The organism is Alcanivorax sp. VBW004 (assembly GCF_009718865.1).
Lineage (GTDB): Bacteria > Pseudomonadota > Gammaproteobacteria > Pseudomonadales > Alcanivoracaceae > Alcanivorax.
This window is the reverse complement of sequence record NZ_WNHC01000001.1, coordinates 2,262,535-2,320,205: the sequence shown is the minus strand read 5'-3', so window position 1 is coordinate 2,320,205 and position 57,671 is coordinate 2,262,535. Positions and strand designations below refer to the sequence as shown.

Below are 57,671 nucleotides of genomic sequence, written 5' to 3'. Positions count from 1 at the left end.
CCCATTTGCCGTCGCGATAGAAGGCCATCCAGCCGGTGGCCTTGCCGTCGATTTCGCTCATCACGTACTGCTCTTTGGCCTTGCGGCTGTAGCGCAGCACGCCTTTGTTGCCGTCCGGGTCGGCGGCAGGAGCCTCAGCCAGATACGCGTGCTTCGGATCCAGCTGCTTGGCCACGCTTTGAATTTCTTCAATCAGCGGTGGGCGCGTTTCCCGGTTTTTAGGGAATTTACTGGCGGCCAGAAACAGGCCAGAGGCCCCGTCACGCAACAGGTAGTGATCATCCACTTTCTGGCATTGCAGGTGCGGCATGGGAATGGGGTCCGCACGCGGAGGAGCCGGCTCGCCACTCTTGAGCAGCTTGCGGGTGTTGCCGCACTCGTCATTGGTGCACTTGAAGAACTTGCCGAATCGACCGGTGCGCAACTGCATGTCGTTTTCGCATTTCTCACATTCCAGTACCGGGCCATCGTAACCCTTGATACGGAATTCACCCTTCTCAACCACATAGCCATCACAATCCGGGTTGTTACCGCAGATGTGCAGCTTGCGCTTTTCGTCGATCAGGTAATTTTCCATGGCGGTGCCACACTTCTGGCACCGCTTTTTACTGCGCAGTTCGTTGGTTTCCGCTTCTTCATCATCGTCTGCTTTCACCGTTTCGGCTTCTTCACCGGGCAGCAGATTCATGGTGGCAGTGCAGCGCTCTTTCGGCGGCAACCCGTAACCGGAACAGCCCAGAAACACGCCGGTGGAACCGGTGCGAATCTGCATCGGGCGGCCACAGGTGGGACATTCAATATCCGTATCGGTGGGCAGATTGGCGCGCATGCCGCCCACTGCCTGTTTGCCCGTGCCTTCGCCCTGGGCGGCATCCAGCTTGCTGACGAAATCCTTGTAGAATTCGTTCAGCACGTCCTGCCAGTTCCGTTGCCCCTCAGCAACTTCATCCAGGGTTTCTTCCATGCTGGCGGTGAAACCGTAGTCCATCAGGTTGGGGAAGTTTTCCACCAGACGGTCGGTAACGATGTCGCCCATTTTTTCAGCGTAGAAACGGCGATTGTCCTGACGCACATAACCACGATCCTGAATCGTTGAAATGATCGCTGCGTAGGTGGACGGGCGGCCAATGCCGCGCTTTTCCAGTTCCTTGACCAGGCTCGCCTCGGTAAAACGGGCTGGCGGCTTGGTGAAGTGCTGGTTGGCATCCACGTTATCGATAGACAGCACATCGCCTTCTTTCACATCCGGCAACAGGGTGTCTTCCTGGCCCTTGCGCGAAGCCGGCGGCTGAATGCGGGTCCAACCATCGAACTTCATAATCCGCCCTTTCGCTTTCAGCTCGTAACCGTTGCCGGTGGCCGTCAGGGTGGAGCTCAGGTATTCCGCCGGGGGCATCTGGCAGGCGATGAACTGTCGACGAATCAGCTCGTACAGGCGCTGGGCGTCGCGTTCCATATCTTTCAGGGAATCAGAGGTGCGCCGCACATCCGAAGGACGAATGGCTTCGTGCGCTTCCTGGGCGCCTTCCTTGCTGCTGTAGGACAGCGGCGCATCTGGCAGGTACTTGTCACCCAGTTTTTCGCCAATCCACTCCCGGCAGGCCGCCACGGCGTCTGAACTCAGGTTGGTGGAATCGGTACGCATGTAGGTAATGTGGCCGGCTTCATAAAGCCGCTGCGCCATCATCATGGTCTTTTTCACCCCGAAGCCCAGGCGGGTGCTCGCGGCCTGCTGCAGGGTAGAGGTAATAAAAGGCGCCGACGGCTTGGAGCGGGTGGGCCGCTGCTCACGCTGGCTGATGGTCAGGGTGCCGGCGTTTTCCAGTGCCTGCTTGTGGGCACCGGCATCGTCACCGTTATTGGGCCGGAACGCCTGGCCGTTATGCTTTGCCACCTGCAGGCGCAGGGCTTCGCCATCGCCACTGTGGGTGTCGCTGTACAACTCCCAGAATTCTTCAGGAATAAAGGCGCGGATTTCACGTTCGCGCTCTACCACCAGCTCCACAGCCACGGACTGCACCCGGCCGGCAGAAAGGCCACGGGCGATCTTTTCCCACAACAACGGGGAGATCATGAAACCCACGACCCGGTCCAGAAAACGCCGGGCCTGCTGCGCTTCTACCCGGTGCAGATCCAGCTTGCCAGGTTCTTCGAACGCCGCCTGGATCGCTTTCTTGGTAATTTCGTTGAACACCACCCGGTCGAACCGGTCATCCTCTCCGCCAATGACTTCCCGCAGGTGCCAGGCAATCGCCTCCCCTTCGCGGTCCAAATCCGTTGCCAGATAGATGCGGTCTGCTTTCGCAGCCAGGCGTTTCAGTTCGTCGACCACCTTGTCCTTGCCGGGAAGCACCTCATAGTGGGCCGCCCAGCCTTTTTCCGGGTCGATCCCCATGCGGTTAACCAGCTGCTTCTTGGCCTTCTTCTTTTTATAGGCATCCCGCTCCTCCTTGGGCAGGGAGCGCGTGTAGGCCGCTTCCTTGGCCCGCTCCTGAGGGGTGCTCTTTTTGGAGCCGCCACTGACCGGCAGATCCCGCACATGGCCGACGCTGGACTTCACGATGAAGTCGTCGCCCAGGTAGCGGTTAATGGTCTTGGCCTTGGCAGGCGACTCCACAATTACTAACGATTTTCCCATTCTCAGGTACTCAACATCCGGTCTAAGGCTCGTGATGGGCGCTATTTAGACAGCGCCGGTATAGGCGGGTCAAGCAGGAAGTGCCCCCGTTTTCCTTTTTTAGTAGTAGTACAGGCAGACCGGTCAGGGCAACCCTCATCTGTGAAACAGCCCGCTGGCAACCCCGACAAAGCGCGCTATACTGCAGGAAACCTCACGTTTTCAGGGAGAGAACCGTGCCCAGTCCCTACCGCAAAATTCTGGTTGCCATCGATGGCAGCGACGAATCCCCCCAGGTGCTGTCCCGCGCAGCAGGCGTGCTGTCAGGCAATGACGGTGAGCTGCATCTGATCCATGTCATCGAACCACTGGCCCTGGCCTACGGGGCGGATGTGCCCATGGATGTGACGGACTTGCAAAGCGGCCTGATGAAACAGGCCCGTGAAATGGCGGACAAATACGCAGGGCAATACAACATTCCCGAAGCCAACGTTTATGTGGATATGGGGTCCATCGAAAAGACCATTCTCGACAAGGCGGACAAGATAGGGGCGGATTTGATCGTGGTGGGCAGCCATACCCGCAGTGGGCTGGCCCTGCTGCTGGGCTCGACCGCACGCGGCCTGGTGCCCGGGGCTCATTGCGACGTACTGGCCGTCAAGGTCGATCAGTAGCCGCAACGAGCCGTAAAGGAATTCCGCACGCAAGCTGGCGCAAGCGTGAATCAGGTCAGTTGTAGTGTGCCGGTGCTCGCCTGCCCTTCTCCATTCCAGCGGCACAGCAATTCAGCCAGCCCCTGGGCCTGCACCTTCAACGCGGCCAGCTCTTCCGGGCTGTTCTTCTCTCCGTGAAAAACCGGCAGCTTGCGCATGGAATGCACCAGTTCATGGGTCGGCGCCTGCATTCGCTTCACTTCCAGTGTCCAGCGAATGTGGTGAACAATCATATGGAAAAACGCCAATCGGGTCGCCAGCGAATAAGGGCCATCATCGTCATTGAATTCATTGAAATCCAGGCTCGCCAACACCGCTTCGCGGGCGTTGTCTGCCACCGTAATCGTGGCACTGCGCGGTGTCCCTAACAGCATGGACAGGGTGCCGAAGACCTCCCCCGGAGATACATAATAAAGCGGGGATTCCGGCGCGGTGTCCGAGAGCACTTCCAGCTGCCCCCGAAGCAGAAAATACAGAGTGGAATCCACATCACCGGCCCGAATGACGCTTTCTCCGGAAGCCGCCACCCAAAGGCGGGTAGTCTTTTCAAGCTGTTCAAATTCGTCCTGATCATCCCGGGCGATTTCATTAAAAAACGGCACACCAGCCAACAGCTGGCGCCGCCGTTGCTGGCCGAAATCGTTATTATTGGCCTGCTCCATCCATTATCCCCACTGTCTTGATGGCATTTCTATCAACTCCACATGCTAGTACCCGCGCCTTAACAGAGCAACGACATGGACGTAAAAGCGGGATAAAACCTCGCCCGACAACTGTTCAAATAACACTGTTCATATTATCAGTGCCTGTGCTAGCATCCAGAATGTAGCACTGCCTGTCAGCCACGACTTACAAGCCCAGGCACGCAACCATACAAATGCCTACAGCCACCCGTGACAGGCATGGGATGAATACGACCCCGGCAAGGTTGCCTGCACGGCCACCGGCGGGCACTCCACTCTGCAGGAAACAGGGAGAAGGTTATGAGCAGCAAACTTACCGACCGACAGCAGCAGGTTCTCGATTGCATCCGCGAATGCCTCTCGGACAGCGGCATGGCCCCCACCCGTGCAGAGATTGCCGACATCATGGGGTTCCAGTCCAAGAATGCGGCCTCGGATCATCTCCGTGCCCTTGAACGCAAGGGCTATATCAAGCTGCACAGTGACCGCTCGCGGGGCATTCAGCTGCTGGATAACGCCTACTGGGGCGAAGAAGAACTGCCCATCGTCGGCAGGGTCGCCGCAGGCGTTCCCATCGAAGCCATCGAAAACGTGGAACGCACCGTGCCGGTCCCCCAGGGGCTGTTCAAGCAACGCCCTACCTACCTGTTGAAGGTACAGGGCGACAGTATGGTAGATGCGGGTATCTTCGACGGTGACCTGATTGCGGTACGCAAATCCAATGTGGCGCGCACGGGTGAAATCGTAGTGGCCCGCATTGACGAAGAAGTCACGGTGAAGACCTTAAAGTTGAATAAATCCAGCGCCACCCTGCTGCCGGCCAACGAAGCCTATGAGCCGATCAAGGTGCCCGCTGATCAACTTATCATCGAAGGCATTTTCGTGGGGCTGATTCGTGATCCGAACTCTTATTAAAGCCTGTATCCACACGGGTATAGGCACTTGCCTGATTGTATGGAGTGCATTTGCCATGGCTGATACCCATCTTCTTGCGCCCTGTCCGGACTCACCCAACTGTGTGTCCAGCCTGGCGACACAGGCCGACAAGCGAGTCGCTCCTCTACAGGTAGGCGCCGACCGGCAAAGCAGCCTGAAAAAGCTGGAAAGCCTGCTTGGCAACCTGCCCCGTGTGGACTATGACGTGGTAGGTCAGTCACGCATCCAGGCTCGCTTCACCAGCCGGGTTCTGCGGTTTGTGGACGATGTGACCTTCTATGTTCGCGATAACGGTGTGGTGGAAGTGCGCTCGGCCTCGCGGACAGGCTACTGGGATTTAGGTGCGAACCGTCGTCGGGTAGAATCCCTGCGCGAGCAGCTATCTGAACAGGACACCGATGACCGCACCTCACAGCAACACGCCTTCGGAAACGCAGAACACCGCGTCTGATCAATGGGCCGATATCGGGGTTAACCTGACCGACCGGCAATTCAACGACGATCGCGAAACGGTGATTGAACGGGCGGCCTCGGCCGGGGTTGCCTGGCAACTGATTACCGGTACCAACATCGACGAGTCACGCGCCGCCATTGCCCTGGCCGACGAACATCCCACCCTGTTTGCTACCGCCGGGCTGCACCCGCACAGCGCCCGCTTTTACTCGCCTGCCCTGGAAAAAGAACTGCACGAGTTGCTCGCCCATGAGCAGACGAAAGCTGCAGGTGAGATGGGACTGGATTTCAACCGGGACTTTTCTCCACGACCGGACCAGGAGCGCGCCTTCGAGGCCCAGCTAGCGCTGGCGGCAGAGATGAAACTGCCTGTTTTCCTCCATGAGCGCGATGCCCATGAGCGTTTTCTGCCTATCCTGAAAGCGTTCCGCGACGATCTGCCCGGCGCCGTCGTGCATTGCTTCACCGGGTCGCGTCAGGCTCTGTTTGACTATCTGGATCTGGATTGCCATATCGGCATTACCGGCTGGGTTTGCGACGAGCGCCGCGGCAAGCCACTGGCAGAACTGGTGCCCAATATTCCGGATCAGCGCCTGCTGCTGGAAACTGACGCCCCCTACCTGCTACCCCGGGACCTGCCGGAGCCTCCCCCGAAAAAACGCCGTAACGAACCGGCACTACTCCCCTGGATTGGCCAGCGGGTCGCACAGCTACGCGGGCAGCAGACACAGGACGTGGCCGCCATGACCTATCAAAATGCGTTAGCGTTATTTCGCTAACCGGCCCGTCATTCCATCACGGAGCCGCAAGGGCTGCGGGCCGGGTTTAGCCAAGGGCACAGAGAGCCTGGGCGGCACCACCCGGCCCCCACATCAGGACAGGAACTGCTGCACATCGAGCACACCGAACGGCCAGGCCAGCTCTTTGCCCTCGCGCACCAACACCGGAATCCGCTCACCGTACTGCTCGATCAAGGCATCATCCTCAGCGATATCCACCGGGGTAAGCACCAGCCCCGGATTCACCATGGCCACCAGTTCCTTCGCTTGCTCACACAGGTGGCAACCCAGGGTGGTGTAGAGCACAACCGTCATGCATCCTCCACATGGCGAATCGCGTAACAGTAATGGATTTTCTCATTTCGGCGGAAATCTTCAGGGATACTCCAACGAGAAATATCTTCCACGTCGAACCATTTACTGATGCTTTCATCCATCTGGAAACGGCGGTAATTACAGGAAAAATACAACACCCCACCCGGTTCCAGGCAACGCATGATCTTGCGAATCAAATCGCCATGATGCTCTTCCACCACGAAGTCACTGCGTGATTTGTTGTTGGAAAAAGTGGGCGGATCGCAAAACACCAGATCAAACTGTTCCTTGCACTCATCCAGCCAGCGCATGGCATCCATACGAGCCAGCTCGTGCTGGTCGGTGGAGAAGCCATTGGCCGCCAGATTGCAGGCGGTCCAGTCCAGATAACGCTTCGACGAATCCACTGTCACCGTGCGTTTGGCGCCGCCCACGGCAGCATGCACCGTGGCCGACCCGGTGTAGGCAAACAGATTCAGGAAGCGTTTCCCGCTGGCCTGCTCCGCAATGCGCAAACGCGTGGGACGGTGATCCAGAAACAGGCCGGTATCCAGGTAGTCCTGCAGGTTAATCAGCAACTGAGCCTGGCCTTCACGCACTACCCGGTAGTGCCCCTGGGTATCCAGCTTCTGGTATTGCTGGTTGCCCTTTTGCTTCTCGCGTGTGCGCAAGTGCACCTGCTCACGGTGTACGCCGAGGGCAGCACGCACCGCGGTTACCGCCCAGTCACGCCGCGCTTTGGCCTTTTCAGGATCAATCGTTTTCGGCGCCTTGAATTCCTGCACCAGCACCTGGTCGCCATAGATATCCACCGCCACGTTGAATTCCGGTAGATCACGGTCGTAAAGGCGATAGCACTGGATATCCTCCCGTTCCAGCCAGCGACGCAAGTGCTTGCCGTTTTTACGCAAACGGTTAAGTAACGGTTGCGCACCTTCCGGGACATTGAATGCGCCCTCGTCGGCGACTTGTGCCACAGCAGGTGGCGTCGGCTTACGCGGTGAATACAGGCGAATAAAATTATTGAACGGCCCGTTCTTCAAGCGCCATTGCCGCTCCAGATTCATGCCGGAACGGTCCATCACGTCCACATCCGCGCCCAACAGTAACGCCTGATAACCGGGCGCGCGCAGCGCCAGAATCCGGCCGATGGCATAGTGTAGCCAGCCCGCCTGCTGCTTCTCGTCCAGACGCTCGCCCCAGGGCGGGTTGCCCACCACAATGCCGTTGGCCGCAAAGTCACGCGGTCGCAACGCACCCAGCTCCCGGCGCTCAAAATGGATCGCATTGCGCACCCCGGCGCGCTCGGCATTCTGCAACGCCAACGGCAAAGTCTTGCCATCAGCATCAAACCCCTTCAACGACAGCGCAGGCACCGGACGATTGGCGCTCTCCCCCGCCTCCTTCTGGGCATCCAGCCACAGCTGGCGACGACAACCCCGCCAGTGCTGGAAGCCGTAGTGCTGACGCTGGGCACCGGCGGCGCGCCCGGCAGCCATCAGGGCCGCCTCTATCACCAGGGTGCCACTGCCACAGAACGGGTCCAGCAAGGCAGGGGGTCGCTCTGCTTTACCCCAACCAATGGCCCACAACATGGCCGCCGCCAGGGTTTCACGCAGTGGCGCCCGACCGCCCGCAAGGCGGTAGCCGCGGCGATGCAGGGGCTCACCGGCCAGGTCCAGCCACAAGTGCGCTTCGTTCAGGTCCAGGCGGGCACGGATGCAGCAGCTACCCTTCGGCTCCCGGGAAATCGTAAACTGCTCGGGCAGCGCCTGGATAAAACGCTTGGCACTGATCCGGTTATCGCCACGCACTTCCGCACCGTGCTCAATATGCACGTGTACAGGGGCGTCATTCGCTACCAGCGACAGCCAGTCCTGACTAGCCGCCAGCTTTTCCGGAGCAATGTCCGGCGTCACCCCCAGCGTCGCCAGATGCAACAGCACCCGCTCGGACAGGCGAGACCACAGGCACACCTTGAGGGCGTCCGCCGAGCCCCCGGAGAAACTCACATGAGCCCGCCCAGCTTCTGTTACGGATATGCCCAGTGAAGACAATTCGTCACTGAGCAAATCTGCCAGGCCTGGCATGCAGGTGGCCACAAATTCCATTACCAAATCCTCTTAAGTGACTGATTCATGCCCTATGCGAAAAACTAACTACTTGTTTTTCATGGCATTACACAAACGGTCATCAACCTGTCCTTTATACGTCATATGCTTAACCAGCACTGACCATATTGCTACATGGTATTCGACACCACCTTACCGCTTTCCCATACTGAATGTGTCGGCCCCGCTACTTGGCTACGTTTTTAGCCGAGGGGCCATTTTTCGGTACCGCTATCTGTGAAAGGGAAAGCGTTTATGAAGCGACAAAAACGTAGTAAAGACGACCGCGCTTACAACCGGGGATACAACGCCGGCCTGGATGGAAAATCCCGTGAAGACTGCCCGTTTGGCACGCTCCAGGCACGCACCAACTGGATGGGGGGATGGCGCGAAGGTCGCACTGACTTTGCTCACGGAATGCTCGGCGTCGCCAGCATTCAGAATCTGAAAAATATCGGTTAATTTCTTCCAGTTTCACAACGCCGACGCGTTCAACGCGCCGACCCACAGGGCCCCACCCGGGCCCTTTTTAATGTCCGTCTTTAATGCCCGTCACAATCAAACCCTTTCACCACAGCGAACACCCTCGCTACTCGAGGTTCGTCCCCTGGCAGGGAACGCCTACAGCGACTCCGTATAAAGCTCTAGCAGGCTGCTGACAACCCGTTGCGCCTGTAGCTCAAATGCCTTTCGGCCAGGCCCGGGCAATATCACCGATCAGGCCCGGGCCCTGGTAGATCAGGCCACTGTAAATCTGCACCAGATCCGCCCCCTGACGCTGCTTTTCCAGTGCATCATCGGCGCTATTAATGCCCCCCACGCCAATAATCGGGATACGACCATTAAGCGCATGGCGCATGGCAGCCAGCGCCCGGTTGGCAATGGGGGTTAACGGCGCGCCACTGAGCCCACCTTGTTCCTCTCCGTGCTTCAGGCCCTGCACGCCTTCGCGGGACAAGGTGGTATTACCCACGCACACACCGTCGATTCCGTGCTGCACAAAGGCTTCTGCCATCCCCTGCAGCTCTTCTTCGCTGTTATCCGGGGCAATCTTGATCACCAGCGGCACCCGGCGACGGTGTTCCTGGTCCAGGCGCGTCTGGGCTTCGCGCAACGTACCCAGCAGCTCATCCAGAGCCGCACCGTGCTGCAGAGAGCGTAAACCCGGCGTATTGGGTGAGGACACATTGACCACCAGGTAGCTGGCATAGGCGTGCACTTTCTGCTGGCAGATCAGGTAGTCCTGAACCGCATCTTCCACCGGGGTATCCTTGTTCTTGCCAATGTTGATCCCCAGCACTCCTTTATAGCGGCTACGTTTCACCGCCCCTACCAGATATTCCACTCCCAGATTATTGAAGCCCATCCGGTTGATCAGGGCCTGGGCCTGGGGAAGGCGGAACAGGCGCGGCTGAGGATTGCCCAGTTGCGGACGTGGCGTAACCGTCCCCACTTCAAGGAAGCCAAAACCCAGATCAGCCAGCCCATCGATGCAGTCACCATTCTTGTCCAGCCCTGCAGCCAGCCCCACCGGATTGGCAAACTCGATTCCCATCACTTCTTTGGGCGCCGCCGGCACCGTGCCAGGCCACAACTTGCCTGCCCGCTTGCGCAGCATTGCCAGCGTCAGCTCGTGGGAATGCTCTTCAGAGAGAGAGAACAGTAAAGGTCGTGCCAGGGAGTACAGCATGAAATAACCCGATCGGTGGTAATCGGCGGCATTATAGCCAACGGCCCCGGTGACTTCGATGTTTTGTGTCCGACAGTGGGCGAATGGTGTCCCGGCCCATGAGCCACCCGCTCCCACAGCCCACTACATCGGGCATGCTGCATGTAGCGAAAACCGTGTTGCAGCCGCGAAACGGCATAAAAAAAGCCCGGCAGAGCCGGGCTTGAACATAACCAACGAAATCAGCGCGCCAGTTAACTGCGCAGTTTGGCGCGGGCCGGGTCCGGCTTGAGCAGGAAGCGAGCCAGAGCCGGCAGAAGCCACAGGGCGCCGATCATGTTCCACAGGAACATAAAGGTCAGCAGGATGCCCATGTCCGCCTGGAACTTGATGGAACTGAATACCCAGAAGACAACACCTACCGCCAGGGTAATACCGGTGAACGCCACCGCCTTACCCGTGGTTTTCAGGGTCTGCTTGTAGGCTTCTTCCAGCTCCATACCCTGCTTCAGGTATTCAGACAGCTTGCTGTAGATATAAATACCGTAATCCACACCGATACCCACACCCAGAGCAATCACCGGCAGAGTGGCGACTTTTACCCCGATGCCAAGGTGAGCCATCAGTGCCTGACAGAGAATCGAGGTAAGCCCCAACGGTACGATGATACAAATCACCGCACGGAAAGAACGGAAAGCGATCAGAATCAGCACCGACACCACCGCATAAACCAGAGCCAGCATGGGGTACTGGCTGGCGGCGATGGTCTGGTTGGTTGCTGCTTCCACGCCCGCGTTACCCGAGGCCAGCTTCAGCTCCATCACATCCTTGTTGTTACGGGCCTCGGCAAACTCTGCCACAGCCCCGGTAACGCGCTCCAGTGTTTCTGCCTTGTGATCGTCCAGGAACACGTAAACCGGCGTCAGGGAGCAATCCAGGTTGTACAGGCTGTCCGGCATGAAGCTCATGACGTTATTCAGCGCATACTGATCCCGGGAAATGGTCGCCCATTTCATGGACCCTTCATTCATGTTGGTCGAGATCAGCTTCGTTGCAGACGCGATGGTCGTGACGTCTTGCACTCCTTCCACGTTACGCAGGTTCCACGCCAGGTCATCCACGGTCTGCATGGCCTGATAGGTATTACAGGACTCCATAGGTGTCTTGCCCATGACCACCAGCACATCCGCACTTACCGAGTAATTGGATACCAGGAAGTTCACGTCATGGTTGTAACGGTAGCGTGGCTTGGGCTCATAGCCGCGCGGGCAATCCATGTCTTCACACGGGTCCGGCCACAATTCGGGGGCCCCTTTGTCCAGATCACCAATTTTGAGATCCTGACTGAGATAAATACCGGCACCATAACCCGCAACAGCCACAACAATAGATAGCGCTGCCAACGGAGTGCGAGTAAAGCGGGCAAACAGCCCCGCCAGCGGGTGATCTTTCTTTTCCCCTGCCTGAATCTTGCGAATGGAAGCACCACTCACGCCCAAGTAAGACAATACCAGCGGGACAACGACCAGGTTGGAAATGATGATCACCGCCACGCCGATGCTCGCCGCCATCGCCAGCTCACGAATCACGCCCACATCGATCATGTAGAGGGTGAGGAAACCGATGGCATCCGACACCAGCGCCACCATGCCCGGCACACACAGCGCCTGGAACGTAGAGCGGGCCGAATCCAGCGAGCTACGCCCTTCTGCTGCATAGTTGGCCAGGGTGTTAACGATCTGAACACCGTGTGATACCGCAATGGCAAACACCAGGAACGGCACCAGCATGGAATACGGGTCAATGGTGAAGCCCAGGCTGCTGACAATGCCCAGCTGCCAGATCACGGCCACAAAGGAACAGGCCGTCACGGTCAGCGCACTGCGCAGGCAGCGGGTGTCGATCAACAGCAACAGCGCGATCAACCCCAGGGTGAAGAAGAAGAACATGGCTACTTCTTCCGCCGCTGCCATCACGTCACCGGCTTTTTTGGCCAGGCCGACAATGTGAATACGAACGTTCGGGTATTTATCCTGATACTTGCCGCGGATCTCTTCCAGCCGGGCCGACAGGGCCGGAATATCGACACCGTCATCGCCCAAGGCATCCAGCAAATAAGCGTGCACCACGCTGGACTGGAAGTTATCGGCAACCAGACGACCCACCTGCCCGGAACGCAGCACGTTGGTACGCAGCTGTTCCAGTGAATCTTGTGAGCCATCATAGCCTGCAGGAATCACTTCCCCGCCCTGAAAGCCCTGCTCGGTCACTTCGTTCCAGCGAACATTGCTGGTCCACAGCGAACGGATTTTGCTCGGATCAACGCCTTCCAGTGCAAAGACTTCGTCAGTGACTTCTTTCAACGCGTTGACATAGTCTTCGTTGAAGATGTCATCGCCCTGGGTTTCCGCAACAATCACGCGGACGTCATTACCCAGGCTCAAATCATTCTGGTGTTCGAGGAAATTCTGGATATAAGGATGATCCAGCGGGACCATCTTGCGGATATCGGTGTTCAGTTCGATCTTGCTGGCCTGGAAACCCAACAGCACGGTGGCTGCGATAAAGGCCAGCAGAATCAGGGGCCGAACAGCGAACAGCCCACTGGCAATACTTTTGGAAATGCGACCTGACATTGCTGTGCCCCTTATTTAACGTCTTCGATCACACGCAACCCACCCTGCCCGGCGACAAGAATGCCACCCGCATCACGGGGAAGAACTGCGGAGATAGAATCGCGATCCGGCAAGAACCGCAGGGAAAAAGATTGACCGCCATCATGGCTGGTAAGGATGCCACCGGCGTTAGTGACCAGCACCACAGTGCCATCCGCCAGTACGGTGCCATCGTTCACGCCGCGGCTCAGCTTTGAGGGAATTTTTGCCCAGCTGCGCCCCCGATTAGCCGTCAACCACACATTGCCCTGAAGGCCATAGGTCAAAGCTTTATAATCAGAAATCGCCGTCACCCCGAACAGGGTACCGTTATAAGGACTTTGCAGTTTTTCCCAGCTCACACCTTTGTCGGCAGAGTGGAACATCACGCCTTTTTCGCCCACGACATAACGATCGTTCCCGCCTTTGGCAGCGGCATAGTCATACAAATGCCAGCCATCACGGTTATCCAGGCTATCCAGGGCTTTATTCCAGGTTTCGCCACCATCGGTGGTTCGCAGGAAGTAGCCATACCCGCCCACAGCAACCGCACGATCACGGCTATCGCAGAACACATCCAGCAACGGTGCACCGGATGTATCTACCGGTGCCATGGCAGCACTATCGCCATAGAGATCGTCGCCTTCATCACCGTAGGCATCATCACCGTACGGGTCGCCATAGAGATCATCCATGGCGTAGTCATCCAGCTCCTCCTCAACCGGCGCCGCATCATCCTCGCCACTACCCAGAGGGTCGCTGTACTGCACGGTCCAGGTTTCCCCACCATCATCGCTGCCCAGTACCACCGCATCGTGGCCAACCGCCCAGCCGTGGCGAGCATCAGCAAAACACACCGAAGTAAGCAATACTTCAGATGGCGTTACCGCCTGCTTCCAGTGATCGCCCTGATCATCGGAATAGAGAATTTTACCCCGGTCGCCCACAGCAACAATCCGGCTATCAGCATAGGCGATATCCAGGTAATTGTTAGCGGTGACCAAAGGCGCATCATTCGAAACGAAATCTGCCTGCAGGGGCGCAGACAGTATGGCCGAAAAAGCCATTAGCACTGTTTTTTTCATTGTCCCTTACTCTTCCCGAGGGCCCTTTTTCAGGGCCGAGCACAAAACGACCGGGAGCCATGGGCGGCCTCCCGGTCGTTTTGCATTGCCGGCTTCAAGGAGCCGGCGTTTTTATAATTAACGACCGCGGCGGCGTAGCGCTGCCGGGTGGAAATAGCGGTCGCCGGGTACCGGCTGGCTGTAATCAAGCATCGTTGACTCTTCGTTATCCAGGAACTGCACGTGATAACGCTGAGCACGCAGGTCGTGGAACGTATCCAGAGCGGTCCACTGGGTCGGTACTTCGTAGTAGTTCTTGATGTAAGCCAGGCTGACGCGCCACAGCTCGCCACGACGGTCGTACTGGTCGATGGCGGCAATCTGCCAGGAATCCGCATCAATATAGAAGCGACGCTTCTCGTAGATGTGGCGCTCACCTTCTTTCAAGGTTGCTTCCACCACCCAGACACGGTGTAACTCCCAGCGCTGGTAATCCGAATTGACGTGACCCTTCTGCAGCAAGGTCTCGTACTTCACATCCGGGCTGTCCAGCTTGTAGTTGTTGTACGGGATGAACATTTCTACTGGCTTATCGCTAACCAGCTTCCAGTTGTACTTGTCCGGCGCACCGTTATACATGTCGGTGTCGTCTGCCGTACGCAGGCCATCGGCCGCCGCAATCGGCGTATCGTAAGCCAGGTTCGGTGCACGACGCACACGACGCTGGCCGGCATTGTAGCCCCACGCTTGGCGCGGCATTTTCTGTTGGTCCAGCATTTCGTGTACCAGTACCGCACCACCGGCCAGACGTGCCGGCGCTTTGGTGAAGGACAGGTAGTAGAAAATGATGTTATCCAGGGAGTCGAAGTTGTACTTCGGATCGTAATAACGGAAATACACTTCCTGCTGCGAGGTAATCAGCGAGTAGGCACCGCTACGCTGAACGGCCACTTCTGACGCACGACGCACCACGTACAGACCACGCCAGCGCAGAATGTGATTCCAGATTGCCTGCTTGGCTTTCTGCTCGTTGCTACCACTCAGAATCGGGAACGGAATACCGCCAAAGGCGTTATCCACGCCGGTTTCACCCAGCTTGGCTTTGGTCGCGTTGCTTTTGGTGTTGTCGTACACCCATTGCGGTGCAGACGTGGAGCGATGGCTCGGATACACGTTCAGCTTGAAGGTGTCCGGGTAGGTTTTCAGCATGGCCTGCACACCATCCGGCACCTTGTCCGCATACTGGGACACGTTCTGGGCGTTGATGGTGAAGGCGATTTTGTCAGACTTGTACGGGTCCGGGTGATGCTGGCCCGGGCGGGTGTATTCCTTGGGAATATCCTTGCGCTGAATGCCACCGGTGTAATCCGGGATACCCAGACCTGTAGAGATCGCTTTGCCGTTGCCTTTAATCTGTGCACCGAATGGCGTCAGGGATTTACCCAGCTTCGCCGCTTCCTGGCTGGAAACACCAGCGTGCACATTGGCCGCTACGCTCAGAGACAGTGCCAGTGCACCACCCATTGCGGTCAATTTCTTCAACATGATTGCTCTCCGTTAAAAACAGGCCGGCATTCCGGCCTGGAACAAATTAGAAAGAGTACTTAACAGAAACCGAAGCGTTGTTCCGGTCGGCCAGTTTGTTGGAATATTTGGCGCCCCAGAAGGTAGTACCAGACATGGCCACTTCCAGGTTGTTCAAGTACAGGAAACTCACGCCCAGGGTGGCTGCCTTACGATCTTCCATAAAGTTGCCGCCAATCGGAGAGTTACCGTTTACATCATGGGCAAAACGTACACTTGGGCTCATGGAAACACCCGCGAAAACGTTACTGTAATCCGCCTTCAGCACCGCACGGTAGCCCCAGGAGGTGGGGTCCAGGTTGTACTTGTTCGGATCATCCGGGCTCAGGATCTGTGCTTCTGATTCCAGAATTGCCGCTGTTGAGTTGTATTCTTCATCCGGGCTTTCCAGCCCTTCGATGTGCTCAACACCCAGCTCCAGCAAGGCGATAAGGCCATCAGAACCGAATGTAGGACCGAAGTTAAAGATGCTGACAAGAGAGCCGTTGTAGCTCTCCACTTCGTCATAGAAGTAATAGAGCTCACTATCAGTGACTACTGTATCGCCGGACAGACAGCTTCCACCCAATTCTGCACGCACACAATGCCCGGTCAGATCTTCTATTCTCACGACAGTATCAGGGCCCAGCAAACCGGCGGATTTACCAGCGGCTCCTGCCAGGGCAGAAATCAGGTCATCACCCGCTTCGTTGATAATCGCACGCTTGGGACGGTAAGCAATTTCACCGGCCAGCGACATGCTGCCAATGCTGGTGTTAAAGCTACCACCGATCATGTCCTGATCTTCGGCGTACGCCATCTGATATTCTGCAGTGTCGATGATCAATGGCATCGCTGCCGCGCCACCACCTTGTGCCGCCTGGACATTATTCAGACGAGCCCCCACAACCGGCGTCTTCGCATGGGTGCGGGTGTAATACAGCGCGAACTCCGTGCCATTAAGGCCTTCAGCAAAATAACGATATGCCAGGCCAAACTGACCACTGTCTGAAGCTTCTTTGTCTCTGATGCGGTCTACCGTGACCTGGGTTTGTTCGTAGGGATAGCTCGAAGCATTGGGGCCAAAGTTTGCGCCATAGGTTGCACTAGTGTAAGCAGCAAAGGCAGCTTCAAGACCCGGAGCGTTAGCACCCAGAGCAACCACCCGACCATCGATGATCACATTATCGGCACCCTTGCCCGGGAAGGCATCATGGGTGGAGAAGTAGGTACCCGTTGGCGCATCTTCCGAGTTCTTCCAGTCCAGCTGGTAGAACGCCTCAAGGGTGGCATTGAAGGTCAAGCCGTAGGAGAAGTACAAGCTATTGAGGGGAAGCAAGGCCTCTTTGATTTCAGAACCCGGCAGACGCAAGGCATTCAGATCAAAATAGTTGGCGGTGTTAACACCATTCTGCATGAACAGCGCCTCACCCCAGTTAATCACCTGCTGACCAAGACGTACGTTCAGGGGGCGCTCGAACATATCGAAGTTGCCCCACACGTACGCATCCAGCATACGCGCACGCTGGCCGGCGTAGCGCTCGGCATCACGGGTAAAGTCATCACCCGTGCCATTGTTGGCATAATCCGAATAGGTCGCGTAACGGCTGAAACCATTTCCTGGTACATACGGGGCAGACGCATTCAGAACACCGCCATTATGGTCGCCGCCCATAATCACCTGATCATAAAAGGCGGTGCCACGCAGGAACATGCCGTACTTGCCCTGCCAGCTCAGATCCAGCTCCGGGGTGATTTTGTACACCAGAGAGGCCAGGCCCGTATCGTAGTTATTATTGGCATCGTTCTTGTTGATCTGAGAACCGTAACCGGCCTTGGTCATGTCCACCACGTCACCGGTGGCGGCAAGCATGGAATCCTGCCCCTCCGTCCGGAACAGGGCACCAACTGACAAGGTCGTATCCAGCCGCCCTGACCAGTCAGGATTCTCGAAATCCAGCTGGACCGCTGAAGCAGGAAGGGACAGCCCGGTAAGGGCAGTGATGCTGGCAACAGCCATAGCCAGCCTGGTTTTACGCAGGTGATTATTATTCATGTAGCTCTCCGAATTGCCATGCGCATGGCTTTATTGTTTTTTACTCGGGCAACAGCAGCTCCCATTTGCAGCAGGTCCCATCATTCTTCCTGATACAAACCACCGCCCGAGCTAATGCATAATTCTTACACATCAGGAAAAAAAATAAATCCCCTGTGTACTCTATTATTAACGACTAGCCGGTCATCCCTTTATTGGCCCCGTACAGCTCCATCCGGTGAGGTCCGCAGAATCAGGATGACAGGATGCGGCCCAGCACTTCTGCCACGTTACCGGATGAATTTTTTTGCACATTAGCAAGCACTTCTGCCAGCCGCTCCCGCCGCTGCGGTTCGAGCCTGGGCAAGCGCGCCGCGCCATTGGCCAGGCGGGCCGCCACCTGCGGGTTGATCGCATCCAACCGGGACAGCGCCTGGGCAAACAAGCGGTACCCCGCCCCACTTTCCGCATGGAAAGCCGACGGGTTGCCATTGGTGAATGTTCCCACCAGAGCCCGCACCCGGTTCGGCGTTTTCCAATCAAAGGCAGGATGCTCCAGCAAGCCATTGACCCGATCGACGGTCTGCTCGCCCGGTACAGTGGCCTGCACCGCGAACCACTGATCCATCACCAGTGCTTCGTCCTGCCACCGCTCAGCAAACTGCGCCAGAGCCTGGTCCGCCCCCGGCAAGTCATGGTGCACCAGCACCTTCAGCGCCCCCAGCTCTTCACTCATACACAGGGGAAGCTCAAACAATTCAACCGCCAATCGCGCCGCTTCGTCGTGTCCGCCTGCTGCCAAAAAGTCCAGCGCCAGATTACGCAATTGCCGTCGCCCCATGGCACGGCCATCCATGCTCAATTCCGTCGCCAGCAGGTTTTCTGCCAGAGACAGCCAGTGTGACTGCAAGGCCTTGCCCAATGCCCGTTTCATGGCACGGTGAGCCAGATGAATGGATGCCGGGTTCAAGGGAGTATGCCGGTCACCCAATGCCACTTCACTGGGCAAGGTGAGCAACAACGCGGCCTGAGCGGGATCTTCATCGCTGCGTGCAATGACTTGCTCCAGCACGGGCACCAGCGCCGCAGCTTCTGCATCCGCCTCTCCGGGCTCAACCACCAGCCGATCCAGGGCGGCGAAGTAAAGGCGCTGAGCCGCATTCCAGCGGCAATAGCCATCACTGTCATAAGCCAGCAGTCGTGCCAGCTGCGCCTGCGTGTAGTCATAATCCAGCACCACCGGGGCAGAGAAGCCGCGCAGCAACGAAGGCGTCACGCCCTCAGGCACCGCGAAAGACACGGTTTCTTGTGCCTGGTCCACAATGATGACCTGCTCACCCTGCCCGTTCGCGTCCAGCGCACAGGGGGCGCCCTGGCCATCCAACAGGGCCAGACGGATCGGGATCACCAGAGGCTGCTTGTCCTCCTGACCGGGGGTGGCAGGAGTATGTTGCCGAAAAGTGAGGTGATATCGCCCCTCACGGTACTCGTCGGTAACGGTCAGCACCGGCGTGCCCGCCTGGCTGTACCAACGCTTGAACTGGCCCAGATCACGGCCGGAAACGGCCTCCATGCTGGCTACGAAGTCATCACAGGTTACCGCTTTGCCATCATTCGCCTCGAAATAATGGTCTGTCGCCTTGCGGAAATTCTCCGCCCCCAGCAAGTGATACTGCATGCGAACAATTTCCGCACCCTTTTCATAAATGGTCAGGGTGTAGAAGTTATCAATTTTCTGGTATTCCTCCGGACGAACGGCGTGAGCCATGGGCCCCTGATCTTCCGGGAATTGGTGGTTCACCAGGAAGTCCACGTTCTCCACCCGCTGAACGGCGGCGGAATTCATGTCCGCCGAAAACTGCTGATCGCGAAAGACCGTAAACCCTTCTTTCAGACTTAGCTGGAACCAGTCGCGACAGGTCACCCGGTTACCGGACCAGTTATGGAAGTATTCGTGAGCCACCACGGATTCCACCCGCTGGAACCCTGCGTCTGTGGTGGTGGAGGGATGCGCCAGCACACAGGAGGTGTTGAAAATATTCAGCCCCTTGTTTTCCATGGCCCCCATGTTGAAATGGCTGACCGCCACGATCATGTAGATATCCAGATCGTATTCCCGGCCGTAAACCTGCTCATCCCAGCGCATGGCGTTTTTCAGCGACGCCATGGCATGGTCCAGCTTGTCCAGATCACGATGCTCGGCATACAGGCGCAATGCCACCTTGCGGCCGGATACCGTCACGAAAGTGTCTTCCAGGCACGCCAGGTCTCCGGCTACGAGCGCAAACAGATAACAGGGTTTCGGGAACGGGTCTTCCCAGGTCACCCAGTGGCGACCGCTCCCGCCTTCCTCTTCCTCCCCCCAAGCCACGGGATTACCATTGGAGAGCAACAACGGATAACGGGCTTTATCAGCCCGCACGGTGGTAGTGAACCGGGCCAGCACATCCGGGCGATCCGGGAAAAAGGTAATATGGCGAAAGCCTTCCGCCTCGCACTGGGTGCAGTACATACCATTGGACTGGTACAACCCTTCCAGCGCGGTATTTTTTTCCGGCTCAATATCCACCACAGAAGTGAGTGTGCAAACTTCAGGCAACCCCTCAACAGTTAACAGGCCATTCTCATAGTGATAGCGGTCCCTATCGAGCACCACATCATCCAGCGCCAGAGTGCGCAAGAGGAGGCCTTCACCGTTGAAGGTCATTACTGTGGCGTCAGGAGAGGCGGGATTGCGACGCAGAGACAGGCTACTGGTCACCGTGGTCACACCATCGCGAATATCTACATCCAGTGCCACGCTATCGACCAGATAGGCAGGAGGACAATAATCCTGAAGGCGTGTGATAGCGACGGCTGCATGACCAATTTCCATGAGAACAACTCCTGACAGGAAGAATCAATGAAGGCGCAGTTTAACGCGTCCCCAGAACGACAACACCCCGCAAAAGCGAGGTGTTGTCGTTCTAACGGAAGGATAAAAGGAGCTACGGAGCGTCGACCTCAACGAATGCAGACGCAGCATTGCTTCCCGCAGTTCCAACCGCAATGTTGGTCGGATCCAGCACAAAAGAGACCACTTCAGTCTGCAGCTCTCCTGTGGCTAGCGTCTCACCTGTGGTAGCCGGCGTCACACCATCTTCACTCGGTCGCAACAGAGAGGCGTGATGACCAATAGTCAGACTGGTCAACAGATTTGCTGAAGACGCACCCGGTGCCGCACTTGGCAATGACGCACCAGCGAGAGTCGCCAGTGGGCTGGTGCCGGCCAGCGGCGCACCGTCAACACTATTAGGGATAACCTTGTCCGCAGTGTAGACCTTGGTATCACCAAGGCCACTGGCATCTCCACCACCCTTGATCTGCTGAATCAGTACCGGTACACCGATGCCGCTCAACGTGGAAGCGAAGTTCACCGGGTCACCGGAATCAACAGTGCTTTGTGCTGCGTACAGAAACTTCTCATAATCTGACGTGCCCTGATTCACTCCTGCCTCCGCCAGACCCGCATTTACGGTAGGACCAAGCGCCAGGGAATTGGCGAGAATTTGGGTCAATTGACCACCAGAAGCAGACGATACGACACCGCTAAGCGGCTTGAGGTTGCTGGTAAAACCTGCCATGCCATCAGCGCCAATCGACATCTGATTTACGGTTGCATAAACGGAACCGACGATGCCACCAAGAGACACACCAACCACTTTCACGTCAGAAGTATCCAGGCTGCCCAGCGTCTGAGCCTCAAGATTATCGCTGATCACTGTCAAGCTGGCATTGAGGTTGAGCATATCCATGACCGACTGACGCAGGTTATCGCGAGTATTCTGAAGTACAGCCAAATTAATGAACTGACCACCAGAACCAGCCGCATCATTGAAGTGACGCTCACGGGGCGCATTTTCACCCAACCCGGCAAACGCCGCACCCAGTCCGGCAGGATTTTCTACATTCAGACCATAGAGTGGTGAACCGGTGTTGTTGGTTACGCCATGCAAGGGCAAATCAACCGCTACCGTCGCCACGCAGGCATTGCCAAGACTATGGGCAAGCGCAACCACAGAGCTACGATCACTGGTAATCCCGTGAATATAGATCACAACAGGATACGGAGCCGCACAAGCGCCCCCACCCGCTGCAGAGCCCGGCAACGTAACCTGAAGCGGCACGGTCTCCAGGCTTTGCTCAGTGGCAAACGGATAGCGGTAAGTGACATTGGTAGAACCATCCACATCCTGTGGCACACTCATACCCAATGCGCCCGCCAACGTGGCATCCGGCACCCAGCTATCCTGAGTATAGCTGGCGCTGGCGGTAGTTTCCGGGGTGGTCAGATAATAGGGAAGCTGAATATAACCGGTGTACAGATTGGCGATATTAGCTGGAAGCCCTGTCAAACCAGCGATGTCTGTTTCTGTCGCTGCAGGCACACCTACAAGCTCAGACTCTACCGGCGTGGGCAAGAACCCGCCTGCCTGCAGCCCATTGATACTCGCGGATGGCACACCTAACCCAGCCAAAGCTGCTCTTGGTGCAGCCATGCCGACCAAAGGCGCGATTGGATCAGTGGTTGTAAAGGTGTAGGAGATAGCCACCTGGTCTTTACCAGACACAGGGTCTGCAGCAAGGCCATTAACTGCAAGAACACCACCAGCAATGGCTTCCCAGCCCTGAATTGCACCACGGACCGCCGCCAGTGAGCCCGACACTGCAGGCTCGTTTTCACCCAGCAAATCATAGGCTGTTGATGCCTTGATCGGATCACCATTGGCATCCATAACTGTGTTAGTAACGAACACCAGATACTTGGTTTTTGCCTGAAGCGGCTGCTCAGGGATAACCCTCAGCACATTGTTGGTGCCGCCATCCAGGGACACAACGGATGCGGTAACCGGTGTAATCGCTGCAGAAAGAACCGGCGACATGGGATCAATGTTGGACGGATCCAATGCGTCACCTGCACCGGTATTCAGGGGCAACAGGAAGACGTTTGGCAGAGCACACGCCATCTTGACGGTAGCGTCTGTCAGCGTACAGACACTGGCAGAATCAATACTGCCCTCAAAGGCAATATCGAAATAGGCATTGGTAGAGAAACCGTCCAGACCATTAACTGCCGCCTCCACTGGGTTCGTGGCGACACCCACATTCGCAGTGCCATCACTGGTAGGCGCATCGGCAAAAATCAGATCAGTATTGAGAGGCAGATCCGATGTAACGGGGTTAAATTTCGGGTATGTACCGTGGAAGGTGGCTCCTTCGCTCTGGTCCGGTACCGTGTCGCTCCCGCCGCCACAGGCAGCCAGCGCCATAGCCACTGCCAGAGGCAGTACCTTTTTATAAGTATTCATGATCTCTCCCAAACCACTTTTTATTATCTAATTCCTGCCGTTGCCTGCACTTACACTCAGGGGGGCTTGATACAAGCAGCAGAAGGCTCTTTAGCCAAACGAATTATTTGTGCCTACGCTAACCCCACTACCGAAGCGGGGTTTCTAGGAAGAATACATTAATTCCGTTTTTCCACAAACGCGCGGAACAGAAAAATAATGGAGGGAAACGCCGGCAGGCGTTTTTTCAGGGACGACTCGTCGGTCACCGACGAAAAGTATTCAAATAATTAAAATATGTTTACTGCAGCGTATCCGGGCCACGCAAGGTTACCGGCTGCTCTTCCGGTTTTTCCTCACCGCTCTTGCAAGCCTGTTCCATATATCCGGTGCGTTGCTCTTCCGGCAGGTTCTGCTGTTCCCAGGCAATCACCGCCTGCAGGCAAAGCTCCTTTTGTTCACGGCTTAAAACGCGGCCATCCGCCCACTTCCCGGTTTCCACCGCACGGCGCATGTTGTCGCAGGCCTCCGGAGACATGGAAGCAATCAGGTCTTCAAAACTTTGGTAGCTCATTGGTTTCACTCTTCAAAAATCTGCAGCCTGCGACCCGCTTTATTTACCCCGAACAGATTCACCATGCGAAGATGACTAAACAACGGAATAACAGCACGGCTCGGCTTTTCACTATTAGCTATTGTCACCGGGCCGGGAGCTCCAGCCCAGCTTGGACCGACATGCCTGATAAAAATCGTGCCCCGGAGGATGAATCAGGTGTAGACGATGCGGTTTTTTACGGATCGCAATCACATCATCCACCTGCAGACGAATCCCTTCTGTGCCATCGCAGCTGACCAGGGGCCGTACTTTTTCCGTGGTGATGTGGATTTTAATTTCACTGTCACCGGCCACGACCAGCGGGCGGCTGGTCAGGGTATGGGGGTTCAGGGGAACCAGCACCATGGCATCCAGCTTGGGATGCATGATGGGCCCGCCGCCGGACAGGGCGTAGGCGGTAGAGCCGGTAGGTGTAGAGATGATCAGGCCGTCGGAGCGCTGTCCATAAACAAAGTGCCCGTCGATCATCAATTCAAAATCGATCATGTGCACACTGTCACCCGACAGCAACACGATATCGTTCAGGGCACTGCCCTCACCCACCACGGTTTTGCCCCGGCGCACTTCCAGATCCAGCAGGAAGCGCTTTTCCGTGCTGTATTCACCATCCAGCACCTGACCAACCCGGGATTCGATTTCGGAAGGAAGAATATCGGTAAGGAAACCCAGGTGGCCGCGGTTCACGCCCAGTACCGGCACGTTATAGCGGGACAAAATGCGCGCAGCGCCCAGCAAACTGCCATCGCCCCCGACCACAATCACCAGATCGCAGGACTCGCCCATTTGCGACGCACTGGCGGCCTGCAAACCCATCTCCGGCAGATTGCCGATAATGTGTTTATCGAGGATGACGGTGCAATCGCGGCCATGCAGAAAGTGGATCAGCTGACGCAATGAATAGAGCGCCTGCTCACTTTCCGACCGAGCAATTAATCCGATATTGCGAAATTTCTCTTGCGCCACAGGGGGATCTCATTCAGGTAAAGCTGCGTTGGGTGATGCGAAACCCGAAAATCGGGCAACCTCACCATCCGGCAAGCGCTACCCCTGAGTCAGGTACTCGTGCAGGGTACCAGCATTGGCATTCAGGCCGCCATCCAGCACGATCACATCCAGGCCGGCGTTTTTTAACAGAAAAGCGGCGGTGGCGCTACGTCGCCCGGTATCGCAGTAGGCGATATAGGTCTTGCCCGGGTCCAACAGGCGGGATTTCAGGCGCAACACATTCAGGGGCATGTTGGTGGCCCCCACCAGATGCTCCTGATCAAATTCATCACTGGTGCGCACATCCAGCCACCAGGCGCCCTTCTCGGCAGAAGACAGTACCTGATCCCCCGGCATGGTGTTGATGATGGGCTCACGCAGCAGAGCATCAAAGTCCTGCCGGTCCAGCTTCATCAGCACCCCGTCTGTGGCCATGGTCACCGTGGCATTACGTGGCTTGCCCGATAACAACGCTTCTTCGCCAAACCACTGCCCCTCTTCCAGCATGGCTACCGGAGTCGGTTCGCCCTCGCCCAGACCGATTGACACCTCACACACCCCTTCTTTCAGGATATAGCAGCAATCAGCCGCCTCTCCCTGACGAATAATCACCTCGCCTTCTTTGTGACGGGTGGCTTTGAGGCGACGGAAAATTTCCAGAATATTGGTCGGCGGCACCCGGTGGAAAAGCTTGGACTTGAGCAACCGGATCATCCATTCCCGGTCGTTCTGGTAGGCGGAGTTGGCATTAATATCAAGAATGACGTAACCCGCCGACTGATCCCAGGACAAAATGGTATCCAGCCGGAAGCTGTCAAAACGCACCACGCTCACCTCACCCACGGCTTTCGCGGTACTACGGCGGGGCTGAGCATGCTCCAGCGGATGCCAGGACGCGGTATCACCGGCACTTACCGTATGGCTTTTACCCTCTTCATCCGTGAGCTCTACCCGGCCACTGAGCAGATAAATCGTGGTGTTATCCTGGTCACCCAGCGAAAAAAGGACATCATCTGACGCATAGCGGCACACTTCCTGCTGGTCGAGCAACCAGTCCAGCTGATCGCCGGACAGGGCATTAACCGGCACAAACGTCTGTAACAGGCTTTTATCGATGGATTCCTGCGCCATAACAGCGACTCCCGATGTTCTTGTTGTTGCAATGGTTGTTGCAATGCTGCCGGGCCAAAGCCCTGATCAGAAAAAAGTACTGCAAAAATCTTACCAATCAAGCACCTAGCGGAACCAGTTCACAGTTATTCGCTCAACGGAAACGCAGCACATTGTCGATGGCGGAATCATTGCGGCAGTTCGGGCAGCGGTTGGCGTTGCAATCGGACACCCCGGGCTTGAACTGGTTGGGCACTTCCACACGGATCACCCGCTTGCCACAAGGCGTCTCATCGGCCCCCACGGGAACCTGGCAGGTGGGGCTTTCATAGTGCGCCAACCAGGCCCGGTAATGGTCTTCGGTGACCAGGCATTTACGGGCGGCAAAGGCAATGGGGTTTTCCATGTAGCTGGCCACCTGGTCCGCCGCGATGGAGATATGCCCCGCGCCGGGGTGAAAGGCGATAAAGCTCAGCCCCAGCTCTTCCAGCTTCTCCAGGGTCTTCTGCGCCCCGCTATTGGCGTCTTTTGCCTTATTGCGTTTCTGTTCGGCGATTTCCCCACGGAGCTGGCCAATCAGGTCATCCCGGGTCAGCACATCCATTTCCAGCGCATGTAACTGCTCCGACATCTTCGCCCGCTCTTCCTCCAACCGCTGCTCCAGCGCCAGTTTGTATTGCTCCGTCAGCACCTCCATCTCACTTCCCTGGTGCTCACTGCGGCGGCTCTGCTCTTCCAGGCTCTGATTCAGGGACAGCAGCTGCCCTTTCAGGGATTCATTCTGCTCCCGCAAGGCGCCATTCTGGGATTTGATCGCCTTGAACTGCCCCATCACTTTTTCCAGCTGGGCATTGAGGATTTCTTCTTTCTGCTGGGCCGCGTACCGCACCTTGGCGGCGTCTTCAGACTGGGTATTCTCAAGGGTCTGCACCCGCAGGCGCAGCTCCTTGATAATGCGCGCCAAGCGGACACGCTCCTGGTCTGCTTTCTTTTGCGACTCATCCGTTTCCGGCGCGATCGTTGGCGCGGATGTGCCCACCACGGGCGGAGGCGCGACATCCATCTCGTCATCCATTTCCAGCCCCATTTTCGGGCCTCGCTCACGAATGGAATCACGGATGGCAATAAAGTCGTTGGCACCGGGCTTCATTCCCGGATCCCACATCTGGTCCTGATGCCAGGCCACCGGGCACTGGCTGCGACACGCAAGACGAACCGGCCCCGCTCCCATATCTGGCCCCTGGCCTGCGTGTTCCGCAAGGTGGCGCAATGGCACATTCCAGGTGGTATCGGCCATTCCGTCTTCATCAAAATCGATGGTAAACAACACCAGGGAGCGCACCCGCAACTGGCCGTTAACCAGGCAATAGGCGCCCCGCACCTCTTTGTCTGCAAACTCAGGCACCCCGACCATCCCGTCAAGAATGGCTTCGAAATCTGCGTAGAGCATGCTTTTGGAAATACCCCGATGATCAAAAAACAGAATCGCTTCCGAGGTAACAGAGGATGCAGCCATGGTGCCGGTCCTTCCCTTGAAATTATTTTATAGGTGGCCGCCGCAGGCAGATGCGTCGCACATCGAGTCACTCCCAAAAGTGACACCCACAGTCGCGGCGCTGCCAATTATAGTCAGGCCTTATGGAAAGAGTGTGACCTGAAAGGCAGTTAAACAAAAGTCACGCCAATAGCTTGCGTCAGACGACGCCATCAGAACAGTACCGAAGTCACGTTGCGGCAGAAAAGGCAGGCAGAAATGAGGCGGGATGAACGGAGGGGCAACCAAAGAGGGGCAGAGAACAGCGAAGGATTACAACTCCTCGCCGTCATCTGCCCAATCATCATCTTCCAGCCACTCTTCCAGGCTTTCCATCAGCAGTTTTTCTTCCAGACGCTCTTCCAGATAATCATCCATTGTCTTTCTCCTTCTATCGTTTCACATGTCGTCCATGAAATTAGACAGAAAGAAGGTGACAAGTTCATGAAATAGACGCTGCACGCTTCACGCGGCAGGCAACACGGAAAAGCAAAGAAGAAAAACAGGCAAGTTACTGGCATGCAGCGTGTTGCGAGGAGCTTGCAGCGTTTTTCACATACAAAAAAGGCCCTCCCGAAGGAGAGCCTTTCTTGCTGAATAGTGGCGGAGCGGACGGGACTCGAACCCGCGACCCCCGGCGTGACAGGCCGGTATTCTAACCAACTGAACTACCGCTCCACTTATCCCTTACGGAATTCTTTCACTTGCTAAATATGGTGGGTGATGACGGGATCGAACCGCCGACCCTCTGCTTGTAAGGCAGATGCTCTCCCAGCTGAGCTAATCACCCTTGTTCGCGCTGCGAAGTGGGCGCCATTTTAGGGATTGGGCCGGGGGTGTCAACGGCTTTTTTTCAGAAAGCCGTTCGTTTGCCTAGAAAATGGGCGATACGCCTAAAACTTGGACAAAACGGACACAAAAGCGGCGAAATGGCACCGATCCATGAAAAGCACCGCGGACGATCTACTCTGCCTCCAGCGCCTCGATTCTCGCTTTTGCCTCTTCCAGAGTGAATTTTCCCGGCAAAGACTGCCCATTGGGTTTGGCAATCAGGTAATGATGCACATCCAGCGCCCAGGTCTGCCGGTTCAGCTCGCCCTCCTCGATGATGGAGTAACCGGTTTTCCCCCAGGCTATGGCATTACCAATCATGGTGCGGACTCACCAATGACCCGGGCCAGCATGATATCGGCCAGGTCATCCAGGCTCAGCGGGCCTTCGCGATCAAACCAGTTCGGCGCCCAGCCGGTCATCCCCGTCAGCAGACGACGAATAATGAAGGGGTCCGTGGTGAATGCGCCCTGATCGTGCAATTCCGACAATACATCCAGCCACAGCTGCTCATAAATACCGCGCAATTTGAGTGCTCGGGCCTGCTTGTCTGCACTCAGGCAACGCCATTCGGTGACCATCACGGTCATCGCTTCGGCCGTATCACCCACAATGGACTGCAGCTCCGCCCGAATCAGCGCCCGCAATTGCTCCTTGCCGGTCGCATGGGACGCCACCGCCTGGCGCAGCCGCTCGGTATTGAAGTGAATCACCTCCTCCATCACCGCATAGAGGATATCCTCCTTGGTCTTGAAGTGATGAAAGATGGAACCGCTTTGAATCCCCACCGACGCCGCAATATCACGGACCGTGGTGCGGTCGAACCCCTTGTCCCGAAACAGGTGAGCTGCCGCACTGAGCAGACGCCCGCGGGGAGAATCATCGATTCCATTAATTGCCAGTGACTCAGCCATTCAATCCTCGCTTTCACGTTGCATGCAACACGCAACAACGCGAGCAGATGTTAAAGAAGCATCGGGCAATATGCATCACGGAACAACGCAATCCGGTATTTTTCCGATACCGCGCCCTTATGAGCCATGGACGCGGCTGATGCTTTGCCAATCAGCAACACTCGCGATTCGTGTTGCTGCGTGATGCATGCTGCGTGCACGCGGCCCTTTACAAACCAAGCGCTTGCTTGGTAGCTTACGAGACCATGAACTTACACGCAAATGGAGCCACCATGTCAAAGCCTGTTCGCATCGGTTGTGCCGCCGGATTCTGGGGCGATACCAACAGCGCTGCCTTCCAGCTGGTTCATCAGACCGAGCTGGATTACCTGGTGTTCGACTACCTGGCCGAGGTCACCCTGTCGATCATGGCCGGGGCACGGATGAAAGACCCCAACGCAGGCTATGCCCACGATTTTGTCACCAATGTGATGGCCCCGCTGGCCAAGGACATCAAGGCGAAAAACATCAAGGTGATCAGCAACGCCGGCGGCGTAAATCCCCGTGCTTGCCGCGATGCCCTGCACAAAGCGTTTGCGGCCGCCGGTGTGGAAATGAAAATCGCACTGGTAGAAGGGGACGACCTGAATACACGCCGCGACGATTTTGCCAACGTAACCGAACTGGACAGTGGCGCTCCCCTGCCCCCCATGACGGTCACCATGAACGCCTACCTGGGCGCCCTGCCCATCAAGGCGGCGCTGGATGCCGGCGCTGACATCGTGCTCACCGGCCGCATTGCCGACTCCGCCGTGGTGCTGGGCCCGCTGATGCACGAGTTCGACTGGTCCGCCGAGGATTACGACAAGCTGGCCCAGGGGTCACTGGCCGGGCACGTGATCGAATGCGGCGCCCAATGCACCGGCGGCAACTTCACCGACTGGCGCGACGTACCGGACTTCCACAACATGGGCTTCCCGGTAGCCGAATGCCATGCGGATGGCCACTTTGTGATCACCAAGCCTGACAACACCGGTGGTTTGGTCACCTGCGCCACCGTGGGCGAGCAGATCGTGTACGAAATTGGCGACCCCCGGGCCTATTTACTGCCGGACGTGGTGTGCGATTTTACCCAGGTGACACTGGAGCAGGTCGGCGAGCATCGGGTCAGTGTCTCCGGCGCCCGGGGCCTGCCCCCCACGGACAGCTATAAAGTCTCCGCCACCTACCCGGACGGCAACCGGATTACCGCCTCCTTTTTGATGGGGGGCATCGATGCACCCGCCAAAGGCCAGGTGGTTGCCGACGCCATACTCAAAAAAGTGGCCGGCCTCTTTCAGCAGCTTGGTATGGCCCCGTTCCGCGACACCAGTGTGGAAGTGCTCGGCAGCGAAAGCACCTATGGCGCCAATGCCCGCCGCGCGGACACCCGTGAAGTGGTGGTCAAAATCGCCGCCCTGCACGATGACAAGAAAGCCCTGGGCCTGTTTGCCCGGGAAATCGCCCAGGCCGCCACCGGCATGGCACCGGGCCTTTCCGGCCTGGTGGGCGGGCGCCCCAAACCCATCCCGCGCATCCGCCTGTTTTCTACCCTGGTAGACAAAAGCGCGGTCACCGCCACCGTGGATCTGGACGGCAACACGCACTCCGTCGACATGCCCACCGGTCAGGTCTTTGATGCCAGCGCCCTGCCCCAGGACACGGATTACGGCACCGCCAACGGCGATACTGACACCGACACCACGGTGCCACTGGTCAAGCTGGCCTGGGCTCGCAGTGGCGACAAGGGCAACCATGCCAACATCGGCGTCATCGCCCGCAAGGCAAAATATTTGCCTTACCTGAATGCGGCGTTGACCGAACAGGCCGTGGCCACTTACATGCAGCACGTGCTGGATCCGGACGCAGGCAGCGTTCACCGCTGGTCCATGCCGGGCATGAATGCCTTCAACTTTCTGCTGAAAAATGCCCTGGGCGGCGGCGGCATCGCCTCGCTGCGCATTGACCCGCAAGGCAAGGCCTTTGCCCAGCAGTTACTGGATATGCCTATCTCCGTCAGCCAGACCATCGCTGACGAAGTAGGCAAATAACGTTGATTTTAGCGTGCTGCATGCAGCGTGACGCATGCAGGCACCTTTAGGACTTCAAGGACTAAAACATGTCATACCGTTCCGTCTTTAAAGAAAACCTGTTTGCCGGCCAGAACATCATTGTCACCGGCGGCGGCTCCGGCATTGGCCGTTGCACCGCCCACGAACTGGCGGCCCTGGGCGCCCGTGTCGTACTCATCGGCCGCAAACAGGAAAAGCTGGATGCCGTGGCCGCCGAAATTGCCGAAGACGGCGGACAGGCGCTGGGCTTTTCTTGTGATATCCGTGATGAAGAAGCGGTAAAAGCCACCGTCGGCGACGTCTACAAGGCTGTAGACGTGGTCCACGGTCTGGTCAACAACGCCGGTGGCCAATTCCCTTCTCCGCTGGCCTTGATCAGTCAGAAAGGCTGGGAAACCGTGGTGCGCACCAACCTGACCGGCGGCTTTCTGATGGCCCGGGAAGTGTTTCTGCAGGGCATGAACAAAAACGGCGGCGCCATCGTCAACATTGTCGCCGACATGTGGGGCGGCATGCCGGGCATGGGCCACTCCGGCGCCGCTCGCGCGGGCATGGTCAACTTCACCCAGACCTCTGCCTACGAATGGGGCAGCTGCGGTGTGCGCGTCAACGCCGTCGCACCGGGCTGGATCATGTCCAGCGGCATGGACACCTACCCTGATGGTTTTAAAGAGACGCTTAAAACCTTGCGCGCCGCTGTGCCCCTGCAACGCATGGGCAATGAATCGGAAGTCTCCGGCGCGATCTGCTTCCTGCTCAGCGATGCTTCCGCCTTTATCAGCGGCGACACCCTGCGCATCGACGGCGCCGCCAGCCAGGGCAATGTGGCGATCTTCCCGCTGCCCGCCCACGACAAGAGCAAGCCGTTCGATGGCTTCCACCGTGCCACCACCCCGGACGTGTTCAAGGACCTCTAATGGCGACTCTCGACAGCGCACTTGACCCCAACAGCGAAGAATACCGCCAGAACCGCGACGCCTTACTCGCGGCCGTGGAGGAATTCCGTGCCATCGAACAGGCCGTGGTGGATACCGCGGAAAGCAAACGCGCCAAGTTTGAAAAACGTGGCCAGCTGCTTCCCCACGAACGCATCTCCCGGCTGCTGGATGCAGGCTCCCCGTTTTTAAGCCTGATGAATCTGGCCGGCTACAAGATGCACGACGACAAGGACGGCACCGAAGCCGGAGGCAGTACCATTGCCGGCATTGGCTATGTGTCCGGTGTCCGTTGCCTGGTCACCGCCTCCAACTCGGCCATCAAGGGCGGCACCATTTCCCCCTCCGGCCTGCACAAAACCCTGCGCCTGCAGCGCATTGCGCTGGAGAACAAACTGCCGGTGGTCAGCCTGGTGGAATCCGGCGGTGCCAACCTGAACTACGCCGCAGAAGTCTTCGTGGATGGCGCCCGCACCTTTGCCAACCAGGCACGCCTGTCCGCCGCAGGCATCCCTCAAATTACCGTGGTGCACGGTAACGCCACCGCCGGCGGCGCCTATCAACCGGGCCTGTCTGATTACGTGGTAGTGGTTCGCGAACGGGCCAAGATGTTCCTGGCCGGCCCGCCCCTGCTGAAGGCAGCCACTGGGGAAATTGCCACCGACGAAGAACTGGGTGGCGCAGAGATGCATGCGGGTACGGCCGGCACAGCCGAGTACCTGGCGCAATCCGATGCAGACGGCATCAGCCAGGCTCGGGATCTGGTGAAACTACTGGGCTGGCGCCGGGCGGCAGCAACCGCTCCCGAGCATGAAGAACCCAAATTCCCGCCGGAAGAACTGCTCGGCGTGGTCCCCGCCGATGCCAAGAAACCCTACGATGTACGCGAAATCATCGCCCGCGTCGTTGATGGTTCTGATTTCCTGGACTTCAAGAACGAATGGGACAGCGCCACCGTCTGCGGCTGGAGCACGATCGAAGGCAACCCCGTGGGCATCATCGGCAACAACGGCCCGATTACGCCTCGCGGTGCAGCCAAGGCCGCCCAGTTTATCCAGCTCTGTGACCAGACCCGTCGCCCCTTACTGTTCCTTCACAACACCACCGGTTTCATGGTCGGTACCGACGCAGAACAGAACGGGGTCATCAAGAACGGCTCGAAAATGCTGCAGGCTGTGGCCAACGCACGGGTGCCGAAAATTTCCGTGCTGGTGGGCGGCTCCTACGGCGCCGGCAACTATGCCATGTGCGGCCGGGGACTGGATCCACGCTTCATCTTTGCCTGGCCCAATTCCAAAGTCGCGGTCATGGGTGGCCAGCAGGCCGGCATGGTGTTGCGCATTGTGGCCGAGGGAAAACAGCGGGCCAACGGTATCGAACCGGACCCGAAAGTCCTCGACATGCTACAGCAGACCACCGCCCAGAAACTCGACAGCCAGTCCACGGCACTCTACGGCACGGCCCGTTTGTGGGACGACGGCATTATCGACCCGCGCGACACTCGCCGAGTGGTGGCCTACGCCCTGGATATTTGCGATGACGCAGAACAACGCCAGCTACACCCGAATTCATTCGGGGTGGCGAGACTATAAAAGCTACGAGCTTCTAGCTACGAGCAACCATAAAACGCGGGCTTGTTTTTACTGGCAGCTAGAAGCTCGTGGCTAGCCGCTTTGGCAACCCACACAGCCAAGAATGGCCGACATAACCGAACACAACGAACACAACAGGGAGCCTCCCATGCAATTCACTCAGGAACACGAAGAACTTCGCCGTACAGTCCGTAATTTTGTCGACAAGGAACTGAACCCCCATGTGCGTGAATGGGAAGACGCCGGGCGTTTCCCCATTCATGAAGTGTTCAAGAAAATGGGCGATCTGGGTCTGCTCGGTGTAACCAAGCCGGAAGAGTTTGGCGGCATGGGGCTGGACTACTCCTACGGCATGGTTATGAGCGAAGAAATGGGCCGCGTCCATTGTGGCGGCGTACCGCTGGCCGTGGGTGTACAGACCGACATGGCCACTCCAGCCATCGCCCGCTTCGGCTCCGATGAACTGCGTCGTGACTACCTGGCCCCCGCCATCGCCGGCGACATGGTGGCCTCCATCGCGGTTTCCGAACCCCATGCAGGTTCCGATGTGGCAGCCGTGAAAACCACCGCGGTCAAAGACGGCGATGACTACGTGATCAACGGCACCAAAATGTGGATCACCAATTCGCCCAGTGCCGATTTTTTCTGCCTGCTGGCCAACACCTCCGACGCCAAGCCCCACGTCAACAAATCCCTGATTGTGGTGCCCAAGGATGCCGCCGGCATCACCGTGGACAAGCCTCTGAACAAGCTAGGCATGCGTTCTTCGGAAACCGCCCAGGTGTTCTTCGATAACGTGCGCGTGCCCCAGCGCAACCTGATCGGTCAGGAAGGCATGGGCTTCATGATGCAGATGATGCAGTTCCAGGAAGAGCGTTTGTTTGCCGCCGCCAACAGCCTCAAGGGCATGGAACATGTGATCGATGAAACCATCGCCTACGCCAAGGACCGCAAAGTCTTCGGCATGTCGCTGATCGATAACCAGAGTGTGCATTTCCGCCTGGCCGAATTGCAGACCGAAGTGGAAGCACTGCGCGCCCTCACCTACCAGGCCTGCGAAATGTATGTGAACGGCAAGGACGTCCTGCAGCTGGCCTCCATGGCCAAACTGAAAGTGGGCCGCCTGAGCCGCGAAGTGGCCGACAGCTGCCTTCAGTACTGGGGCGGCAATGGCTTCATGTGGGAAAACCCCGCCGGCCAGCTCTACCGTGATGGTCGCCTGGGCTCCATCGGCGGCGGCGCCGACGAAGTCATGCTGGGCATTATCTGCAAGACCATGGACATTCTGCCGGGCAAGAAAAAATAACAGCAGGCAAAACCCATCCGTAGGAGCGTCGCTGGCGGCGCGATCAAAAACGGTCGGAGAATCGCGCCGCCAGCGACGCTCCTACAGAAAACAACGAGGTGAAGCATGAGCTTACCCAGCACCGAAACCTTGCTAATCAACCTTGACGGCCCCGTCCTGCATATCACGCTGAACCGGCCCGAAAGCCGCAATGCCATGAGCCTGACCATGGTGAACGAATTGATGGCGGTGTTTGAAAGCGTGGCCGGCGATACCGACATTCGCGCCATCGTTCTGCGCGGTACTGGCGGGCACTTCTGTGCCGGCGGCGACATCAAGGACATGGCCGGGGCGCGCCAGCAGGCCGCCGGCGGCGACGATAATGCCTTCCAGGCACTGAACCGTCGCTTCGGGGAAATGATTACCGCAGCCAACCGTCAGCCACAGGTAGTAATCACCGTGCTGGAAGGGGCTGTCCTTGGCGGCGGCTTTGGCCTGGCGTGTATTTCAGACGTGGCCATCGCCAGCGAAGACGCCACTTTCGGCCTGCCGGAAACCGGGCTGGGCGTAATCCCCGCACAAATTGCCCCCTTTGTGGTGGAACGCATCGGCCTGACCCAGGCCCGCCGCCTGGCGCTGACCGGCATACGCTTCAAAGGGAACGAAGCCTTGCGGCTGGGTATCGTGCATGAGGTTGCTGACAACAGCGACGCCCTGGATACCGCCCTGGAAAACACCCTGAAGGCGGTGCGTCGCTGCGCGCCCCATGCTAACCGGGTTACCAAGGAGCTGGTGCTGAACGTGGACCACATTCCCATGAATACCTTGTTGGACCAGGCCGCCACCGACTTTGCCGCGGCGGTTAACAGCGAAGAAGGCCAGGAAGGCACCATGGCGTTCGTGCAAAAACGCCCGGCGTCCTGGAATCAATAAGACCAAACGTTGCGAGCAACGAGTAACGAGTCGCGAAAACCTGGAACCATGGCTTCTTTTTGCATTTCGCTACTCGTCACTGGTCCCACGCTACTGAGCTGTTCGCGCCTAAAGCGCCGCTCTGTGCGGGAAAGCATTTTCAACCGGAACACCGGTAAGGAATCACAATGAGCTTTGAAAAAATCCTGATTGCCAACCGTGGCGAGATTGCCTGCCGGGTCATCGCCACCGCCCAATCCCTGGGCTACCGGACCGTGGCGGTCTATTCCGAGCCGGATGCCGGTGCCCGTCATGTGCAACTGGCTGACGAAGCCGTCTGCATCGGCCCGGCCCTGGCCAGCGCCTCCTACCTGAACATGGACGCCCTGCTCGCCGCCTGCCAGCAAACCGGTGCCGATGCGGTGCATCCCGGTTACGGCTTTCTCTCCGAAAATGCCGCCTTTTCCAAGGCATGCAAAGAGGCAGGCATTACCTTTATCGGCCCCGATGAAGACGCCATTCAACTGATGGGCTCCAAGCGGCTTTCCAAGATTGCCATGCAGGATGCCGGTGTGCCGTGTATCCCCGGTTATCAGGGTGAAGAGCAAAGCGACGAACGCCTACAGCAGGAAGCCGAACGTATCGGCCTGCCGCTGATGATCAAGGCCAGTGCCGGTGGCGGTGGCCGGGGCATGCGCGTGGTTACCGACGCCAGTGATATCAGCGCTCAGCTGAAAAGCGCCCGTCAGGAAGCCAAAAACGCGTTCGGCAGTGACGAGCTGATCCTGGAACGCGCTGTCCTGCAGCCCCGGCATGTGGAAATCCAGGTATTCGGTGATCGCCACGGTAACGTCATCCATCTGGGCGAGCGCGACTGCTCCGTGCAACGGCGTCACCAGAAAGTGGTGGAAGAAGCGCCCTCCCCGGCCGTGGACGAACCCTTGCGCCAACGCATGGGCGAGGCCGCCGTGCAGGCGGCCAGGGCCTGCCAGTATGTGGGCGCCGGCACGGTGGAATTCCTGCTTGCTCCGGAGGGAGACTTTTTCTTCCTGGAAATGAACACCCGCCTGCAGGTAGAGCATCCGGTCACCGAGCTGGTCACCGGCCTGGATCTGGTCGCCTGGCAAATCAAGGTGGCGCGCGGCGAGCCCCTGCCTTTAACCCAGGATCAGGTACAGCTCACCGGCCACGCCATGGAGGTTCGCCTCTACGCGGAAGACCCCGCGCAGAACTACATGCCGCAAACCGGCCCGGTGTTGCGCTGGCAACCGGCCAGTGGTGACGGTATTCGCATCGACCACGGTCTCGTGGAAGGTGCCGAAATCGGCAGCCATTACGACCCCATGCTGGCCAAGATCATTGCCGTGGGTGATAGCCGTGAAGACGCCCGTCGCCGCCTGATTCGTGCCGTGCAAGACACCACCCTGATGGGCGTCAACGACAACCGTCAGTTCCTGGCGGCAATCCTCGCCAATCCGGTCTTTGCCCGTGGTGAGGCGACTACCGCCTTTATTGGTGATGACTTTGCCGACGACAGCAGCCTGGCCGGCGATGCCCCGGACGCCCTGCTATGGGCACTGGCGGCCTTGTATCACTGTCGCAGCGAAACCCCCTCTGATGCCCTCCGCGGCTGGCACTCCAGCACCCTGGGCGCACAGCCGGTCACCCTGCGCTGCGGCGAGCACACCCAGACGCTCTACATCCGCTATCAGGATGACGCGGCACAGATCAGCGTCGGCGACCCGGCACAAGCCATCACCCTGGCGCCGCTCAGCGACAACCGCGTGGCCGTCAACGGCGTCGCTGTGGACGTCAAAGTGTTACAGGATGGCAAGCAATACTGGCTGCAATGTCAGGGCCGCACCGCCTGCTTCACCGATGATACCCACACCGCTGCCGGCAGCAGCGACCAAGCCGGTTCCGGCCTGATCCGTGCCCCCATGGACGGCGCCATTATCGACGTGAACGTGAAAGCCGGCGATACCGTCAGCAAGGGGCAGGTTCTGGTGGTCATGGAGGCCATGAAAATGGAACACAGCCTGAAGGCAGACTGCGACGGCAAGGTAGAGGCGCTTGATCTGAGCCCCGGCAGCCAGGTAAAACGCCAGCAATTGCTGGTTACCGTCACCCCGGATGCAGCTGTCACATCCGGTCAGTGACAATTTAGCCACGGAGAGGGATGCTCCGCTGTGCTCCAATAATTTGCACCGGGCAAATTGGGCCAAAACGGGGCCCAACAATTTCCCCGGGCACTGCCACCGGGCAGGGCGCTTGCCCTGCCCTGGTGCTACGGTTAAGGTAAGCGCCCGCTTGCCAACACTGGGCTCCCGGCTTTTCCGGGCCTTCCAAGAACACAGACAATGGAGATCCTATGAGCAACGCCGACATCATCACGTTGCCCAAGCTTCTGTCCAAGGTTCCAGAGGTAATCACCAATCTTCCCGGCCTGATCAAGGGCTCGAAGATGGCGAAAATCACTGACACCAGCAAGCCATTGGGGCTGGGCGTTGCTATCGAGCGCGCCACCAGCATGAACCCGAATGGCGCTGCCGTGATCTACCAGGACACAGAACTTACCTACAAGCAGTTCAACGCCTGGGCCAACCGCCTGGCAGACTACCTGGCCTCTATCGGCCTGAAAAAAGGCGATACCGTTGCCGTCAACGTGGAAAACCGCCCCGAGCTGCTGGCCACTGTTCTTGCCTGCGCCAAGCTGGGCGTCTGCGCGGCCCTGATCAATACCTCCCAGCGCGGCAAGGTACTGATCCATAGTTTCAATCTGGTGAAACCCAAAGCCGCCATCGTTGGCGAAGAACTGATTGATGCCGTGGAAGAAGTCCGCGGTGATCTGGATCTGAAAGACAATTTCTTCTTCTTTGCGGATCAGAATACCCTGGAGAACCCCGGTGAAGCCCCCGCGGGTTACAAGAACCTGGCCAGCGAAAGCCGTGATTGCTCCAGTGAGAACCCGGCGTCCAGCAAGCAGACTTTCCTGCGCGACCCGCTGTTCTACATTTACACCTCCGGGACCACTGGTCTGCCCAAAGCGGTGGTCTTCAACCACGGCCGCTGGGAAAAAGCCTATGGTGGCTTCGGCTTCTCCGCCGTACGCCTGACCAAGGATGACCGCATTTACACCACCCTGCCGTTCTACCACGCCACCGGCATGGTGATCTGCTGGGCGTCCGTGATCGCCAGTGCCGGCGCCATTGTCATTGCGCGCAAATTCTCCGCCAGTGGCTTCTGGGACGACATCCGCCGCCATAACTGTACCGCCTTCGGCTATGTGGGCGAGCTGTGCCGTTACCTGCACGAGCAACCGGAAAAGCCGAACGACCAGGACAACAAGATCCACACCATCGTCGGTAACGGCCTGCGCCCGAGCATCTGGAAAGACTTCAAGAACCGCTTCGGCATTGATCGTGTGGTCGAGCTGTATGCCTCCTCGGAAGGCAACGTGGCTTTCACCAACGTATTCAACTTCGACAACACCGTAGGGTTCTCTCCGGTCAGCTACGCCATCGTCAAATACGACAAAGAGCGTGACGAGCCGGTGCGTGACAGCAAGGGCCATATGATCAAGGTCGGCAAGGGTGAATCCGGGCTGATGCTGGGCGAGATCACCGAGAAGACCCCTTTCGACGGCTACACCGATCCGGAAAAAACCGAGAAATCCATCTACCGTGATGTGTTCGCCAAAGGTGATGCCTGGTTCAACACCGGCGACATGATGCGCGATATCGGTTTCCGCCACGCCCAGTTCGTGGACCGCCTCGGGGATACCTTCCGCTGGAAAGGTGAAAACGTCTCCACCACCGAAGTGGAACAGATTCTCGATGGCTACGACGGCATCCAGGAATCCGTGGTCTACGGTGTGGAGATTCCCAACACCAACGGCCGTGCCGGCATGGGCCAGATCCGCCTGACCGGTAACCACAGCGACTTTGACTTCCAGGGCCTGTGTGAGTACCTGAAGCGGGAATTGCCGCCTTACGCCATTCCGGTTTTCCTGCGTATCAACGAAGAAGCCATGGAAACCACGGGCACCTTCAAGCACCAGAAAAACAAGCTCAAGGAACAGAAGTATGACCTGAGCCAACAAAGCAACGCGGTGTACGCGCTGCTGCCTGGTGAAAGCTGCTACCAGAAACTGGACGAAGCCACGCAAAACGGCATCGACGGTGGTGAGTACCGCTTCTAGCGCACTCGTTGCAAAGAAGCACAAAAAAGGCGCCTCACGGCGCCTTTTTTGGTTCTGCAGTCCACAGATAAACACATCGCGGGCATCAGCCTGTTAACACCAGCACAATTACTCACACCCGGTTTTCTATCCACGGCATCTGTGGATAACACTGTTAGCGAGTGTCGGATAACGCGGCCAAAGCCAGTGGTGGCGGGCCTTCCAGCGACTTGCGTGGTTTTTCACCAGGCGAACACAGGCTCGGACAAACAGCGAAAGGTCAAGCCCATCATGATTTTTTCTGTGCTGGGGATTATTCCACAAAAGCTGTGCATAACTTTGTGAACAACCTGACTAAAAGCCCCCGAAGCGCCCGGCATACGCCGCTTCCCGCAAACTGGTTTATTTTTACGCGAATCAGAAATCATTGATTATTCAGTGACTTATTGGTGTTTTTTTACGCTATTCACAGAAAGAGGTTGACCCGGTTGGCAAAATGGCGGGAGCGATCAGCTTGTGCAAAAGCGCCAGACAAATCATATATCTGTCATAACGAACCTGTGTTTTCGGTCTATGGCAGATCAGTGTCTCCCTGACTGCCAGACTTTTTCCACAGATCCTGTGGATAACCCTGTGAATAGACGGTAGAAAACATTGCAACATCACCCAAAAATCACGCCTCAGGACGACATGATCACTTTTTGACCAATCATTTTTTCATTTTAATATCAGCAAGTTACGCTATTTTTTATGGGTATTTAACGTAGTTGTCATTTTTTTCTGCAGAAAAAGAGCATTGACAAAAAACTGTGTACAAAATTGGGGCAGCCACACGTTACCAAGGGTGACACCCTGGTACAGCCGTGCATATAACAGGCCACTTTCCTTTCCCCTATCCCGTTCGCCATTGCCACCCTGCCCCTCAAGCACACACCTTCAGGGCAAGAGTGGCAGGGTTCGCCTGTTAGCCGAAGGCCTGCAAGCCGGTCTGTGCCCGGCCCAGGATCAAGGCGTGAACATCGTGCGTACCTTCGTAGGTATTCACCGCTTCCAGGTTCATCACATGACGAATCACATGGTATTCATCGCTGATCCCGTTGCCGCCATGCATGTCACGGGCCTGACGGGCGATATCAATGGCCTTGCCACAATTATTGCGCTTCATCAGCGAGACCATTTCCGGTGACCAGTCTCCCGCATCCATCAACCGGCCCAGCTGCAAGGCGCCCTGTAAGCCCAGGGTGATCTCGGTCTGCATGTCAGCCAGCTTTTTCTGAATCAGCTGGGTCGCCGCCAGGGGGCGGCCAAACTGTTTGCGGTCCAGGGTGTACTGGCGAGCCGCATGCCAACAGAATTCCGCCGCTCCCATGGCGCCCCAGCTGATCCCGTAGCGCGCCTTGTTCAGGCAGCTGAACGGCCCCTTCAGGCCTTCCACGTCTAACCGGTTTTCTTCCGGCACGAAGCAATCGTCCAGCGAGATCTGCCCGGTGATAGATGCACGCAGAGAGAACTTGCCTTCGATCTTCGGGGTGCTGAAGCCGTCAAAGCCCCGCTCCACCACAAAGCCGTTGATCTTGCCGTCCAGGTTGGCCCACACCACCGCCACATCCGCGATCGGCGAATTGGTAATCCAGGTCTTGGCCCCATTCAGCAGGTAACCGCCATCCACCTTTTTGGCACGGGTGCTCATGGAGCCCGGATCAGAACCATGGTCCGGCTCGGTCAGCCCAAAGCAGCCCACCCATTCACCGGTGGCAAGCTTCGGCAGGTATTTCTCGCGCACCGCTTCACTGCCAAAGGTGTAGATAGGGAACATCACCAGGGACGACTGCACGCTCATGGCTGAACGGTAACCGGAATCCACCCGCTCCACTTCACGGGCAACCAAGCCATAGCTGACATGGTTCACGCCGGCGCCACCATATTGCTCAGGAATGGTGGGGCCGAGAAAGCCCAGTGCCCCCATTTCCGTCATGATTTCCCGGTGGAAAATCTCGTGACGATTCGCCTCAAGCACACGCGTCATCAACTTGCTCTGGCAGTAGTCCTGCGCCGCATCACGGATCATTCGCTCGTCTTCGGTGAGCTGGGTTTCCAGCAACAAGGGATCTTTCCAATCAAATCTCTGCATCTTCAATCCTGTTCGGTTCATTCCCGTAAAGCGGACATGTTCATCAGTCAATGTCCGCGCTGCGGAATCGTTAATTGTTCACTGTCTTTCAATCACCATGGCCACACCCTGGCCCACCCCGATACACAGGCTCACCAGTGCATAGCGACCGCCGGTGGCTTCCAGCTGCCGCGTGGCGGTGAGGACCAGGCGGGTGCCGGAGGCACCCAGCGGATGGCCCACGGCTATAGCGCCGCCATTCGGGTTCAGACGTTCATCATCGCCAGCCAGCCCCAGCTGCTTACAGCAGCCCAACACCTGGGCGGCGAATGCCTCATTGATTTCGATGACATCCATCTGCTCCAGCGTCAGGCCGGCCCGGGCCAATGCCTTGTTACAGGCCTCAACCGGCCCCAGCCCCATGACCCGAGGCGCCACACCAGCAACGGCCCCCGCCAGAATACGGGCACGGGGGGCAATGCCAGCCGCTTCTCCCGCCGCTCGGGAGCCCACGATCAGCGCCGCCGCCCCATCATTCACCCCCGACGCATTGCCGGCAGTAATAATGCCACCGTCCACAATCGCCGGCAGTTTGGCCAGCTTGTCCACGCCGGTTCCCGGACGCGGGTGCTCGTCGTCAGTCACCGTCAGCGGGGCTTTCTTGCGACCCTGCGGCACCGTTACCGGTGTTATTTCTTCACGGAAGAAGCCCCGCTCACGGGCGTCTTGGTAACGCTGCTGGGATCGGGCGGCAAAGGCGTCCGCGGATTCACGACTGATGCCCAGATCCTCAGCCACATTCTGTGCCGTCTCCGGCATGGTATCGCTACCAAACTGCTGGAGGATGGTCGGGTTGGGGAAACGGGCACCAATGGTGCTGTCGAAAATCGTCATATCCCGGCTGAACGCTTTTTCCGCCTTCGCCATGACAAACGGCGCCCGGCTCATGGATTCCGTACCACCGGCAATGATCAGCTCCCCCTCCCCCACAGTGACCATACGGGCGGCATCCAGGGTCGCAGCCAGGCCACTGCCACAAAGCCGGTTCACGGTAATTCCCGCCACCGATTCCGGCAGGCCGGCAAGCAAACCCGCATGGCGAGCCACGTTACGGGCATCCTCACCGGCCTGATTGGTGTTGCCGATGACCACGTCTTCAAAGCCCGCAGGCTCGAAACGATTGCGCTGTACCAGCTCGCGGATCACCCCGGCCAGCAAGTCATCCGGCCGCACCGGCGCCAACGCGCCGCCGTGGCGGCCAAAGGGGGTGCGCAGACCATCGTAAATATAGGCATCAAGCATTACATTCTCCGAATGCGCAGCATGCTCCATGCAACACGCAGCAACGCGTAAACGCCCTCGGCCAGACGTCACGGCCGTGCCCACGAGTCAGTGTGGGGCGCGCGCAAAAAGGTCACCAAATCCAATGGCTTCCACCGCGTTGTTGCGTGCTGCCTGGAGCGTGCTGCAGCCAGTTCGTCCGCTATGCGGAATGATGTTTTGAAACTTGACGGGCAGAATAGGCCGTGACAGAGTGCGATGCAAGTGGTGCAACCGGGCAGTCACAGGACATGCCTCCCCTGGCCGCAACCACCCAACAAGAATCTGCCGTTACCGCCCCGAACCACATTATAGCCGCCGGACCCAGCCATGATTCGTGATGCCGAAATCCTCTCGCAGTTGACTGACACCATTGCCCGCTTTGTACGCGAACGGCTCGTTCCCGCCGAACAGCAAGTGGCCGAAAGTGACGCCATTCCCGACGACATTATCGCCGACATGAAGGCCATGGGCCTGTTCGGACTGTCGATTCCGGAAGAGCTTGGCGGACTCGGGCTGACCATGGAAGAGGAAGTGATGGTGGCCTTTGAACTGGGTCGCACCTCGCCTGCGTTTCGCTCCCTCATGGGCACCAACAATGGTATCGGCGCCCAGGGCATCCTGATTGATGGTACCGACGAACAGAAACAGAAATACGTTCCCCAGCTCGCTACCGGAGAGGTGATCGGCGCCTTCTGCCTGACCGAACCGGACGTGGGTTCCGACTCCGGCGCAGTGAAAACCCGTGCCGAAAAAGACGGCGACCACTATATCCTCAACGGCACCAAACGCTTTATCACCAACGGCCCCCACGCCGGCCTCTTTACCGTGATGGCGCGCACCAACCCGGATATCCCAGGCGGTGGCGGCGTTACCGCCTTTATCGTCGATGGTGACACACCCGGCATTCACCGCGGCAAGGCGGACGTGAAAATGGGCCAGAAAGGCGCCCACACTTGCGACATCATTTTTGAAAATTGCCGGGTACCCGCAGAGAACATTATCGGCGGACAGGAAGGCAAGGGGTTCAAAACCGCCATGAAAGTGCTGGACCGGGGCCGGTTGCATATTTCCGCCATCTGCGTGGGCGTTGCCTACCGGCTCATCGAGGACGCGGTGAATTTTTCTGCCGAGCGCAAACAGTTCGGCAAGCCCATCATCGAGCACCAGCTGATTCAAGCCATGCTGGCTGACTCCCGGGCAGAAGCCTTCGCCGGCCGCTCCATGGTACTGGAAGCCGCCCGCAGCAAGGACCGGGGAGAACGGGTCAGCCTGGACGCCTCCTGCTGCAAGCTGTTCTGCTCGGAAATGGTAGGGCGGGTGGCCGATCGTGCCGTGCAGATTCACGGCGGTGCAGGCTACATGGCCGACTACCCGGTGGAACGTTTCTATCGCGATGTGCGCCTGTTCCGCATTTATGAAGGCACCACCCAGATCCAGCAGATCGTCATCGCCCGGGAACTGGCACGGCAGGCGGGGAATAGTTGAAAGTTTAAAGTTGAAACAGCGAATCGCTGTTGCTGCCAATCGAACAAAGTCGGAGCCGCGCCGACAGGCTGTATTCACTATGCAAGCATAGTTTCCCACAAAAACAGCCGCCATTTTGATCCCTGTGGGAAGCGATGCTTGCATCGCGAATACGACATTTAATCGCGGGCACTGATTTCATCAATTAGCTTTGCCCCTGAACGCGCCTTTAAACTTTCAACTTGCAGCTCATCCATGCCCCTGACCCGCCCCCTCGATTACACCCTCCCCCTGTGCATGATCGGCACAATACTGTCTCTGGTGTTCGATCTGGACGCCGGGGCCTGGCTGGCGCGGGTCACACTGCTGCTTTACCTGCTGGTGCAATGGCCCCGGCAAGCGCGGATGGCCAAGGGAATTCTGCTGGTGGTTATCGCCATGGCCGGCGTTGTTATCTGGCGTGAAGCCCTGCCTGTTCCGGTTTTGCTGCAGGCCCTGGACCGCCTCTGTTTTTTCGCCACTTTCGTTTCATCACTGGGCCTGCTGCGCGTCTCTGCCATGCGCTCGCGGCTGGTTCGCGATGCCGGGCAGACCCTGATCCGCCAGAAGCCCGCCCTACGCTACCCCACACTGTCCCTGGGGACGGCGCTGTTCGGCATCATTATTAACATCGGAGTGCTGAACCTGTTCGGGGCCATGGTGATGCGCAGCAATACACTCAAGGCCGCTGGTGGCCACGATGATATCCAGCAAGCCCGCGAACGGCGGATGATGCTGTCCATTTTGCGCGGCTTTGCCCTGGCCCCTCTGGTATCGCCTCTGGGGGTGACCATGGCAGTCATTCTGGCCAATATGCCCAGTCTCACCTGGGCCAGCCTGGCCCCGGTGGCGCTGCCCACCGCCGGGCTCTTTTTTCTGCTCGGCTGGTGGCTGGACTGGCAGCTCAGACCCAAACAACTGGCGCAACGGGTCCCTGCAACACAACCGCCCTCGCTATCGCCACTGATTCGCTTCACCTTGCTGGCCCTGCTGATCACCCTGAGCGTATTTGCCGTCGCCCTGGCAGGAAATCTGCGTTTGCCCGTCGCCGTCCTGATTGCCTGCCCGCTTGCAGCCATCCTGTGGATGGCAAAGCAGAGGCGGCGACTGGGGGGCGGCACCGGGCTGCGCCGATCGCTCACCTTGCTCGCCCGTCATTCGCGCTTGATCTTCGGTTCCAATCGGGGAGAAATTGCCGTGCTGGGCGGCTCCGCCTGCCTGGGCGCATTGATTACCCCCCTGGTGGATCAACATGCCCTGCACGAGCTGCTACTGGCCACCCATCTGCAAGGCGCCGCCATGGCCGTGGCAGCCATGTTACTGGTGGTCGGGCTGGCGCAAGTGGGCCTGAACCCGATTGTCTCTGTCACCCTGCTCGCCTCCCTGCTGGGTGACGGCGTCGGGGTGGACCCGAGAATTCTGGCGGTCGGGTTGATGTGCGCCTGGAGCCTGTCGATGATCTCGTCCCCGTTCACCGCCTCCATGCTGGTGCTCAGCCAACTGATTCGCCGTTCCCCCTACCGGATCGCCTGGCACTGGAATGGGTTGTTCTTTGTGCTGGTGGTGCCAATGCTGGCGTTGTGGATTGGGGTGATGACGCAATGGTTGTGAGAGCAGTTGAAAGTTCAAAGTGTAAAGTTAAAAAGCGCGCGCGAGCCTGTCGTGAACAGTTAAGCCGTGCCCGCGTTGCCCACTTTGTGGAAACGCGAGGGAAAGCACTTATCGGATGGCTTTGCCAGTTTTCGCGCTTTTTAACTTTACACTTTGAACTTTCAACTCACCCTCAGATCAAGCCGCGAAGAGCCAGATCCCATCGCGGTCTTCGCGCTGCACCCTGCCCTGCTCCAGTAGGCAATTGAGATGCGCAATACTCTCGCCCATGGCAAACATCATTTGCTGCACATCCAGGGTCCGCTTGAACATCACCGGCAACACATCGTGGGCATTATGAGGCTGCTCACGGCAGGCAGCATGCACCTGATCCAGCTGCTCGGCATGGTGATCCGCCAACGCATTGATCCGCGTATGCAGCCCCCGGAAAGGCAAACCGTGGGCGGGCAACACCAGCGTGTCTTCCGGCAATGCATCGCGGATTACTGTCAGGCTATCTACAAAGGCGGTTACCGGATTGGCGTCCGGCTCCGTGGGGCGCACCATCAAATTACTGGAAATGGTCGGCAGCACCTGATCCCCGCTGAGCAATACCCGGTCACTGCTGCGATACAGACACAGATGCTCCGGTGCATGGCCGCGGCCGATATACACCTGCCAACGCTCCCCATTGATGGTCAGCGTGTCACCCTCGGCCACCAACTCCGGGCTCTCAGGCAAGGGCATCACCACCCGGCGAAAACCGTTCCCCTTGCCCGCCACCTTGGCCAGGTCTTCACCTTGCAACCCATGGCTGCCCAGAAAGCCCTTGAAGCGCTCAATGGTCTGGGCATCGGTGGCATCACAAATACTGGTGGCCAGCTGCCACTCGCCGCGGCTCATGATCACCGGCGCCTCGCACTGCTGCTGCAGCCAGCCCGCCATACCCAGATGATCCGGGTGATAGTGGGTAACGATCACCCGGGTGACCGGTTTTCCGTCGAGCTGCTCTGTCAGCAGCTGCTGCCAGATTTCCCGGCTGCGCCGAACACCAAGGCCGGTATCCACAATCACCCAACCCTGGTTATCTTCCAACAACCAGAGGTTGATATGGTCGAGCGCAAACGGCAGCGGGAAACGCAGCCAGAAAACGCCTTCGGCCACCTTGAAACGCTGACCTGCCGGTGGCAGATCAGTAAACGGATAGATTAATGGGGACGTCGTCATAACGTTTTCCTTCTACTGCTAAATACGGCGAATAGGAGCACAACCATGCGCGCCTGGTGTATTGAAGATCAGCAACTGCAACTGGACACCCTGCCCGACCCGCAACCCGGGCCGGAAGAAATCCGCGTTGAAGTCAAAGCCATTGGGGTTAACCGGGCAGACCTGCTGCAGGTGCTGGGCCGCTACCCGGCGCCACCGGGCACCAGCAGCCGCATCCCCGGGCTCGAATATGCCGGTGTTGTCAGTGCCGTGGGCGAGCGAGTGCAGCAACGGAAAGTGGGCGATGCGGTGATGGGGCTGGTGCCCGGCTGCGCCTATGCCGAGCAGATCATCACCCATGAACGCGAAGCCCTGACCATGCCGGAAGGCATGGACTTTGCCCGCGCCGCCACGCTGCCGGAAGCGTTTCTGACCGCCTACCGGGCATTGTTTCTGGAAGGCGGCCTGCAACCGGGACAGTGGTGTCTGGTGCGCCCGGCCACCGCCGGGGTAGGCCTTGCCGCTACCCAGCTGGCCAACACCCTTGGCGCCCGGCCCATCGGCAGCAGCCGGGACTTGAGCAAGCTCGACACCGCCAACGACATGGGCCTCGCCGCCCAGGTGAGTGACGACGGTACCCTCGCCACCCAACTCAACGCCATTACCCACGGCGACGGGGTGGCGGTGATTCTGGATATGGTCGGCCCGGACTGGAATGACCTGCTCGGCGGCCTCCGTGCAGAAGGCAGCCTGGTGAATATCGGCGTTCTTGGCGGCTTGAGCACCGAGCTGAATCTTGGTGCTCTGCTGATGAAACGCCAGACCCTGAAAAGCATGACCATGCGCAGTCAGCCGCTGGAAAACCGCATTCGCCTGGCGCAGATTTTCAATGACCGGCTGGCGCCACTGTTTGCCAGCGGCGCCCTGCTGCCCCTGCCGCTGGAAACCTTTCCCTTTGAAGACGCAAACGCTGCCCACCAACACATGGCCAGCAACGACTTCAGTGGCAAGCGCGTGATCGTGGTCGAATAACGGAAGCGCTGGACGGTGCATGGCAGCCCATAGGGAAACAGTATTCGGAATACTATTTCACATTACCTTCCGGCGCCTCAATGACCAAAACGATCAGCCCGACTGAATCCGGCAAGCGCCCGCCCCCGCCCTGAGACCAAAAAAAGGTTCTTCACGGATTAGGGTGAATAACTCGCTTTTCGCCGTCTGATGGGTTTATAGCGAATAAACGGCACTTTGCCAAACGCTCGAGGCCGAATGCCTGACGTAAAACCCCATAGCCTGAGAGGTTGTCGTTCTTGTGGCATCTCCTTAATCGGGTAATGCATTCTGGGCAGAAAGCATGGCGGCCAAGGTTTTCAGGTTTTGAATTCAAGCGTCCGTCGTCGGGCATCCGGCGTCCAGCGGTTGCCAGGGCGGGATAATGAGACAAGCTTTGAAGTCGGCTGATCACTCAATGCCGCGATGAACCAAAAAAAAGCGGGTACCCAAGGAGGGTACCCGCTGAAAGACACCACTAAGGGGTTAGCGGTGTGCGCTACAACACGGTTTGAATGCCGTTAACTCTTTTTACGAGTCTGGCGTTTCGGGGCAGGTTTTTCCTCGGCGTGATCCAGCGCCTGAGTCAATTCCTGCACCCGTTTTTCAAGCTGTTCGACCTCCCGCTTGTTAGGCAGGCCTAAACGGGATAAAGCCTTGTTAAAGCGGTCATCAAAGGCTTTTTCCATTTTATCCATGGTCTCGCCGGTATGGTGGCGAACCCGTTCTTTAATCTCTTCCACCCGGGACTCGGTTTTGTCCTTGGTGTGCCGCTCCACTTCGCGGCCCGCTTCCACCAGAGCATCAAAAAAGCCGCTGCCCTCTTCTTCGGCGCGAGCAAAGGCGCCCAGACCGGCAAGCCAGATCTGATGGGTGTACTTGCGAATATCTCGTGAAGCCCCACTCAGGGCTTTCAGCGGGTTTTGACGCCCGTCTTTTTCGTTCTGGTTCTGTTCTTGGTCGGACATGGTCCAAACTCCCGAAGGCAATTCCACGAGCGAATGCAGCGGGAAAACAACACACAAGCATTATCAGCGCGCGGAGTGAATTATAGGGGGGTAGTGACGCCGGGTAGCGGCGCATTGTCGAACAATAAAACAGTGTTGGTCAGGAGATCCCTTCCTGTTATGCCAAGTGCTCAAAATCCAGACAGCCTGCACTATTCAGGCTTTATTCGCCGGTATCATCCTTGTCGCTGGCGCCTTGCCGACGGCCACTGATCAAGCCGACACCACGGGCCAGATCCCGGGCCCTGTCACGGATAACGTCCCGCGAGCGGCCGGTCAGCAGATCCAGAAAACGCTGCCGCAACCGTTCTTCAAGTTGTGCTGCACCCTCTTCAAGGCGCCGGTCTATCTTGCGCTCAACCCGGGGAGCCAACCAGAAATGCCCGATAATACCCAGCAAAATCAGGGTGAGCAGCGAAGAGCCCGCCGCCGCTGCAAACAACAACCACCCAAGGGTGGCCATGTCTATCTGCAGCACCTGCATTCAACTGACTCCAAACATAAACACTAGCTGGAAAACACCGGCCATGGCCCCCAGGAAACCACCCACCACAATCAGGATCCATTCGTCTTCCTGAAAGGCCGGGCGCAACAAATCCTGAAATTCATCGGAGCTCAGTGCCTGCATGCGCTCGGACATGAGCCGTTCCACAATTTGTCCGCGCTCCTTGTTGAAGCCCTGGTCCTCAAAAGGCTCCACCGCCAGATCCACCGCCTTTTCTTCCACCGCCTTTTTCAGGTCAGCGTAGCCTTCCGGCCCCACGGTGAGCTGGGCGGCAGTACGCACCACGCCACCGTTCAGCAGCGGTTTCAAATGGCGTTTGATCAGCGCTTTGGTACGGTCACCTCGCGGCCCGTTCACCACCTGGTACATAATATTGCGCAGGGTAATAACCTGGTCCGTGGACAGACGGGCAAAGGATTCCGCCACATCCTTCTGACGTTTCAGGAATAGTCCCTGAATCCGGAATGGCCCAACCTTGATGGGGTTGAGTGGACGGAAAATCAGGTTCAGTGCCAGCCAGTTGGTGGCAATCCCGACAATAAAACCGAACAGCGGCAACACCCAGTTTTCCGGCATAAAGATAAAGACAGGAACCTGGATCAAGCCGAACAGGAAACCAAAATACAAACCGGAGTTGGTCACAAAGCGGAATTCGGGGTCGCCCACTTCGCGAAACATCTGGACCATGAGCTGCTTGTCTTCGCTCATCTGGGTGACAACCATGTGCTTCATGTCCACCAGGCTGTCCAGATTACGGCTGATATCGTCAACCACGTTGTCCATGACGGCCGGAATGGCCCGGCGGGCACGGCTATAGACCCGCTTGCGCACCAACAGCGGCAGGTTTTCCCACAGCACCGCATTGCGCTCGGTCATGACTTCGTCGGTGTATTCTTCGATACGAACCTGAATGGTGCGGGTGAGGTGGGCAGAGATTTTTTCCGGTTCCATTTCGCGGAAGAACTCGTCCAGGCTGCCCAGCTTCGAGAGCGCCTTGTCTACCACGATACCCGCCATCTTTTCGACCTTGGAGGGGATGATGCCCTGCCAGCCGAAAAAAGGGCGGATGCCCAGAAATTCCAGGGGATAGAATGTCATCTGCACGGCCATCCAGTTGGTTGTCCAACCGACGGCACCAGCGATGAACGGAATACTGACGTACTTCCAGAAATCCGGGTACGCAAGCAAAGATTCCAGCATTTAAAAACAACTCCCCTCCAAGGGCTGGTGCACTGTAACGTGACAGTGCCAAGGCGAACAGGTCCCGAGTACACCTATCCAAGTCAAAAAAGCCAATGTTGTTTAATTATGAAAATGCATAGTATAGGGAGCCGTCATGCCAAATATAAGCGACATCGCGTAATTTTTGGCAACAAAACGGGACCGAAAACATCACTTCGGCCCAACATAAAGACAGGACCGCGCTGCCACCATGCCTGAAACCGGTAGTTTCCCCCAGCTTATCGTGCTCGGGGGCCTGGAAAGTGCCCTTAACCAGGCCCTGACAGGGACACAACAAGGACGAGAACGCCTCGCCGCCCTCCATGGAACCGTGGTGCGCATCCGTGCCGAACGCCCGCGTTCGGTCCTGTACGTGCTGATTTATGAAGACGGTGTCGAGCTGCTGACCGACTACGAAGGCAATGTGGACATCCGGGTTCGCGGCCCGCTGGGCGGCATGGTCCACTGGTTGTTTGCCAGCGAACCACTGGAAGACCACGAATCATTACGCATCACCGGTAGCGACGCCCATGTGGCCCAACTGGCCGAGCTGATCAATCAGTTCAGCCTCTGGCCATTGATCCGTAACTGGCTGGACGACCACGTACGGCTCAAGGAGCTGCTGGCACTGCTGCGCCGGGAAGATCCGGTCTGGCTGGAACAGCTGGCCACCCTGCCCCGGCAAGTGGGCCAGCTGGCTGAGCAGATGGCGCAACAACAATTATTGCAGGAAGACATCCTTGATGAGCTGCGGCAACTGCGCGGCGAATTTCAGCGAGCGCGTAAACTGGACCAGTTCTTTACCCTCACAGGCATGCTGCTGATTCTGCTATCGCTGATGAAGGCATCCGATCTCTGGGAAACCACCTGGCATGCGCTACAACAGGACTTCCTGTCCCTGGCCATGCTCAGCCTGGGCATCGCCTGCCTGGTGATTCGTTTATTGCCAAAACGGCTTCAATAAAAGCCCGATGCTGGAGACACCACGCCTGACGCTATAACCCGGAACCGGCAAACCGGGCCAAAGTCACGGCTTGTCTTTGCGCCCGAAGATTTGTCCAAGACGCTCCCCCACCATCTCGGCACTGGTGCGCGCCAGGTTGCGGCTGGCGCCTTCCAGTAATTCCTTGGAGGGCAAATTACGCACCCCTTCCACCAAGCCCCGGCGAACCCCTTCCTCTACCCGGTCCGAAAGCACTTGTGCGGCCTTCTCCACCTGTTCATCCAGCTCCCGTTGCAGGCTGTCACGCAAACGGGGCTGAAAATAGAAATGTGCCCACACCCCGACAGCCAGCAGGGTGAACAGGGAGCTAAGCAGCGCCGACGCGACAATCCAGGTAACCGACATGATTGATCCCTCTGAGTGAAACCCGTTCCGGGCCACGCTTGCTGGCAACTGCTTGCGTAACAGTGACCGACATTGTTGTTAAATAGAGTATGCACCCGATGCCGGACAGCCGTGAACCCGCTAGAGTTATGTCAGCGGGAATGGAAGCCTACAACATGAGCAGGATGCCATCATAATCTCTGGTCCCGAGGTGCCAATGACTGCCGTGACAAGCCCGCAACGTGCAGAAAGCCATAGCCAACATGTTTTGCAACAGGCGTTATCGTTTTGCCGGCGACACAAACAACCCTTCGCACTCCTTGCCATCGACCTGCAGGAACTGAAAACCCTGCAGGCTGAAATTGGCGAGCATTACATTGCCCCACTGTTCGCACAATTCTGCCAACAGCTGAATAACCGCAAACGCTGTGAAGATATCCTGATTACCACGCGCAGCAATCAGGTGGTGTTTCTGGCCCTGCCCGGCACCCATGCAGACGGCGCGGACATCGCCGCCGGGCGACTACTGGACTGGCTAAACCAGCACGAATTCAGGATTGATGAATTTCGCGTCACGCTGAACGTGCGCATTGCCGTTCATGTGCACAGCGGCGCTGACAACGAAGGCACCGGGCGACTGGTCAACGACACCCTGAAGCTGTTGCGCCAACCCGCGGAGCGCGGCCAGCGCATCCTCTCCCCCCAGGCGCAGAGGCAACAAAACCAGCAGGCCCAGGCTCAGGAAGACACACAACAAAATGAAGCAAACCAGCCCCAGGCGCTTAGCGATGCGTTACTGGCGCAGGCCCGCAAAGATGGCTTGCTCGACACCCTGACCCCCTTCATCAACGCACTGGATGAAAGCGCGCGCCTGGAGTTGGTGGATCACCTGCTCGACGCCTCCACGCGCACGACATCGACGGCCAAACCTTACGGCTTTCGGGCAACCAACACCGCACGACGAGGGGCCGGATAACCTTCACGGGTAAGGCGGTGGTCGTCCGGATCCAGAAAATCCGGGAGCGACTGGAAACGCATCCAGTCCGTGGATCGCTGCTCTTGCACCGTGGTGTTGCTTTCATCCACACACCGCACATCCACAAAACCACACCGTTCCAGCCAGCGGGTGAGCATGGCCACCGAAGGCAGGAAAAAGACATTGCGCATGACCGCGTAGCGATCTTCCGGCATCAACACGGTGCGCTCGTCACCCTCCACAACCAGGGTTTCCAGCACCAGCTCGCCGCCGGCGCATAGCGCGCCTTTTAATTCCAGCAAGTGATCCAGCGGTGAACGCCGGTGGTACAACACGCCCATGGAAAATACCGTATCAAACTGGCCCCCTTCCGCGGGCAGCTCTTCCATGCGCAGGGGCAGGAACCACACCGGTAACTCAGGGGCAAAACGCCGCACCGCCAGGTACTGCACCAGAAACAGAATGGTCGGATCGATCCCCACGACCGCACTGGCACCGGCCGCCGCCATGCGCCAGCAGTGGTAGCCACTACCACAACCCACATCAAGAATACGTCGCCCCGCCAAAGGCGACAGATGTGGCGCCACCCGTTGCCATTTCCAGTCCGAGCGCCACTCCGTCTCCACCGGCACGCCGAAGAATTCAAACGGGCCCTTGCGCCAGGGGATTAAGCCCTGCAGCGCCTGTTTCACCGCCTCCGTGTCATGCTCACCGACCCCGCCAATGGTCAGCGTGTCCTGGTCCAGCGCACACGCCGCCGGCCCCACCGGCAACGCCTCCAGTGCCGCCAGCCAACGGGGCAAATCCCCGTGGGGACGGTCGACCAGACGCTCCCGGGACAGCGTCATCACGGCGGACAAGGGTTGCGGAGCAAACAGGGGCTCAAGCCCGCGTTCACAGGCCTGAAGGTAATCGGTAAGCATCAGCGTACGGCCAGTAGAGAGATGAAATTAAAACAACGGAACCAGACATGAATATGCCGGTAGCCCGCCTTTTTCAAGCGCGCCTCATGATCGGCCAGGGTCTCCGGGATCAACACATTTTCCAGCGCGGTACGCTTCTGGCTGATTTCCAGCTCGGAATAACCGTTATTGCGTTTGAAGGCATGGTGCAGTTCGGTCTGCAAGGCATTTTCGGCCTCATTGGCAAAGCGGATTTTTTCCGACAACACCAGAATGCCGCCGGGCACCGTGGCCTCCGCCAGGCGCTGAATCAGGGCGTCACGTTTTTGCGGGGCAATGAACTGCAACGTGAAATTAAGCACCGCCATGGAACAAGGCGCGAATGCCATCTCGGCCACATCGCCTTCTTCCAGTGTCACCCGGTGGGCCTGACCGGCGTCTGCCAGCAAAGTGGCAGCCTGCTCAATCATGGCGCGGGAATTATCCACCGCCACAATCGGGTTCCCACTTTCTTCCGTCAGCGACGCCATGGCCGTGGCCGCCGCCCCCAGGGAACAGCCCAGGTCGTACAGGCAGGTATCGGGCTGGGCATAACGGGCCGCCAGCACCCCGATCATATCGATAATGGTGGGGTAACCGGGCACCGAACGACGAATCATGTCGGGGAAAACCCGCACTACCGTATCGTCGAAGGAAAAACGCGCCACCTGCTGGTGGGACGTGGCGTAAATGCGATCATGCTGGTCTGACATAGAGGCCCCGGTATTCGTCTGCGGGCCGATTATAGCGGTGTGTGGAGCCGGGGAGAAACGGCTGCGGATGCAGCCGTCTGAAAAAACGAGAAACGCGAACCGACAGAAAGGGGGCTTACTTCAGGCTGACCCGCAAGTTGGGATTAAAGTCCTCGTCGGCCAGATCATCCAGGTAGCTATCTACAAAGTCCCGGGTGGCGGCATCGCTGTCAGCACCAAGGCGCGCCAGGGCATCCCCCAGACTCACCGTCTGGCCGTTCAGACTCACCTGGGACGCTGACAGGCTCAGACCCATATCAATCACCGCATATTCCAGATTTTCCGCGTGACGACCTTTGACCATATGGGTGAGTACGGTCTGCCCATCCTGACAATCGATGGAAAGCAGGGACTCACCGGCCGTCATTTGCACTTCTCCGGTTTCAATCAACTGATCCACCAGCGCGCCAAAAGCACTGTCCTGGGACGCCGCCTGGCACAGCCGGCCCTCCATCCCCGGATTCAACTGGGCCTGGGCGGGCAACACAGCGGAAAGAGTCAGAATAATTGCAAAAATACGCATATTTCCCCCATTTCTCTCTGTTGCCAGCCCCCATTGGCTTGCACAGCAAGAAATCAATAAATCACGATTGCCGGTATTGCGGCGGGCATTATACGAACTAATGCGTACACATGTTAACCATTTTTAATCATAAATGGGGTAGAAAAAAGACAAATATTAACCCGATACGCCGAGGGCATTCACACAGGTTTCATAAATAATGCTTAGCCTTCAGATGAACAAAGGACAGGTTTCGGCACGGTGCTTGCTTGCACCATCCGTTACCACGGGGATTACCTTTCGGATGTTGAACATGCCAGCCACTCACCATCACTCGTCATTTTCATTCCTCACCGTTTGCGCTGCAGCACTCACCGCCTGCGGCATCGGCCTGACATTCAATGATGTTCAATGGCAGCTGGTCAGCATGGCCAGTTTTTTCAGTGGCCTTGGGTTGGCAGTCGTCGCCTGCCTGTTTCACGCCATACGCCGTCATCGGGCCTGGCGTATTGAAGGCGCAATTCTGGCAAGCCTGATGGTGCTGGTGTGGTCTGCGCCGCTGCTACCGCCGGCCATGCAGGACACCTTGGTCTACCTTATGCCGTAACGCCCAGATACTGGGAAAGCGCCTGCTTCATGGCCGCCAGAGACAGGGGCTTGATCAACTGCCCGTTCATCCCCGCCCTGGAAACCCGGCCTCCCTGCTCGCTAATGGCATGGGCACTGAGCGCCAATACCTGACAGGGTGCCCAGCCCTGCTGCGCCTCCAATTCGCGGATATGATGGGCACTGGTAAACCCGTCCATCACCGGCATGTCCAGATCCATCAACACCAGGTCCAGCTCCCCATCCTCAGCGTCAAAACAGTCGACTCCCTGCTGGCCATCTTCCGCGACGATGATGTGCGCAATGCCCAGCCGCTCCAGATAGCCTTTGGTGACCATCTGATTGACCGGGTTATCTTCCACAATCAAAACACGCAGGCTGGAAATGGATTCCACTGCCACCGGCTCGGTGACAATCGGGATTGCCCCCGGCACATAGCTTCCCAGTAACTGCTGAAGATCATTGACCGTGACCACCGAGCGGCGCAGCACACGCACCTCCCTGGGTAACCAGTCCGGCGTGTCGCAACGCATGCCAATCAACACCAAGACCTGGATACGGGCGGGGTTCAGACGCACCATCTGCAACGCTTCGTCGAGCAGCGCCTGTTCCGGCAGGCCATTGATCAGCAAAACGCCACTGCGGATTTCCCCGTTCGCTTCCGCCAGTTGCCCGGTGTTTTCCACCACTTTCACGGTTTCAAAACGTGGGTCATCGACCAGCCAATCCTCCAGGCTTCCCTGCGCATCCCAAAGCCAACTGGCTGGCGGCAGCTCGGCCATCATCGGAATTTCATCCTGCTCGCTGGCCATCTGGATACTGAAACTGAACCGGGAACCCAGCCCCGGGGCACTGTGCACATGAATCTCACCGCCCATCAGCCCCACCAGTTCCCGACTGATGGACAGCCCCAGCCCGGTACCACCATAACGGCGGGCGGTATTGGCAGATGCCTGGGTAAAACGCTGGAAAAGTTGCGTTTGCTCGTCCTGGGTCAAGCCAATGCCGGTATCGGTCACCGCAAAGGTGAACAGCGGCGCTTCACCGCCGTGACGGCGGCACACCAGCGACAGTACAACCCGCCCATTGCGGGTGAATTTCACTGCATTACCGATCAGGTTGATGAGGATCTGGCGCAGCCGGATCGCAT

Annotated in this window: 46 protein-coding genes and 2 tRNA genes (2 of these 48 only partly in view); 18 read left to right on the top strand and 30 right to left on the bottom strand. The window is 57.9% G+C overall.

Annotated features, from left to right (window positions below; translation table 11 throughout):
* Nucleotides 1-2,638 carry the 5' portion of a type I DNA topoisomerase gene (topA, locus tag F1529_RS10570; RefSeq protein ID WP_155134531.1) on the bottom strand. The gene continues 107 nt to the left of window position 1, outside the view, so only the first 2,638 of its 2,745 coding nucleotides appear in the window; the start codon lies at nt 2,636-2,638; the stop codon falls past the left edge of the window.
* Between the two features lie 215 nt (nt 2,639-2,853).
* Between topA and F1529_RS10565 the strand changes: the two genes are divergently transcribed.
* Nucleotides 2,854-3,291: a universal stress protein gene (locus F1529_RS10565; protein ID WP_007149061.1), complete on the top strand. Its 438-nt coding sequence runs from the start codon at nt 2,854-2,856 to the stop codon at nt 3,289-3,291.
* 50 nt (nt 3,292-3,341) lie between these two features.
* Here F1529_RS10565 and F1529_RS10560 read toward each other — a convergent pair whose 3' ends face one another.
* Entirely contained in the window at nt 3,342-3,992 is a 651-nt protein-coding gene (locus F1529_RS10560; protein ID WP_007150848.1) for a cyclic nucleotide-binding domain-containing protein, read from the bottom strand.
* Nucleotides 3,993-4,313: 321 nt separating this feature from the next.
* On the opposite strand from F1529_RS10560, the gene lexA reads away from it, so the two are divergent.
* The 3 genes from lexA to F1529_RS10545 are packed head-to-tail and all read left to right on the top strand — an operon-like array spanning nt 4,314 to nt 6,181.
* Nucleotides 4,314-4,928 carry a transcriptional repressor LexA gene (lexA, locus tag F1529_RS10555; RefSeq protein ID WP_007149021.1) on the top strand — a complete coding sequence of 205 codons (615 nt, stop codon included), beginning with the start codon at nt 4,314-4,316 and terminating at the stop codon, nt 4,926-4,928.
* A gap of 55 nt (nt 4,929-4,983) precedes the next feature.
* Nucleotides 4,984-5,400, top strand: a complete 417-nt coding sequence (locus F1529_RS10550) for a DUF1499 domain-containing protein (protein ID WP_039925808.1) — start codon at nt 4,984-4,986, stop codon at nt 5,398-5,400.
* Nucleotides 5,348-6,181: a TatD family hydrolase gene (locus F1529_RS10545; protein ID WP_155134528.1), complete on the top strand. Its 834-nt coding sequence runs from the start codon at nt 5,348-5,350 to the stop codon at nt 6,179-6,181. The genes F1529_RS10550 and F1529_RS10545 overlap by 53 nt, the downstream gene beginning before the upstream one ends.
* Before the next feature lie 93 nt (nt 6,182-6,274).
* On the opposite strand, the gene F1529_RS10540 is transcribed toward F1529_RS10545, so the two are convergent.
* Together F1529_RS10540 and rlmKL are read right to left on the bottom strand one after the other, a co-directional pair.
* Nucleotides 6,275-6,496, bottom strand: a complete 222-nt coding sequence (locus tag F1529_RS10540; RefSeq protein ID WP_155134525.1) for a glutaredoxin family protein — start codon at nt 6,494-6,496, stop codon at nt 6,275-6,277.
* A complete protein-coding gene (gene rlmKL / locus F1529_RS10535) occupies nt 6,493-8,607 on the bottom strand; it encodes a bifunctional 23S rRNA (guanine(2069)-N(7))-methyltransferase RlmK/23S rRNA (guanine(2445)-N(2))-methyltransferase RlmL (protein ID WP_155134522.1) in 2,115 nt (704 codons plus the stop codon). Before rlmKL ends, F1529_RS10540 begins: the two co-directional genes overlap by 4 nt.
* A 255-nt stretch (nt 8,608-8,862) precedes the next feature.
* On the opposite strand from rlmKL, the gene rmf reads away from it, so the two are divergent.
* On the top strand, nt 8,863-9,069 hold the full coding sequence (rmf, locus tag F1529_RS10530) for a ribosome modulation factor (RefSeq protein ID WP_007149522.1): 207 nt from the start codon (nt 8,863-8,865) through the stop codon (nt 9,067-9,069).
* A gap of 217 nt (nt 9,070-9,286) precedes the next feature.
* Here rmf and F1529_RS10525 read toward each other — a convergent pair whose 3' ends face one another.
* From F1529_RS10525 to F1529_RS10455, 15 genes are all read right to left on the bottom strand, one after another.
* Nucleotides 9,287-10,297 (bottom strand): quinone-dependent dihydroorotate dehydrogenase, encoded by a 1,011-nt coding sequence (locus tag F1529_RS10525; protein ID WP_155134519.1) that lies wholly within the window; start codon nt 10,295-10,297, stop codon nt 9,287-9,289.
* A gap of 233 nt (nt 10,298-10,530) precedes the next feature.
* The gene (locus F1529_RS10520; protein WP_007148966.1) at nt 10,531-12,912 is read right to left on the bottom strand and encodes an RND family transporter; all 2,382 of its coding nucleotides are present in this window, start codon (nt 12,910-12,912) and stop codon (nt 10,531-10,533) included.
* A gap of 11 nt (nt 12,913-12,923) precedes the next feature.
* A complete protein-coding gene (locus tag F1529_RS10515) occupies nt 12,924-14,015 on the bottom strand; it encodes a YCF48-related protein (protein ID WP_155134516.1) in 1,092 nt (363 codons plus the stop codon).
* Nucleotides 14,016-14,132: 117 nt separating this feature from the next.
* Nucleotides 14,133-15,539: a DUF1329 domain-containing protein gene (locus tag F1529_RS10510; protein ID WP_039925801.1), complete on the bottom strand. Its 1,407-nt coding sequence runs from the start codon at nt 15,537-15,539 to the stop codon at nt 14,133-14,135.
* 46 nt (nt 15,540-15,585) lie between these two features.
* Complete coding sequence (locus tag F1529_RS10505; protein WP_155134513.1) at nt 15,586-17,613, bottom strand: DUF1302 domain-containing protein; 2,028 nt, start codon at nt 17,611-17,613, stop codon at nt 15,586-15,588.
* 232 nt (nt 17,614-17,845) lie between these two features.
* Nucleotides 17,846-20,467, bottom strand: a complete 2,622-nt coding sequence (gene pepN / locus F1529_RS10500; RefSeq protein ID WP_155134510.1) for an aminopeptidase N — start codon at nt 20,465-20,467, stop codon at nt 17,846-17,848.
* A 112-nt stretch (nt 20,468-20,579) separates the two neighbouring features.
* The gene (locus F1529_RS10495; protein WP_155134507.1) at nt 20,580-22,940 is read right to left on the bottom strand and encodes a hypothetical protein; all 2,361 of its coding nucleotides are present in this window, start codon (nt 22,938-22,940) and stop codon (nt 20,580-20,582) included.
* A gap of 280 nt (nt 22,941-23,220) precedes the next feature.
* Nucleotides 23,221-23,493, bottom strand: a complete 273-nt coding sequence (locus F1529_RS10490; protein WP_155134504.1) for a YeaC family protein — start codon at nt 23,491-23,493, stop codon at nt 23,221-23,223.
* A 114-nt stretch (nt 23,494-23,607) separates the two neighbouring features.
* A complete protein-coding gene (locus tag F1529_RS10485; RefSeq protein ID WP_007148707.1) occupies nt 23,608-24,498 on the bottom strand; it encodes an NAD(+) kinase in 891 nt (296 codons plus the stop codon).
* A 78-nt stretch (nt 24,499-24,576) separates the two neighbouring features.
* Nucleotides 24,577-25,650: a cyclic nucleotide-binding domain-containing protein gene (locus tag F1529_RS10480; protein WP_007150435.1), complete on the bottom strand. Its 1,074-nt coding sequence runs from the start codon at nt 25,648-25,650 to the stop codon at nt 24,577-24,579.
* Nucleotides 25,651-25,783: 133 nt separating this feature from the next.
* Nucleotides 25,784-27,145: a hypothetical protein gene (locus F1529_RS10475; RefSeq protein ID WP_007150770.1), complete on the bottom strand. Its 1,362-nt coding sequence runs from the start codon at nt 27,143-27,145 to the stop codon at nt 25,784-25,786.
* Nucleotides 27,146-27,764: 619 nt separating this feature from the next.
* Nucleotides 27,765-27,841 (bottom strand) — tRNA-Asp (locus F1529_RS10470).
* Nucleotides 27,842-27,877: 36 nt separating this feature from the next.
* A tRNA-Val gene (locus tag F1529_RS10465) sits at nt 27,878-27,953 on the bottom strand.
* 173 nt (nt 27,954-28,126) lie between these two features.
* A complete protein-coding gene (locus F1529_RS10460) occupies nt 28,127-28,315 on the bottom strand; it encodes a hypothetical protein (RefSeq protein WP_155134501.1) in 189 nt (62 codons plus the stop codon).
* Nucleotides 28,312-28,908 carry a TetR/AcrR family transcriptional regulator gene (locus tag F1529_RS10455; RefSeq protein ID WP_007148482.1) on the bottom strand — a complete coding sequence of 199 codons (597 nt, stop codon included), beginning with the start codon at nt 28,906-28,908 and terminating at the stop codon, nt 28,312-28,314. Before F1529_RS10455 ends, F1529_RS10460 begins: the two co-directional genes overlap by 4 nt.
* Before the next feature lie 272 nt (nt 28,909-29,180).
* On the opposite strand from F1529_RS10455, the gene F1529_RS10450 reads away from it, so the two are divergent.
* The 7 genes from F1529_RS10450 (at nt 29,181) to F1529_RS10420 (ending at nt 39,923) form a co-directional block, all read left to right on the top strand.
* Nucleotides 29,181-30,977 (top strand): acyclic terpene utilization AtuA family protein, encoded by a 1,797-nt coding sequence (locus F1529_RS10450; RefSeq protein WP_155134498.1) that lies wholly within the window; start codon nt 29,181-29,183, stop codon nt 30,975-30,977.
* 68 nt (nt 30,978-31,045) lie between these two features.
* Nucleotides 31,046-31,915, top strand: coding sequence for an SDR family oxidoreductase (locus F1529_RS10445; protein WP_155134495.1), 870 nt, complete (start codon nt 31,046-31,048; stop codon nt 31,913-31,915).
* On the top strand, nt 31,915-33,525 hold the full coding sequence (locus tag F1529_RS10440; RefSeq protein ID WP_007148433.1) for an acyl-CoA carboxylase subunit beta: 1,611 nt from the start codon (nt 31,915-31,917) through the stop codon (nt 33,523-33,525). Before F1529_RS10445 ends, F1529_RS10440 begins: the two co-directional genes overlap by 1 nt.
* Nucleotides 33,526-33,673: 148 nt before the next feature.
* Nucleotides 33,674-34,831 (top strand): acyl-CoA dehydrogenase family protein, encoded by a 1,158-nt coding sequence (locus F1529_RS10435; RefSeq protein ID WP_155134492.1) that lies wholly within the window; start codon nt 33,674-33,676, stop codon nt 34,829-34,831.
* Nucleotides 34,832-34,936: 105 nt separating this feature from the next.
* Nucleotides 34,937-35,743 (top strand): enoyl-CoA hydratase/isomerase family protein, encoded by an 807-nt coding sequence (locus tag F1529_RS10430; RefSeq protein ID WP_155134489.1) that lies wholly within the window; start codon nt 34,937-34,939, stop codon nt 35,741-35,743.
* A gap of 167 nt (nt 35,744-35,910) precedes the next feature.
* Nucleotides 35,911-37,881: an acetyl/propionyl/methylcrotonyl-CoA carboxylase subunit alpha gene (locus F1529_RS10425; RefSeq protein WP_155134486.1), complete on the top strand. Its 1,971-nt coding sequence runs from the start codon at nt 35,911-35,913 to the stop codon at nt 37,879-37,881.
* A gap of 212 nt (nt 37,882-38,093) precedes the next feature.
* The gene (locus tag F1529_RS10420) at nt 38,094-39,923 is read left to right on the top strand and encodes a long-chain-acyl-CoA synthetase (RefSeq protein WP_007151559.1); all 1,830 of its coding nucleotides are present in this window, start codon (nt 38,094-38,096) and stop codon (nt 39,921-39,923) included.
* A gap of 943 nt (nt 39,924-40,866) precedes the next feature.
* On the opposite strand, the gene F1529_RS10415 is transcribed toward F1529_RS10420, so the two are convergent.
* Both F1529_RS10415 and F1529_RS10410 read right to left on the bottom strand, forming a co-directional pair.
* Entirely contained in the window at nt 40,867-42,033 is a 1,167-nt protein-coding gene (locus F1529_RS10415) for an acyl-CoA dehydrogenase (protein ID WP_039927037.1), read from the bottom strand.
* A gap of 78 nt (nt 42,034-42,111) precedes the next feature.
* Entirely contained in the window at nt 42,112-43,314 is a 1,203-nt protein-coding gene (locus tag F1529_RS10410) for a 3-oxoadipyl-CoA thiolase (RefSeq protein WP_155134483.1), read from the bottom strand.
* Between the two features lie 348 nt (nt 43,315-43,662).
* Here F1529_RS10410 and F1529_RS10405 point away from each other — a divergent pair, with 348 nt between their 5' ends.
* Both F1529_RS10405 and F1529_RS10400 read left to right on the top strand, forming a co-directional pair.
* Nucleotides 43,663-44,820 (top strand): acyl-CoA dehydrogenase family protein, encoded by a 1,158-nt coding sequence (locus F1529_RS10405; protein WP_155134480.1) that lies wholly within the window; start codon nt 43,663-43,665, stop codon nt 44,818-44,820.
* Between the two features lie 234 nt (nt 44,821-45,054).
* On the top strand, nt 45,055-46,449 hold the full coding sequence (locus F1529_RS10400) for a hypothetical protein (protein WP_230457765.1): 1,395 nt from the start codon (nt 45,055-45,057) through the stop codon (nt 46,447-46,449).
* Between the two features lie 177 nt (nt 46,450-46,626).
* On the opposite strand, the gene F1529_RS10395 is transcribed toward F1529_RS10400, so the two are convergent.
* Complete coding sequence (locus F1529_RS10395) at nt 46,627-47,655, bottom strand: MBL fold metallo-hydrolase (protein ID WP_007150814.1); 1,029 nt, start codon at nt 47,653-47,655, stop codon at nt 46,627-46,629.
* Between the two features lie 45 nt (nt 47,656-47,700).
* On the opposite strand from F1529_RS10395, the gene F1529_RS10390 reads away from it, so the two are divergent.
* Nucleotides 47,701-48,666, top strand: a complete 966-nt coding sequence (locus F1529_RS10390) for an NAD(P)H-quinone oxidoreductase (RefSeq protein WP_155134477.1) — start codon at nt 47,701-47,703, stop codon at nt 48,664-48,666.
* 539 nt (nt 48,667-49,205) lie between these two features.
* Here the strand turns inward: F1529_RS10390 and F1529_RS10385 are convergent.
* The 3 genes from F1529_RS10385 to F1529_RS10375 form a co-directional block, all read right to left on the bottom strand.
* Nucleotides 49,206-49,679, bottom strand: a complete 474-nt coding sequence (locus tag F1529_RS10385) for a phasin family protein (protein WP_299127751.1) — start codon at nt 49,677-49,679, stop codon at nt 49,206-49,208.
* Nucleotides 49,680-49,854: 175 nt separating this feature from the next.
* A complete protein-coding gene (locus F1529_RS10380) occupies nt 49,855-50,175 on the bottom strand; it encodes a hypothetical protein (RefSeq protein WP_039927036.1) in 321 nt (106 codons plus the stop codon).
* Nucleotides 50,176-51,396, bottom strand: a complete 1,221-nt coding sequence (locus tag F1529_RS10375) for a DUF445 domain-containing protein (RefSeq protein ID WP_007151354.1) — start codon at nt 51,394-51,396, stop codon at nt 50,176-50,178.
* Nucleotides 51,397-51,628: 232 nt separating this feature from the next.
* Here F1529_RS10375 and F1529_RS10370 point away from each other — a divergent pair, with 232 nt between their 5' ends.
* Entirely contained in the window at nt 51,629-52,381 is a 753-nt protein-coding gene (locus F1529_RS10370) for a hypothetical protein (RefSeq protein WP_007149772.1), read from the top strand.
* 63 nt (nt 52,382-52,444) lie between these two features.
* On the opposite strand, the gene F1529_RS10365 is transcribed toward F1529_RS10370, so the two are convergent.
* The gene (locus tag F1529_RS10365; RefSeq protein WP_007150905.1) at nt 52,445-52,765 is read right to left on the bottom strand and encodes a hypothetical protein; all 321 of its coding nucleotides are present in this window, start codon (nt 52,763-52,765) and stop codon (nt 52,445-52,447) included.
* Nucleotides 52,766-52,961: 196 nt separating this feature from the next.
* Between F1529_RS10365 and F1529_RS10360 the strand changes: the two genes are divergently transcribed.
* A complete protein-coding gene (locus F1529_RS10360; RefSeq protein WP_155134474.1) occupies nt 52,962-53,720 on the top strand; it encodes a diguanylate cyclase domain-containing protein in 759 nt (252 codons plus the stop codon).
* Here F1529_RS10360 and cmoB read toward each other — a convergent pair.
* From cmoB to F1529_RS10345, 3 genes are all read right to left on the bottom strand, one after another.
* Nucleotides 53,675-54,643 carry a tRNA 5-methoxyuridine(34)/uridine 5-oxyacetic acid(34) synthase CmoB gene (gene cmoB / locus F1529_RS10355; RefSeq protein WP_155134471.1) on the bottom strand — a complete coding sequence of 323 codons (969 nt, stop codon included), beginning with the start codon at nt 54,641-54,643 and terminating at the stop codon, nt 53,675-53,677. The two genes, F1529_RS10360 and cmoB, sit on opposite strands and share 46 nt — an antisense overlap.
* Complete coding sequence (gene cmoA, locus F1529_RS10350; protein WP_155134468.1) at nt 54,643-55,374, bottom strand: carboxy-S-adenosyl-L-methionine synthase CmoA; 732 nt, start codon at nt 55,372-55,374, stop codon at nt 54,643-54,645. The genes cmoB and cmoA overlap by 1 nt, the downstream gene beginning before the upstream one ends.
* A 115-nt stretch (nt 55,375-55,489) precedes the next feature.
* A complete protein-coding gene (locus F1529_RS10345; RefSeq protein WP_155134464.1) occupies nt 55,490-55,936 on the bottom strand; it encodes a hypothetical protein in 447 nt (148 codons plus the stop codon).
* Between the two features lie 292 nt (nt 55,937-56,228).
* On the opposite strand from F1529_RS10345, the gene F1529_RS10340 reads away from it, so the two are divergent.
* Nucleotides 56,229-56,522 (top strand): hypothetical protein, encoded by a 294-nt coding sequence (locus F1529_RS10340; protein WP_155134461.1) that lies wholly within the window; start codon nt 56,229-56,231, stop codon nt 56,520-56,522.
* Here F1529_RS10340 and F1529_RS10335 read toward each other — a convergent pair.
* A protein-coding gene (locus F1529_RS10335) for an ATP-binding protein (RefSeq protein ID WP_155134458.1) crosses the window boundary here: on the bottom strand, nt 56,512-57,671 show its 3' portion. 1,444 nt of this gene lie beyond the right edge of the window; the window shows 1,160 of its 2,604 coding nt (coding positions 1,445-2,604); the start codon falls outside the window, past its right edge; the stop codon is at nt 56,512-56,514. The genes F1529_RS10340 and F1529_RS10335 overlap by 11 nt on opposite strands.

Bases quoted from the DNA above. Each gene is read 5' to 3' on its own strand.
- F1529_RS10400 (WP_230457765.1), top strand. From the start codon at position 45,055: ATGCCCCTGACCCGCCCCCTCGATTACACCCTCCCCCTGTGCATGATC.
- F1529_RS10520 (WP_007148966.1), bottom strand. From the start codon at position 12,912: ATGTCAGGTCGCATTTCCAAAAGTATTGCCAGTGGGCTGTTCGCTGTT.
- F1529_RS10420 (WP_007151559.1), top strand. From the start codon at position 38,094: ATGAGCAACGCCGACATCATCACGTTGCCCAAGCTTCTGTCCAAGGTT.
- F1529_RS10380 (WP_039927036.1), bottom strand. From the start codon at position 50,175: ATGCAGGTGCTGCAGATAGACATGGCCACCCTTGGGTGGTTGTTGTTT.
- F1529_RS10495 (WP_155134507.1), bottom strand. From the start codon at position 22,940: ATGAATACTTATAAAAAGGTACTGCCTCTGGCAGTGGCTATGGCGCTG.
- F1529_RS10560 (WP_007150848.1), bottom strand. From the start codon at position 3,992: ATGGAGCAGGCCAATAATAACGATTTCGGCCAGCAACGGCGGCGCCAG.
- F1529_RS10490 (WP_155134504.1), bottom strand. From the start codon at position 23,493: ATGAGCTACCAAAGTTTTGAAGACCTGATTGCTTCCATGTCTCCGGAG.
- F1529_RS10340 (WP_155134461.1), top strand. From the start codon at position 56,229: ATGCCAGCCACTCACCATCACTCGTCATTTTCATTCCTCACCGTTTGC.
- F1529_RS10445 (WP_155134495.1), top strand. From the start codon at position 31,046: ATGTCATACCGTTCCGTCTTTAAAGAAAACCTGTTTGCCGGCCAGAAC.
- F1529_RS10545 (WP_155134528.1), top strand. From the start codon at position 5,348: ATGACCGCACCTCACAGCAACACGCCTTCGGAAACGCAGAACACCGCG.
- pepN (WP_155134510.1), bottom strand. From the start codon at position 20,467: ATGGAAATTGGTCATGCAGCCGTCGCTATCACACGCCTTCAGGATTAT.
- F1529_RS10395 (WP_007150814.1), bottom strand. From the start codon at position 47,655: ATGACGACGTCCCCATTAATCTATCCGTTTACTGATCTGCCACCGGCA.
- F1529_RS10425 (WP_155134486.1), top strand. From the start codon at position 35,911: ATGAGCTTTGAAAAAATCCTGATTGCCAACCGTGGCGAGATTGCCTGC.
- F1529_RS10460 (WP_155134501.1), bottom strand. From the start codon at position 28,315: ATGATTGGTAATGCCATAGCCTGGGGGAAAACCGGTTACTCCATCATC.
- F1529_RS10370 (WP_007149772.1), top strand. From the start codon at position 51,629: ATGCCTGAAACCGGTAGTTTCCCCCAGCTTATCGTGCTCGGGGGCCTG.
- F1529_RS10540 (WP_155134525.1), bottom strand. From the start codon at position 6,496: ATGACGGTTGTGCTCTACACCACCCTGGGTTGCCACCTGTGTGAGCAA.
- lexA (WP_007149021.1), top strand. From the start codon at position 4,314: ATGAGCAGCAAACTTACCGACCGACAGCAGCAGGTTCTCGATTGCATC.
- F1529_RS10510 (WP_039925801.1), bottom strand. From the start codon at position 15,539: ATGTTGAAGAAATTGACCGCAATGGGTGGTGCACTGGCACTGTCTCTG.
- F1529_RS10515 (WP_155134516.1), bottom strand. From the start codon at position 14,015: ATGAAAAAAACAGTGCTAATGGCTTTTTCGGCCATACTGTCTGCGCCC.
- F1529_RS10405 (WP_155134480.1), top strand. From the start codon at position 43,663: ATGATTCGTGATGCCGAAATCCTCTCGCAGTTGACTGACACCATTGCC.
- F1529_RS10435 (WP_155134492.1), top strand. From the start codon at position 33,674: ATGCAATTCACTCAGGAACACGAAGAACTTCGCCGTACAGTCCGTAAT.
- F1529_RS10410 (WP_155134483.1), bottom strand. From the start codon at position 43,314: ATGCTTGATGCCTATATTTACGATGGTCTGCGCACCCCCTTTGGCCGC.
- F1529_RS10430 (WP_155134489.1), top strand. From the start codon at position 34,937: ATGAGCTTACCCAGCACCGAAACCTTGCTAATCAACCTTGACGGCCCC.
- rmf (WP_007149522.1), top strand. From the start codon at position 8,863: ATGAAGCGACAAAAACGTAGTAAAGACGACCGCGCTTACAACCGGGGA.
- F1529_RS10525 (WP_155134519.1), bottom strand. From the start codon at position 10,297: ATGCTGTACTCCCTGGCACGACCTTTACTGTTCTCTCTCTCTGAAGAG.
- F1529_RS10415 (WP_039927037.1), bottom strand. From the start codon at position 42,033: ATGCAGAGATTTGATTGGAAAGATCCCTTGTTGCTGGAAACCCAGCTC.
- F1529_RS10455 (WP_007148482.1), bottom strand. From the start codon at position 28,908: ATGGCTGAGTCACTGGCAATTAATGGAATCGATGATTCTCCCCGCGGG.
- F1529_RS10345 (WP_155134464.1), bottom strand. From the start codon at position 55,936: ATGCGTATTTTTGCAATTATTCTGACTCTTTCCGCTGTGTTGCCCGCC.
- F1529_RS10390 (WP_155134477.1), top strand. From the start codon at position 47,701: ATGCGCGCCTGGTGTATTGAAGATCAGCAACTGCAACTGGACACCCTG.
- rlmKL (WP_155134522.1), bottom strand. From the start codon at position 8,607: ATGGAATTTGTGGCCACCTGCATGCCAGGCCTGGCAGATTTGCTCAGT.
- F1529_RS10480 (WP_007150435.1), bottom strand. From the start codon at position 25,650: ATGGCGCAGGAATCCATCGATAAAAGCCTGTTACAGACGTTTGTGCCG.
- F1529_RS10450 (WP_155134498.1), top strand. From the start codon at position 29,181: ATGTCAAAGCCTGTTCGCATCGGTTGTGCCGCCGGATTCTGGGGCGAT.
- F1529_RS10375 (WP_007151354.1), bottom strand. From the start codon at position 51,396: ATGCTGGAATCTTTGCTTGCGTACCCGGATTTCTGGAAGTACGTCAGT.
- cmoB (WP_155134471.1), bottom strand. From the start codon at position 54,643: ATGCTTACCGATTACCTTCAGGCCTGTGAACGCGGGCTTGAGCCCCTG.
- F1529_RS10550 (WP_039925808.1), top strand. From the start codon at position 4,984: ATGGCTGATACCCATCTTCTTGCGCCCTGTCCGGACTCACCCAACTGT.
- F1529_RS10475 (WP_007150770.1), bottom strand. From the start codon at position 27,145: ATGGCTGCATCCTCTGTTACCTCGGAAGCGATTCTGTTTTTTGATCAT.
- F1529_RS10440 (WP_007148433.1), top strand. From the start codon at position 31,915: ATGGCGACTCTCGACAGCGCACTTGACCCCAACAGCGAAGAATACCGC.
- cmoA (WP_155134468.1), bottom strand. From the start codon at position 55,374: ATGTCAGACCAGCATGATCGCATTTACGCCACGTCCCACCAGCAGGTG.
- F1529_RS10360 (WP_155134474.1), top strand. From the start codon at position 52,962: ATGACTGCCGTGACAAGCCCGCAACGTGCAGAAAGCCATAGCCAACAT.
- F1529_RS10505 (WP_155134513.1), bottom strand. From the start codon at position 17,613: ATGAATAATAATCACCTGCGTAAAACCAGGCTGGCTATGGCTGTTGCC.
- F1529_RS10365 (WP_007150905.1), bottom strand. From the start codon at position 52,765: ATGTCGGTTACCTGGATTGTCGCGTCGGCGCTGCTTAGCTCCCTGTTC.